At 67.0% G+C, this 55,774-nt stretch carries 48 protein-coding genes (2 of these 48 running past the window's edge); 21 read left to right on the top strand and 27 right to left on the bottom strand.

Features of this window, described 5'->3' with window-relative positions; translation table 11 throughout:
* A protein-coding gene (locus tag OV287_RS51950) for a lamin tail domain-containing protein (protein WP_267541545.1) crosses the window boundary here: on the top strand, positions 1-754 show its final stretch. It extends 977 nt beyond the left edge of the window; the window shows 754 of its 1,731 coding nt (coding positions 978-1,731); the start codon falls outside the window, past its left edge; the stop codon is at positions 752-754.
* 306 nt (positions 755-1,060) lie between these two features.
* On the opposite strand, the gene OV287_RS51945 is transcribed toward OV287_RS51950, so the two are convergent.
* A complete protein-coding gene (locus OV287_RS51945; RefSeq protein WP_267541544.1) occupies positions 1,061-1,702 on the bottom strand; it encodes a TetR family transcriptional regulator in 642 nt (213 codons plus the stop codon).
* Between the two features lie 105 nt (positions 1,703-1,807).
* On the opposite strand from OV287_RS51945, the gene OV287_RS51940 reads away from it, so the two are divergent.
* Positions 1,808-2,452 carry a hypothetical protein gene (locus tag OV287_RS51940; RefSeq protein ID WP_267541543.1) on the top strand — a complete coding sequence of 215 codons (645 nt, stop codon included), beginning with the start codon at positions 1,808-1,810 and terminating at the stop codon, positions 2,450-2,452.
* A 67-nt stretch (positions 2,453-2,519) separates the two neighbouring features.
* Here the strand turns inward: OV287_RS51940 and OV287_RS51935 are convergent, their stop codons facing one another.
* Genes OV287_RS51935 through OV287_RS51925 form a run of 3 tightly spaced genes read right to left on the bottom strand, consistent with a single transcriptional unit; the run spans position 2,520 to position 5,665 of the window.
* The gene (locus OV287_RS51935) at positions 2,520-3,731 is read right to left on the bottom strand and encodes a cytochrome P450 family protein (RefSeq protein WP_267541542.1); all 1,212 of its coding nucleotides are present in this window, start codon (positions 3,729-3,731) and stop codon (positions 2,520-2,522) included.
* 26 nt (positions 3,732-3,757) lie between these two features.
* A complete protein-coding gene (locus OV287_RS51930) occupies positions 3,758-4,972 on the bottom strand; it encodes a cytochrome P450 (protein WP_267541541.1) in 1,215 nt (404 codons plus the stop codon).
* Positions 4,973-5,023: 51 nt separating this feature from the next.
* Entirely contained in the window at positions 5,024-5,665 is a 642-nt protein-coding gene (locus OV287_RS51925; RefSeq protein ID WP_267541540.1) for a TetR/AcrR family transcriptional regulator, read from the bottom strand.
* 189 nt (positions 5,666-5,854) lie between these two features.
* On the opposite strand from OV287_RS51925, the gene OV287_RS51915 reads away from it, so the two are divergent.
* The 4 genes from OV287_RS51915 to OV287_RS51900 all read left to right on the top strand — a co-directional run bounded on the left by OV287_RS51915 (position 5,855) and on the right by OV287_RS51900 (position 8,801).
* A complete protein-coding gene (locus OV287_RS51915) occupies positions 5,855-6,616 on the top strand; it encodes a peptidoglycan recognition protein family protein (RefSeq protein WP_308809807.1) in 762 nt (253 codons plus the stop codon).
* A gap of 89 nt (positions 6,617-6,705) precedes the next feature.
* A complete protein-coding gene (locus OV287_RS51910) occupies positions 6,706-7,170 on the top strand; it encodes an ester cyclase (RefSeq protein ID WP_267541539.1) in 465 nt (154 codons plus the stop codon).
* A gap of 161 nt (positions 7,171-7,331) precedes the next feature.
* Positions 7,332-8,279, top strand: a complete 948-nt coding sequence (locus OV287_RS51905) for a hypothetical protein (RefSeq protein ID WP_267541538.1) — start codon at positions 7,332-7,334, stop codon at positions 8,277-8,279.
* Between the two features lie 81 nt (positions 8,280-8,360).
* Complete coding sequence (locus OV287_RS51900; protein ID WP_267542585.1) at positions 8,361-8,801, top strand: type III secretion system chaperone; 441 nt, start codon at positions 8,361-8,363, stop codon at positions 8,799-8,801.
* A 1-nt stretch (position 8,802) separates the two neighbouring features.
* Here OV287_RS51900 and OV287_RS51895 read toward each other — a convergent pair whose 3' ends face one another.
* Positions 8,803-9,288 carry a MarR family winged helix-turn-helix transcriptional regulator gene (locus tag OV287_RS51895; protein ID WP_267541537.1) on the bottom strand — a complete coding sequence of 162 codons (486 nt, stop codon included), beginning with the start codon at positions 9,286-9,288 and terminating at the stop codon, positions 8,803-8,805.
* A gap of 106 nt (positions 9,289-9,394) precedes the next feature.
* Here OV287_RS51895 and OV287_RS51890 point away from each other — a divergent pair, with 106 nt between their 5' ends.
* Both OV287_RS51890 and OV287_RS51885 read left to right on the top strand, forming a co-directional pair.
* Positions 9,395-10,261, top strand: coding sequence for a hypothetical protein (locus OV287_RS51890; RefSeq protein WP_267541536.1), 867 nt, complete (start codon positions 9,395-9,397; stop codon positions 10,259-10,261).
* Between the two features lie 12 nt (positions 10,262-10,273).
* On the top strand, positions 10,274-11,398 hold the full coding sequence (locus OV287_RS51885) for a hypothetical protein (RefSeq protein ID WP_267541535.1): 1,125 nt from the start codon (positions 10,274-10,276) through the stop codon (positions 11,396-11,398).
* A gap of 7 nt (positions 11,399-11,405) precedes the next feature.
* Here OV287_RS51885 and OV287_RS51880 read toward each other — a convergent pair whose 3' ends face one another.
* On the bottom strand, positions 11,406-11,879 hold the full coding sequence (locus OV287_RS51880; protein WP_267541534.1) for a hypothetical protein: 474 nt from the start codon (positions 11,877-11,879) through the stop codon (positions 11,406-11,408).
* Between the two features lie 186 nt (positions 11,880-12,065).
* Here OV287_RS51880 and OV287_RS51875 point away from each other — a divergent pair, with 186 nt between their 5' ends.
* Positions 12,066-13,694: a sigma-54-dependent Fis family transcriptional regulator gene (locus tag OV287_RS51875; RefSeq protein WP_267541533.1), complete on the top strand. Its 1,629-nt coding sequence runs from the start codon at positions 12,066-12,068 to the stop codon at positions 13,692-13,694.
* Between the two features lie 15 nt (positions 13,695-13,709).
* Here OV287_RS51875 and OV287_RS51870 read toward each other — a convergent pair whose 3' ends face one another.
* Positions 13,710-14,645, bottom strand: coding sequence for a DUF3396 domain-containing protein (locus OV287_RS51870; RefSeq protein WP_267541532.1), 936 nt, complete (start codon positions 14,643-14,645; stop codon positions 13,710-13,712).
* Between the two features lie 279 nt (positions 14,646-14,924).
* On the opposite strand from OV287_RS51870, the gene OV287_RS51865 reads away from it, so the two are divergent.
* Complete coding sequence (locus OV287_RS51865; RefSeq protein ID WP_267541531.1) at positions 14,925-15,911, top strand: AAA family ATPase; 987 nt, start codon at positions 14,925-14,927, stop codon at positions 15,909-15,911.
* Between the two features lie 19 nt (positions 15,912-15,930).
* Positions 15,931-18,456 (top strand): S8 family peptidase, encoded by a 2,526-nt coding sequence (locus OV287_RS51860; RefSeq protein WP_267541530.1) that lies wholly within the window; start codon positions 15,931-15,933, stop codon positions 18,454-18,456.
* Positions 18,457-18,607: 151 nt separating this feature from the next.
* Here OV287_RS51860 and OV287_RS51855 read toward each other — a convergent pair whose 3' ends face one another.
* Entirely contained in the window at positions 18,608-19,720 is a 1,113-nt protein-coding gene (locus OV287_RS51855; RefSeq protein WP_267541529.1) for a glycoside hydrolase family 3 N-terminal domain-containing protein, read from the bottom strand.
* Positions 19,721-19,821: 101 nt separating this feature from the next.
* Entirely contained in the window at positions 19,822-20,232 is a 411-nt protein-coding gene (locus tag OV287_RS51850; RefSeq protein WP_267541528.1) for a VOC family protein, read from the bottom strand.
* An 82-nt stretch (positions 20,233-20,314) separates the two neighbouring features.
* Here OV287_RS51850 and OV287_RS51845 point away from each other — a divergent pair, with 82 nt between their 5' ends.
* On the top strand, positions 20,315-21,016 hold the full coding sequence (locus OV287_RS51845; RefSeq protein ID WP_267541527.1) for a phytanoyl-CoA dioxygenase family protein: 702 nt from the start codon (positions 20,315-20,317) through the stop codon (positions 21,014-21,016).
* 48 nt (positions 21,017-21,064) lie between these two features.
* Positions 21,065-22,072, top strand: coding sequence for a hypothetical protein (locus tag OV287_RS51840; protein ID WP_267541526.1), 1,008 nt, complete (start codon positions 21,065-21,067; stop codon positions 22,070-22,072).
* A gap of 28 nt (positions 22,073-22,100) precedes the next feature.
* On the opposite strand, the gene OV287_RS51835 is transcribed toward OV287_RS51840, so the two are convergent.
* The 6 genes from OV287_RS51835 to OV287_RS51810 form a co-directional block, all read right to left on the bottom strand.
* A complete protein-coding gene (locus OV287_RS51835) occupies positions 22,101-22,304 on the bottom strand; it encodes a hypothetical protein (RefSeq protein WP_267541525.1) in 204 nt (67 codons plus the stop codon).
* A gap of 9 nt (positions 22,305-22,313) precedes the next feature.
* On the bottom strand, positions 22,314-22,982 hold the full coding sequence (locus OV287_RS51830) for a hypothetical protein (RefSeq protein ID WP_267541524.1): 669 nt from the start codon (positions 22,980-22,982) through the stop codon (positions 22,314-22,316).
* Positions 22,982-25,237: a molybdopterin oxidoreductase family protein gene (locus OV287_RS51825; RefSeq protein WP_267541523.1), complete on the bottom strand. Its 2,256-nt coding sequence runs from the start codon at positions 25,235-25,237 to the stop codon at positions 22,982-22,984. Before OV287_RS51825 ends, OV287_RS51830 begins: the two co-directional genes overlap by 1 nt.
* Positions 25,238-25,447: 210 nt before the next feature.
* Positions 25,448-27,427, bottom strand: coding sequence for a serine hydrolase (locus tag OV287_RS51820; RefSeq protein ID WP_267541522.1), 1,980 nt, complete (start codon positions 27,425-27,427; stop codon positions 25,448-25,450).
* Positions 27,424-28,926, bottom strand: coding sequence for a GDSL-type esterase/lipase family protein (locus OV287_RS51815; RefSeq protein ID WP_267541521.1), 1,503 nt, complete (start codon positions 28,924-28,926; stop codon positions 27,424-27,426). Before OV287_RS51815 ends, OV287_RS51820 begins: the two co-directional genes overlap by 4 nt.
* Before the next feature lie 248 nt (positions 28,927-29,174).
* Positions 29,175-29,618, bottom strand: a complete 444-nt coding sequence (locus tag OV287_RS51810) for a hypothetical protein (protein ID WP_267541520.1) — start codon at positions 29,616-29,618, stop codon at positions 29,175-29,177.
* Between the two features lie 94 nt (positions 29,619-29,712).
* Between OV287_RS51810 and OV287_RS51805 the strand changes: the two genes are divergently transcribed.
* The 4 genes from OV287_RS51805 to OV287_RS51790 all read left to right on the top strand — a co-directional run bounded on the left by OV287_RS51805 (position 29,713) and on the right by OV287_RS51790 (position 35,009).
* Entirely contained in the window at positions 29,713-30,138 is a 426-nt protein-coding gene (locus tag OV287_RS51805) for an Rrf2 family transcriptional regulator (protein ID WP_267541519.1), read from the top strand.
* Between the two features lie 89 nt (positions 30,139-30,227).
* On the top strand, positions 30,228-30,863 hold the full coding sequence (locus OV287_RS51800) for an NAD(P)-dependent oxidoreductase (RefSeq protein ID WP_267541518.1): 636 nt from the start codon (positions 30,228-30,230) through the stop codon (positions 30,861-30,863).
* Between the two features lie 154 nt (positions 30,864-31,017).
* The gene (locus OV287_RS51795) at positions 31,018-33,738 is read left to right on the top strand and encodes a bifunctional acetate--CoA ligase family protein/GNAT family N-acetyltransferase (protein WP_267541517.1); all 2,721 of its coding nucleotides are present in this window, start codon (positions 31,018-31,020) and stop codon (positions 33,736-33,738) included.
* 74 nt (positions 33,739-33,812) lie between these two features.
* The gene (locus OV287_RS51790) at positions 33,813-35,009 is read left to right on the top strand and encodes an MFS transporter (RefSeq protein WP_267541516.1); all 1,197 of its coding nucleotides are present in this window, start codon (positions 33,813-33,815) and stop codon (positions 35,007-35,009) included.
* A gap of 286 nt (positions 35,010-35,295) precedes the next feature.
* On the opposite strand, the gene OV287_RS51785 is transcribed toward OV287_RS51790, so the two are convergent.
* The 6 genes from OV287_RS51785 to OV287_RS51760 form a co-directional block, all read right to left on the bottom strand.
* On the bottom strand, positions 35,296-36,150 hold the full coding sequence (locus tag OV287_RS51785) for a hypothetical protein (protein WP_267541515.1): 855 nt from the start codon (positions 36,148-36,150) through the stop codon (positions 35,296-35,298).
* A gap of 38 nt (positions 36,151-36,188) precedes the next feature.
* Positions 36,189-36,818: a hypothetical protein gene (locus tag OV287_RS51780; protein WP_267541514.1), complete on the bottom strand. Its 630-nt coding sequence runs from the start codon at positions 36,816-36,818 to the stop codon at positions 36,189-36,191.
* 79 nt (positions 36,819-36,897) lie between these two features.
* Positions 36,898-37,593 carry a M48 family metallopeptidase gene (locus OV287_RS51775; RefSeq protein WP_267541513.1) on the bottom strand — a complete coding sequence of 232 codons (696 nt, stop codon included), beginning with the start codon at positions 37,591-37,593 and terminating at the stop codon, positions 36,898-36,900.
* Positions 37,590-40,838 (bottom strand): type I restriction endonuclease subunit R, encoded by a 3,249-nt coding sequence (locus OV287_RS51770; RefSeq protein ID WP_267541512.1) that lies wholly within the window; start codon positions 40,836-40,838, stop codon positions 37,590-37,592. The genes OV287_RS51775 and OV287_RS51770 overlap by 4 nt, the downstream gene beginning before the upstream one ends.
* Entirely contained in the window at positions 40,835-42,118 is a 1,284-nt protein-coding gene (locus OV287_RS51765) for a restriction endonuclease subunit S (RefSeq protein WP_267541511.1), read from the bottom strand. Before OV287_RS51765 ends, OV287_RS51770 begins: the two co-directional genes overlap by 4 nt.
* Positions 42,111-44,516, bottom strand: coding sequence for an HsdM family class I SAM-dependent methyltransferase (locus OV287_RS51760; protein WP_267541510.1), 2,406 nt, complete (start codon positions 44,514-44,516; stop codon positions 42,111-42,113). Before OV287_RS51760 ends, OV287_RS51765 begins: the two co-directional genes overlap by 8 nt.
* A gap of 118 nt (positions 44,517-44,634) precedes the next feature.
* On the opposite strand from OV287_RS51760, the gene OV287_RS51755 reads away from it, so the two are divergent.
* Positions 44,635-45,471, top strand: a complete 837-nt coding sequence (locus OV287_RS51755) for a hypothetical protein (RefSeq protein WP_267541509.1) — start codon at positions 44,635-44,637, stop codon at positions 45,469-45,471.
* 57 nt (positions 45,472-45,528) lie between these two features.
* On the opposite strand, the gene OV287_RS51750 is transcribed toward OV287_RS51755, so the two are convergent.
* Positions 45,529-45,975, bottom strand: a complete 447-nt coding sequence (locus OV287_RS51750; protein ID WP_267541508.1) for an ester cyclase — start codon at positions 45,973-45,975, stop codon at positions 45,529-45,531.
* Positions 45,976-46,134: 159 nt separating this feature from the next.
* Between OV287_RS51750 and OV287_RS51745 the strand changes: the two genes are divergently transcribed.
* On the top strand, positions 46,135-47,544 hold the full coding sequence (locus OV287_RS51745) for a deoxyribodipyrimidine photo-lyase (RefSeq protein ID WP_267541507.1): 1,410 nt from the start codon (positions 46,135-46,137) through the stop codon (positions 47,542-47,544).
* 52 nt (positions 47,545-47,596) lie between these two features.
* Positions 47,597-48,919 carry a hypothetical protein gene (locus OV287_RS51740; protein WP_267541506.1) on the top strand — a complete coding sequence of 441 codons (1,323 nt, stop codon included), beginning with the start codon at positions 47,597-47,599 and terminating at the stop codon, positions 48,917-48,919.
* Positions 48,920-48,982: 63 nt separating this feature from the next.
* Here OV287_RS51740 and OV287_RS51735 read toward each other — a convergent pair whose 3' ends face one another.
* The 5 genes from OV287_RS51735 to OV287_RS51715 all read right to left on the bottom strand — a co-directional run bounded on the left by OV287_RS51735 (position 48,983) and on the right by OV287_RS51715 (position 53,155).
* Complete coding sequence (locus OV287_RS51735) at positions 48,983-50,287, bottom strand: SGNH/GDSL hydrolase family protein (RefSeq protein ID WP_267541505.1); 1,305 nt, start codon at positions 50,285-50,287, stop codon at positions 48,983-48,985.
* A 223-nt stretch (positions 50,288-50,510) separates the two neighbouring features.
* On the bottom strand, positions 50,511-51,068 hold the full coding sequence (locus OV287_RS51730; RefSeq protein WP_267541504.1) for a hypothetical protein: 558 nt from the start codon (positions 51,066-51,068) through the stop codon (positions 50,511-50,513).
* A gap of 203 nt (positions 51,069-51,271) precedes the next feature.
* Positions 51,272-51,919 carry a DoxX family protein gene (locus tag OV287_RS51725; protein WP_267541503.1) on the bottom strand — a complete coding sequence of 216 codons (648 nt, stop codon included), beginning with the start codon at positions 51,917-51,919 and terminating at the stop codon, positions 51,272-51,274.
* Positions 51,920-52,044: 125 nt separating this feature from the next.
* Positions 52,045-52,602: an RNA polymerase sigma factor gene (locus OV287_RS51720; protein ID WP_267541502.1), complete on the bottom strand. Its 558-nt coding sequence runs from the start codon at positions 52,600-52,602 to the stop codon at positions 52,045-52,047.
* 97 nt (positions 52,603-52,699) lie between these two features.
* Positions 52,700-53,155: a response regulator gene (locus OV287_RS51715; RefSeq protein ID WP_267541501.1), complete on the bottom strand. Its 456-nt coding sequence runs from the start codon at positions 53,153-53,155 to the stop codon at positions 52,700-52,702.
* A gap of 273 nt (positions 53,156-53,428) precedes the next feature.
* Here OV287_RS51715 and OV287_RS51710 point away from each other — a divergent pair, with 273 nt between their 5' ends.
* Positions 53,429-55,774, top strand: partial view of a protein kinase domain-containing protein gene (locus OV287_RS51710; protein WP_267541500.1) — the 5' portion only. The gene runs 1,749 nt beyond the window's last position; the window shows 2,346 of its 4,095 coding nt (coding positions 1-2,346); it begins with the start codon at positions 53,429-53,431; its stop codon lies beyond the right edge, outside the window.

The following is a 55,774-nucleotide window of genomic DNA, read 5'->3' as shown; positions in this document are numbered from 1 at the left end:
CACCGCTCCGAGTGGCCTGAGCGCCTCGGCGGCCTCCTCGAGCCAGGTGAGCCTGAGCTGGACGGCCTCCACCGACAACGTGGGCGTGGCCAGCTACAACATCTACCGCAGCACCGACAACGCCAGCTTCTCGGCCGTGGCCAGCACCAGCGGCACCAGCCACGCCGACAGTGGCCTCACCGCGAGCACCACCTATTACTACCGCGTGACGGCCGATGATGCCGCGGGCAACGAGTCCGCCAACAGCAACACGTCTTCGGCCACCACTCCGGCCGCCAGCAGCCCGGCGAAGGTCATCCTCAACGAGATTCTCGCCAACGAGTCCGGCTCCGTCACCGCCGGCGAGTTCATCGAGCTGGTGAACGTGGGCGGTACCTCCATCGACATCAGCGGCTGGAAGGTGTGGGACAGCAGCGCGGCGCGGCACACGTTCGCCACGGGCACGGTGCTCGGCGCGGGCAAGGCCATCGTGGTGTTCGCCGCTGCCTCCAGCATCCCCTCGGGGACGACCAACGCCGTGGGCGCCTCCTCCGGTCAGCTCAACCTGTCCAACAGCGGGGAGGCTGTCTCCGTGCGCAACGCGGCCGGTACCACCATCGACTCGTATACCTACTCGAGCACGCTCTCCGGCACCGACGGCGTGTCCATGAACCGCAGCCCCGACGCCAGCGCCACCGGGAGCTTCGTGCTGCACACCTCGCTGTCGACGGCGGGCTCCTCGCCCGGCAAGCGCGCCAACGGCACCGCGTTCTGAGCTGGCGCGACAGGTGATGAGGTAGAGGAACGGGCCGCTCTTCCACGAGGAGGAGCGGCCTTTGTCGTCTCATCTGCGCCGTACCCGCCTCCCGCTGTAGGTCGCGCTAAGCCCCCGGACATGGTTTCTGTCCACGTCTGGCTCGGTGCGAAGAGGCGGGCGGCTTCCGGGCGCGAACTCGAGCAACTGGTCCGATGGTCGGACCAGTTGGGACAACTCGCGGCCGGAAGGTGCAGCGCGCCACCGCCCCCCCTCCATCCGCGGTGGCCTCATGGCGAGGGATGGACAACATCTATGTCCGGGCGTTTAGGACTTGCGGCCTGGCCCCGTACGCGTTGCCGCGCTGACGACGGCGGCGAGCGCATCGAACGCTTCGTCCGCGACGGCGCGGATGTCTCTGTCGCCGCTCTCGGCCCACGTCATCATGGCCGCGTCGACTGCGCCCATCGACACGGTGGCCGTGAGGCGCGCGAGCATCGGGGCTTTTGGACCTTTCGGAAGCCTTTCGGCGATCGCCGAGGAGAGCTGCCCTATCCACTGATCCTGGGTGACCAGGAAGCGCCCGCGGAGCGAGGGGGTCCGGTGGATGAGTTGGATCATCGCCCGGCTGCGTTCCGCGTCGCTGATGAGCCGATCGATGACCGAACCCATGGCGAAGCGCAGCGACAGGAGCGGCTGTTCGTCCCGCGGACGAAGCCGAAACGCGGTCAGCAGCGCGGTGCCTGCTTCATCGAACTGGGACGTGACCACTTCCTCCTTCGTCGAGAAGTAGCGGAAGAACGTCCTCTTGGAGATACCCGCGGCCTTCGCCAGGTCGTCGATCGTGACGTCATCGAAGCCGCGCTCGATGAGCGGCGCCGCGGCAAGCTCCGCGATGTTTGCCCGGGCCAGCTTTTGCTTTCGCTCCTGCAGAGACCCGGGGTCCGGGGGGGATTCCTTCGCCTTCATCCGCGTAGCTGAACCTACTTCCCGGACCGCGGCAATCTTGGCGCGTCGTGTTGCGGATGACACCAAGTGCCAATATCGTCTTGGGGTGGCAAAGGGAGACCTCTGATGCTCAACCCCCGCTTCCTGTCCGCGCTCTCGCTCTCCGGGTCGAAGCCGTCGGCGCGCGTCGTCGCCAGAGGCCCCTCGGGCATCCGGTGTTTTTCGGTGGCGAACGGGTACATCGTCTCCTCCGAGTCGACGGTCCCGTCGGAAGGGTTGCTGGACCTGCTCGCCTCGGAGGAAAGGCTCGACCGCGGACTCGTCGAGCCTCTCGGTGCGGCAGCCGCGAAGCGAGGCCTTCCGCCCGAGCACCTCCTGCTCGAGGAGAAGTTGATTCAGCCCGCGGAGATTGTCGGTGCCCTCGAAAGGCTGGCGACGGTGCGGTTCCGGGCGGCGATGGTTGACGAAGGGCAGGCCGCAGCGGCAGCCGGGGGCGTTGGCCGTGGGACGATCCGGCTGCACCTCGGCGCCTTGCTGCTCGAGCAGTTTCGCGCGCTGCCATCCGAAGTCGTCCGGCAATACCTCGGCGTCACTTCCGGAGCGTTGAAGCTTCACGCCGGCGAGGAGGCCTTGGGCGCCCTCCGCCTGCAGCCCGCCGAACTTCGAGCCGCGCGCCAGGCGGAGGTCTTCCTCAGCGGCGTGCAGAACGAGCGAGCCGTGCGGCTCGGCGGTGCCCTTCTCGCGCTGGGTCTCGCGACCTGGCATCCATAAAAGAAAGGCACGGAGCCGCTGCCAGCCCTTCGCCAACCCACGGCGGGAGGGCCGGTCTGCGGCTATTTCACGAGAGCCGCAGGGGCAGGGCCTTGAGTCCCCGCAGCCCGATGGAGCCGCGCCAGCGCAGCTGCTGCTCGGGCACGGCGAGCTTCATCTGGGGGAAGCGTCGCACCAGGTGCTGGAGCGCGATGGTGCCCTCCAGCCGCGCCAGCGGCGCCCCCAGGCAGTAGTGCACGCCCATGCCAAAGGCCACGTGGCGGTTGGGCTTGCGGGTGATGTCGAGCGTGTCCGGGTTCTCGAACACCGACTCATCCCGGTTCGCCGAGGCCAGCAGGAGCATCACCGTGGAGCCCCGGGGAATCACGTGCCCCTCCAGGTGGATGTCCTCCCGGGCGAAGCGTGGCGAGGGCTGGTCGACGGGGTTGCCGTAGCGCAGCAGCTCCTCGACCGCGGAGCCGATCAGCTCGGGATTCTCGCGCAGCTTCTGGAGCTGCTCCGGGTGTTGCAGGAGCGCCAGCGTCCCATTGCCGATCAGGTTGACCGTGGTCTCGTGCCCTGCCAGCAGCAGCAGGAAGATCATGGAGACGAGCTCGTCCTCGCTGAGACGGTCTCCCTGCTCCTCCGCCAGCACGAGCGCCGTGAGCAGGTCATCCCGGGGGTCGGTCTGGCGCAGGCGGATGAGCTTGCGGAAGAAGCGCAGCATGTTGAAGGCGTTGGGGGTCTGGAGCAGGAACCCCACGGGGCTGGAGAGGTTGTCCAGAAAGCCGCCCATCTGCCGGTGGAACGTCAGCCGATCCTCCTCGGGAACGCCCATCATCTCCGAGATGACCGTGAGGGGCAGGGGAAGCGCGAAGTCGGCGAGCAGGTCGACGGTCTGCTTCTTCTGGGCCGCGTCGAGCAGCTCGCCGACGATCTTCTCCACCGCCTGCTTCATCTCCTCGACCCGCCGGGGGGTGAAGGCCTTGTGCACCAAGTCTCTCAGGCGGCGGTGATCCGGGGCGTCGGTGGCGAGCATGTTGTTCTTGAAGGCCCGGAGCAGCGAAGGCACCCACCAGCGGTCCAGTGGATCCTTGTCCCCCTCGATGTTGCGGCGGTCATTGGCGAGGCGTGAGTCCGTGAAGGAGCTTACGATATCGTTGTAACGCGTGAGGTAGTAGCTCTTGCCGAAGAGGGGGTGTTTGACGAGAACGACCGGTGACTCCTTCCGCAAGCGGGCATAGGTGGGGTACGGGTTGGCCCGGATCTCTGGGGTCTTGAGGTTGATTTCAGGGGTCATGGGTGTTCTCTCCGAGGTGGGTCTCTTCAGCTCTTGCGCAGCCAGAGCGAGCGGGGCCCGCGCAGGAAGAACGAGCCACCGTAGTCGATGCGCTCGGGCTGGCGCGAGGCGAGGCCCAGCCGCGGGGCGCGCTCCATCAGCTCCTTGAGCGCCACGGGGGCCTCCAGCCGCGTCAGCGGAGCACCCAGGCAGAAGTGGATGCCGTGGCCGAACGACATCAGGCCGTTGGTCTCGCGCTCGGGGTCGAAGCGCTCCGGGTTGGAGAACTTGCGCGGGTCATGGTTGGCGGACGCCAGCAGCGCCATCACCGAGGACCCCGCGGGCACCTTCCCGCCGCTCAGCTCCACGTCCTGCGTGGTGCGGCGCAGCAGCCCCATCACGGGCGAGTCGTAGCGCAGCGTCTCCTCGGACACCCGGGCGCAGGCCTCGCGCGTGGGGTTGCGCCGCAGCCAGTCGTACTGCTCCGGATTGCGGATGAGCGCGAGCAGGCTGTTGCCGAGCAGGTTCGTGGTCGTCTCGTTGCCGGCGATGAGCAGGATGATGGCGAAGGAGTTCACCTCCTGGGGAGTCAGGGGCTCGGCGCCCTCGCCGCCCTGGACGAGCAGGGAGATGAGGTCACCCGTGGGCTCACGGCGGCGCTTCTCGGCGATCTCCGCCATGTAGTCGCGCATCTCGTGGGCGTTGCGGACGACCTCCTCCGAGGGCTTGCCGTCGCGCAATGTCTGAGCGCCGGAGTGGATGAGCGAGTCGCTCCAGCGCTTGAAGTCGCGGCGCCGGGAGACCTCGATGCCGAGCATCTCCGAGATGACGGTGACGGGCAGGGGCGAGGCCAGCCCGTCCATGAAGTCGAACTCCTCGTGGGCGGTCATCTCCGCGACGAACCCCTTGGAGAGCTCGAGCACGCGGGGCTCCATCTCGGAGATTCGCTTGGGGATGAAGGCGCGGCTGACCAGGCCCCGCAGCCGCGTGTGAACGGGCGGATCCGAGTTGACCAGGTTGGCCACCGAGCCATCCAGGGGGGAGCGATCCTTGGCCAGCTGGCCTTTGACGCGGATGTCCACCGAGGAGAACAGGGCGGGGTTCTTCAGGACGTACGTCACGTCCTCGTAGCGGCTGACGACGTGGGCCTCGAGGCTCTTGAGCCAGAAGAGGGGCGCCTTCTCGCGCAGCTCGACGAAGTAGGGGTAGGGGTTGTTGATGACCTCGGGGTCGAGGACGTCGAACTTGTCCAGCAGGCTCATGGTGTGGCTCCTTTGGAGGGGAACGACAGGGTCGACAGACAGGGGCGGGGATCAGCGCGGGGCGGCGCCTTCCAGGAAGCACCGCAGCAGGGGCGCGAGCAGCTCGTCGGTGGGCACGGGTTGCTTCGCGAGGAGCTGGCGCAGGACGAGGCCGTGCGTCATGTCCAGCAACATCGCGGGGTAGTGGCTGGCGTCCTCGGGCCTCAAGGCGCCTTCCTTCACGCCCTGCTGGCCGAGGTGCTCGAGGCGAAGGGAGACCTCGCGCCACATCTTCAGATGGCGGTCCAGCTCCCCTTCCCGGGAGGTGTCGCGCTGCAGCGAGTTCTCCAGCAGGAGGGAGAACAGCCGGAAGTGCGTCCGGGAGTAATCCAGGATGCAGCGGAGGAACCCGTGCAGCCGCGCGCGATAGGGAGACGGCTGGCTGCGCTCCAGCTCCGCGTCGAGCTGGGCCAGCAACTCGCCCCCGCGCACGTCGCGCAGGGCCTCCAGGAGCTGCTGCCGGTCCTCGAAGTAGTTGTAGAGCGTCCCAACCGAGACCCCGACGCGCGCGGCGATGTCGTCCATGCGCGCCGCCTGCAGGCCCTGCTCGGCCAGCACCTGCTCCGCTGCGTCGAGGATGGCGGCCCGGGCCTCCTCCTTCATCCGCATCCGCAGCGCCTGGGGTTTGCTTCGAGAGGTTGAGCGCGAGTTCATCAAGTTGAACCAATATACAAAATCAGGACTAAGCGGTTCAAGTGGAGCAATCCGAGGGGCCGAGCAGGCGCCCGCACGGACGTTCAGGAGGCAACAGAGGCCGCCTCCGTCCCGAGGGGTGTTGGCTACCGGAGCCTCGGCCTGGCGCCGAGGCGCGGCCGGGTCGGCCCGAGGGCGATAATCCCGCGCATGGCCACGTCGAATGCGACCGCCCAAAGTGCCTCTGGCTCGGACCTGCCCGATGTCGTCCTGTCCGAGGGCAGCAAGGGTCCGGATGTGCAGCGCCTCCAGTCCGTGCTCACCCGGCTCGGGTACCTGAGCGGCAAGGCGGATGGGGACTTCGGGCCGAAGACGAAGCAGGCCCTCCTGCGCTTCCAGCGGGACTGGCGGCTCACCGCGGATGGCGAGTACGGGCCCCGGACACGTGCCGCGCTCCTCAAGGCGCTGGTGCCCGTGAAGAAGCCGCCCGTGGTGTCCAAGCCCTCCCAGAATCAGGACTCACGCCAGGGCGTGGCCATCGACGCCATCATCCTGCATCACACCGGCACCAACCGCGTGGGCGTGGACCTGGCCACGCTGCGCTGGGTCCGCGGCTCCAACCGGGTGAGCGCGCACTACCTCGTGGGCCCCGATGGCACCGTCTACCAGCTCGTGCCGGACAACCGGGCGGCGTGGCACGCGGGCCGCTCCTCGCTGCATGGGGAGACAGTGCCCTCCGTCAATGCGCGCTCCATCGGCATCGAAATCACTAACGACGGCACCGGCCAGACGCCCTTCACCGAGGCGCAGTACCGCGCACTGGAGCAGCTCGTGCCGTTCCTGGTCCGGCGCTACCAGGTGCCGAAGCAGAACATCACCGGCCATCGCGACGTGGCCCCGGGCCGCAAGACGGACCCCGCTGACAACTTCGACTGGTCTCGCATCCGCCGTGCCGTCGACGCGGCCGTCTGAGTGCTCGTCCGCCCTTCCTCCCAGGTGCCGGGGTCCGCGTGGTGCCCCGAGCCCCGTCCCTACCTTTGGGAGAGGAGGAGGTGTTTTCCATGACCAACCTCAGGAAGGCAGCCCGTCGGCTCATCGAGGAGGTTTACGGCGAGGGCCAGGTGGAGGTGCTCGACGAGCTGTGCCACCCCGGCTATGTGAGTCATGACCCGTTGGTGGGTGACGCGGACCTCGCGGGCGTGAAGGCGTACGTGCGTCTGCTGCGCGCCTGCTTCCCCAACCTGGAGGTGCGCATCCTCGGCCTCTACGTCGACGGAGAGACGGCCATTACCTGGTGGAGCATGGAGGGGAATCTCGCGCGTCGGCTGCTGGACGTGGAGCCCCAGGGCCAGCGCATCCACATGGAAGGCATCACCGTCTCCGAGTTCGAGGACGGCCGGCTCATCGAGGACACGAGCCACTGGGACACGTTTGGCTACCTGCGGCAGCTCGGGCTGGTGCGGCCGCTGGGACCCATGGCGCGGGTCACCGAGGAGGGGGCTCGTCCCGGATCCTCCCAGGCCTGATCCACGGCTTCGCCCTCTGACGCGGGGCGCCAGGGGCTTGGGCTCATACCCGCCGTGTGGGGATTCCCACGGGCTGAGAAGGTGAGGGGGACGCAACTCGCGGGCCCCCTCCGGCGATAATCCCTCAACGGATTTTCCCGAGCCTTCCGCCGGAGCCCCCCATGAGCATCATCGACCGCGGCCGTAACCTCATCAACACCGTGCGCACTGGCGCGCAGAACGCCGTCGAGAAGACGCAGCAGGTGGCGAACACGGTGACGAACAAGGTGGCCGACACCACCCAGCGCGTGGGCCAGTTCGTCGACAGCTTCGAGGACAAGGCCTCGAGCAAGGTTCGCGAGCTGAACAACCAGCTGCTTGGCGGCTCGAAGCCGGACCGCGTGTACGACGGGCACCTGGTGGGCGCTGGTGGCCAGACGTTCCCGCCGGGCACGTCGCTGAGCGACATCCCGGGCGTCACCCCGCGCAACAACCCGAACCCCACCGAGACGTTCATCTACGTCAACGGCATCGCCAACACGAAGGACCAGCAGTTCGGCAGCATGCAGGCGATCGCCGACCGGACCGGCGCGAAGGTTGTCGGCATCCACAACTCCACCGAGGGCATGGTGGCGGACCTCGCCCAGTGCGTGAAGGACAAGCTGGACAAGGGCCACAACCCGGCCGTGGACTCCATGGCGGACACCGTCTACTCGGAGCTGAAGGCCGGACGGGGCGTGCACCTGTTCGCCCACAGCCAGGGTGCTCTGGTGACGAGCCGCGCCCTCAATGACGTGGCCAACCGGCTGCGCATCGAAGATGGGATGTCCAAGGCGGACGTGGAGAAGCTGCTGAGCAAGGTGCAGGTGGAGACCTTCGGTGGCGCCGCGGCGAACTTCCCGGATGGCCCCCAGTACGTGCACTACGTCAACAACAAGGACCTCGTCCCCACGTGGTTCGGCCAGGGCAACGGCTCGGGCGTGGACGAGTGGGCGCGCAACGGCGGCAAGGGCGCGGTCATCCACCGCTTCGAGCACGGCTCGGGCCTCAATGGCGCGCACGGGCTGGGTGATGCGTACCTGCCGCAGCGCGTGCCGTTCGACCAGGCTCGCGCCGGCCAGTTCAACTAACCAAGGGAGCCTCGCCCCATGCTGCAGTGGATTCTGACCGCGGTGGGAATGGCGCCGCCTCCGCCTCCGAGCGGGGGCGTGATGACGCGCGAGTCGGCGCAGGAGTTTCTGCGCTGGTACACGCGGTCGGAGGGGGCGGTGCTGAGCCCTGGCCTCAACGAGCAAGGCTTCGGTGGCATCACCCTGGGCTCGGCGCAGGTGTATTTCGAGTACCACGAGGACACGAAGACGCTGGAGTGCAGCGCGCTCGTCTACCGCTTCAAGGAGCCGCCCAAGCCGGGAGTGTTGGAGGGCTTCGAGGCCGAGGCGCGTGAAGGCACGGACACCGGCGGTGGCACCGTGGACTACGAGCGGGAGAACCGCGGCCTCTTCCTGAGCCGCAACTACACCCAGGTGCCGGACGGGAGTGCCTTCGCCAAGGAGATGAAGCGGCTGGCGAAGGCGAGCCTCGTGTGGGGCGATGAGGTGTTGGACCGCGTGGCCTCGCGCGTCTTCCACCCCGAGGAGCTGGAGAAGCCCTGAGTCACGCGGCGGTGCGGTTGTTGTCGTCTCCCGAGGGGCGCGAGAGCGCCTCCACCCAGCGCTCCAGTGAGTCCAGCAACGCGCTGCGCTGCTCGCCTTCCATGGGCAGCAGCAGCCGTGCCAGGCGCTCCTGCACCACGGCGTCGGCCTGGTCGGCCGCCTCGCAGCCCTTCGTGGTGAGCCGCACCATCACGTGCCGCTTGTCCCCGCGCATGCCTCGGTGTCGTGTGACGAGCTCCAACTCCTCCAACCTGTCCAGCAAGCGCGTCATGGGGGGCATCGCCATGCCCATCCGCTCGGCGAGGCCGCTGACGGCGAGGAAGCCCTCGGCGCGCAGCCACCAGAGTGCTTGAAGCTGCCGGGGCTCGAGCTCCGCATGCGGAATCTCGTCCAGCGGATTGGAGAAGGCGCCTTGCCGGGCCAGGTCGACGAAGAGATTCCTCAACCGCGCGACCACCACACGCACCTCGGACGCCAGCTCCGACATGGAAATGCCTCCTGTCCCTTGCGGCCTGAGAGTTCTTCGCTGAAGTCCTGAACGAGCGGGAACCGCGGGCATATCGGGTGCCCCAGCGGTTAGGCTGCCGGCCCCTATGCACTCCTTCTCTCTCGTCGTTCTCGTGGTGGTGGCGCTCGCGGACGGTGGCCCGGCTCCAGAGCCTCGGACCCAGACGCCAGTGGCGGCCCAAGGGGCGAATGTACCCGCTCCCTTGCCGGAGCCTCGCTGGACGGGACTGCCCGGGTGGCTGGGCTTCGCCACGGTGAAGACTGGTGCGGAGACCCAGAAGTATTGGACACCCGCGCACCCGAAGGCCCAGGTGGTGCTCTTCACCGACGTGTGGAAGGACGTCCCCGCGGGCACGAAGGTGCGGCTCGTCTCCTCGGCCGGGCCGAGCGAGGGCGCCTACCTGGGCACCTCGGACGAGCTCTACGGGTGTGACGGGAACGTGGCCACCTTCGCCGGCTTCTCCTCCGACAAGCCGCTGCCCGAGGGCCCCGTCTGGGTGCTCCCGCACAATGGCACCGAGGGGCTCACCGCCCTGCCGGTGAAGGAGGTTCCGGCGAACTCGCTGGGCACCGCGCTGCCCAAGGGCAAGAAGGCGGCGAGCAAGGACCTCCGGGCCTACGATGCCGGAGGGCTCGGCTTCCTGCTGACGAAGACGGGCAAGCTGCGCGGGCAGCTCACCGTGTTGCTCGGGGGCAAGAAGGTGGGCACGGACTCCATGTCCAAGGGCGAGATGGAAGGCAGTGAGCGGTCGCCGCTGAACCTCTACGACAAGGAGGAGGTGGGCGTGCCGCACCCGGAGGCCGCCTTCCAGCTGGGCAAGGAGGGGCCGGTGGTGGTGGTGCTTGGCACTCGCCGCTACGAGGGGCACGTCTTCACGGTGGCCGTGCGGCGCGGCGACAAGGCCGAGCTGCTCAAGGAGGACTCCGAGACTCCGTACTTCTGCGCCTTCTGATAGGGAGGGGCCATGGCGCGCTCGCTGCCCAGGCCCTCTCGCGGTACCGCCCTCGTGACCCTGCTCGTGGCGGGGCTGCTGGGCGTGCACGTGCTGCTGGCCTCTCCGGGAGGAGACCTCTCCCATCATTATACGGACCACCTGCGGCACATGGCCGAGTCGCAGGCGCTCGTGGAGCGGGGCTTCGCCATCTACCGGCAGCCGTATGGCGAGGCCGCGCGCGGCCTGTTCCCCTGTCCCGAGCACGAGTGGCTGTTTCCAGATCGCACCGCCCCGTACCCGCCGCTCGGGATGCTCCTGCACTGGCCGCTGGGCTGGCTGGAGCGTGCGGGGTATCTCGCGCCCGCGACGGCGCACCGGCTGATGACGCTCCAATGGCTCGTGGTGGCGCTGGCCGCTGGGCTCCTGGGCCTCGTGCTGCTGCGGCCCCATGGACGGTGGGCACTCGCCGGGGGCGCGCTGCTCCTGATGCCTGGCCTCGTGGGCTCAGGCGCGAATGGCTTCTACGACGTTGCGTATGTGCTCGTTGGTACCGCTGCGCTCCTGGCGCTCACTCGGGAGCGGCCCGCCACAGCGGTAGTGCTGCTGGGCCTCTGCGCGGCCGTGCACTTCCGCGCGCTGGTGTTTGCTCCGGTGGGGCTCTGGGCGCTGCTCGCGGCGTGGCGCGCCGGGCGGGGTAAGGCGCTTGCGTCCGGAGCCGTGGCGGTGGGGCTCGTCCTCACCGCGGCGGCGAGCGCGGCTGCCCTCTCCGGCACGCTGGAGACCATCCCCGCCGACAACCCCGTGCACGTCTCACATCTGCTGCGGGGTAAGTCCTCGCCGCCGGCCTTCATCCTCCTGGCGCTCGGTGTCTCCGGGTACCTGCTCCGCCACCGGTACCTCTGGTCGGCGCTCACCGTGCTCTCGGGGGCGCTCGTGGCCCTGATGGATCGCTCGCATGGCTACTGGCACGTGCTGCCGCTGCTGGTTCCCGCCCTGGTGCTCGCGGCCGAGCGGCCCGCGTCAGCGCCACCCGCCCCGCGCCTCTGGTGGGCGGCCTGGGGCTGGGCACTGGTGGGCGCGCTGATTGCCTTCCGCTATCCCCTCACGCCCTACTGGCAGTGGCTGGTGGATGTGATTCGGGGCCACGTGGTGTGACGCCGGGTTACAGGCCGCGCTGCCGGGTGGCCTCGAGCCCCGGGAAGTCGGGCGCCGCACGCTTGAGGGCCTCCTCGAAGGGCTGCGGCTCCAGGTAGACGCGGATGAGCTCGCCCGTGCGCGAGAAGAACTTCACCACCTCGGCGGTGAAGTGCATGAACTTGCTGCGCGTGAGGATGCTGACGCTCTTGAGCGCCGGGCGATAGTTGCTGAACCACTCGGTCCACGCCTCCTGCACGGGCAGGTTGGCACCGGTGATTTCATCCATCTCGATGAACACCTCGATGGGCGCGTAGCGGCTGATGTCCTCGCGCAGCTCGTCCATGGGCGCGGTGCCGAACTCACCCTTGTCGTACCCCACGATGCGCATGAACACCACGCCCGGGCGCGGCCGGTGATAGGTGAAGCTGCACCGCTCGCTCGACAGCCGCACCGCTCCGCACTCCAAGGTCTCTCGCTTGAACGACACTTTGGACGACACCCTGGCCTCCTGGTCTCCGGGGGAGCGAGGGCTCGCGCGTTCCGCGTGGCTGGCCCGGGTCGTATCGACAACACAGCAATCCCCGGGCCATTTCGGGGGCCAAGGAAATCCGAGGGCTTGGGAATGCGGTGGGTGGGCCAGCCGGTCGAAACGAACTACCCTTCTTCCAAAATGAAAGAGTCACCCATGCGAGCCAGGGACCTGCGCATCGAGACGCTGCTGGAACTGGACCCGAGGGAGGGCGTGCGCTTCGCGGGCGAGCGGGCGCTCATCCTGGATGCGGTAGCGCTGGGGATGCTGCGCAAGCAGCTGGTGGAGATGCTGGGCCTCACGGGGGCGCGGGCGGTGCTGACGCGCTTCGGCTTCGCGCACGGCTGGCGCATGGCGGAGGCGATGCGCACCGGCTTCCAGTGGAGCAGCGAGGCCGAGTGGCAGGCCGCGGGAGGGCTCATCCACACCCTGCAGGGGCTGCTGCGCGTGCGGTTGGAGGACAATGATCCGCTGGCGCCCCGGGGAGTCTCCGTCGAGTACTCATATGAAGCGGAGCAGCACCTGCTGCACCTGGGGCGGGCGGAGGCGCCCTCGTGCTGGACGCTGTGTGGCTTCGCCAGTGGCTACCTGAGCCGGGCGGCGGGCCGGCCCATCTATGTCCTGGAGGACCGGTGCGTGGCGCGGGGAGACGCGGCGTGCCACTTCGCGGGCCGGACGTTGGAGGAATGGGGGCGCCAGCTCGAGGAGCACCTGCCGTACTTCCAAGGGGAGGCGCTCGATGCCTCGCTGCACCAGGTGGCGAGCGCCCTCAAGCGCACGGAGCGCAAGCTGCGCGAGCGGGCCCGGGCGCTGGAGCAGGTGGTGGGCGAGCCGGAGGGCCCAGGGGGGCTGGTGGCGCGCAGCCCGGGGATGAGGCGGGTGGTGGACCTGGCCCAGCGGGCGGCGAGGAGCGAGGCGACGGTGCTCGTCATTGGAGAGAGCGGCACGGGAAAGGAGCGCGTGGCGAGGCTGGTGCACGAGGAGTCGGCGAGGGCGGGGGGCCCGCTGGTGGCCATCAGTTGCGCGGCGCTCACGGAGTCGCTGTTGGAGGCGGAGCTGTTCGGCCATGCGCGAGGGGCCTTCACGGGAGCGACGCACGAGCGGGTGGGGCTGCTGGAGGCGGCGGCGGGCGGGACACTGTTCTTGGACGAGATAGGGGAGATGCCGCTCGGCATGCAGGCGAAGCTGCTGAGGGCGCTGCAGGAGCGCGAGGTGCGGCGGGTGGGGGAGAACACGAACCGGCCCATCGACGTGCGAGTGGTGGCGGCGACGAACCGGCCGCTGGCCGAGGAGGTAGCAGCGGGGCGCTTCCGCAAGGACCTCTATTACCGGTTGCGCGTGGTGGAGCTGACGGTGCCGCCGCTGAGAGAGCGGAGCGAGGACATCCTGCCGTTGGCGCGGGTTTTCCTGGTGGACGCGGCGAGGCCGTTGGGGCGTACGGTGCCGGAGCTCGGGGCGGAGGTGGCGGATCAGCTCCAGCGCTACGACTGGCCGGGCAACGTGCGCGAGCTGCGCAACGCGATGGAGCGGGTGGTGGCGCTCTCGCGAGGAACGCGGGTGGAGTTGGAGGATTTGCCCGAAGACGTGCGAGCGGCGCTGCCGGTGCCGACGCTGACGGGAGAGGTGCGCACGCTGGAGGCGGTAGAGCGTGAGTACATCCTCGCGGTGCTGGCGCACAACGGAGGCAACCGGACGCGCACGGCGCAGGAGCTGGGTATTGGCGCGACCACGCTGTACCGCAAGCTCAAGAGCTACGAGCGAGAGACACGCCGCCGCAAGCGGTGAGCCCGCGGACAGGATTCAGGGACAGAAGCGCCGTATCCAGCGGCGCTGGTCCTCCATTCCTTCCTTGTCGTCGTGGAAGAACCAGCCGGTGACGTCCTGCTCGTAAATGAAAGGATCGAGCAGACGGGCGAGGACGAGGAATTGGGGTGGAATGGGCTCTTGCTCGGTGTCGATGGCGTCGGGCCATTCGCTGAGGGTGATCAGTGCTCGCTCACCCTCCAGGGCCTGGAAGGACATCTCTGGAAAGGGAAGCCGCTGCTGCAGGCTCTCGAGTCCGCCGAGCTGGCCGAGGAGGGGCTGGCCGAGGAAGGTGAGCCAATAGACGCCACGAGCGCGGGTTCCAAGGCGCCGGCTGGTCTCTTCGAGGTTGTAGACATCCAGGCCCGGATAGCGGTCTCTCAATGAGCGAACCGTGCCGCGAGCGGCGTACCACCAGTAGTTGGGGGCGACGAGAACAGGGCTGGCGTAGCCAAAGCTGAAGGGCAGCTCGCGAGCGAGCTCGAGGGCGAGGGCACGAACGCGTGCAGGACCGTGCTCCAGGAGGTACCCAGTGGGGAGGGTGAAGCTAACGGCACTGGTGGAGTTCTCGTCGCGGGCGAACACGGGCGCATCGAGCCGACGGCCGTAGTACTCGAAGTTGTAGCCGCCCACCTGGTCGCTGTGCTCCTGCAGATCGATGATGCGCGAGACCGGGCACGGGCGTTCGAGCATGTCCTGACGGAGGTCTTCCCAGCTCTCGCCGTCGAGAGGCAGGATTCCCCCTTCGGAAGCGACGTACCAACTCAAGGCCCCAGGAGGGATGGCTCGCAGATATGTCTGTAGGGCCCTCCACACGGCGGGAGCCACCTCTCCATGGGAGTGGCGCATGAAGAAGCAGAGAATGAGGCCGTCGCGAGCCACCAGGAAGCCATTGTCCGCTCGCACCCGGATATGGGGAATGTGCTCCTTCATCAGAAGAACCCTCGCGGCGTGAGGATGAGGGCCTTTCCATCCAGCGCCTGCTTGGGAGACGTCGCCTGATGTCGAGTCCTCACGGGCGTTCTTCTTGCTACGTTCACCTTGGACGGTCGGCTGGAGGGCAGGGGTACTTGAAGTCGATGATACGTACGGACGGGATGAGACCGTAGGCGACCGAAAGCGTCCGGGTTCTTCAGGGCGATACAGAATCTTGAGCGATCCTGCTACTTGGGGTAGCCCCTGCTCAGGCGATCAGGGTACAAAATCACTACTATGGCAACCGCGGACCAAGTCAAAGCGCTCATTCGGTGCCATGCAGCGGGCGATGACGCGCGCTTCTACGCGATCGCAATGCAGGTCGCCGCGCAGGCTGCTCGGAGCGGGCATAGCAAGTTTGCCCAGGAACTTCGTGAGCTTGTGGATCAAGTCAAGGCGAAAGCCAGTGCCATCGAGTCTGTGCGTGGGCAGAAGCCAGTCCCGCTCGCTCAGCCTCGGGGCGAACTGGCGGGCCTCCTCACAGTCGCCTACCCGAAGACTCGCTTAGTGGACATGGCCCTTACCGCCCCTCTTCGGGCCCGGCTCGATCGTGTTCTCGTAGAGCAGCGCCAGCGCGACCGGATCCGCGCCCACGGCTTTGTACCTATGCGCAAGCTTCTGCTCATCGGTCCCCCCGGAACGGGCAAGACAATGACGGGGGCTGCGCTTGCTGGAGAACTGGGAATTCCGCTCTTCACCATCCGTCTCGATGGGCTCATTACGAAGTACATGGGTGAGACGGCCGCGAAGCTCCGTCTCGTCTTCGATGCGATCCTGTCGACTCGAGGCGTGTACCTCTTCGATGAGTTCGACGCCCTCGGCAGTGAGCGAGGCTCGAAGAACGATGTCGGTGAGATTCGGCGTGTCCTCAACTCGTTCCTGCAATTCCTTGAGCAGGATGAGTCGGACAGCTTGGTCATCGGTGCGACAAACCATGTTCAGCTCCTCGATCGCGCGCTCTTCCGTCGCTTCGACGCAGTCGTGGAATACACCCTGCCAACAGTTGAAATTGCGATCCGTGTGATGAAGGCGCGGCTCAGCCTGCTCGATACGTCGGGCATCGACTGGGCGTGTGCGGCCAAGGCTTCAGAGGGCCTGAGTCACGCAGAGATCACGCATGCGTGCGAGCAGGCGGCGAAGAACGCGATTCTTGAGCAATCCGCCGCAGTTCGCGAGTCTGAGTTGGTTTGTGCCCTTGAGGAACGACGTGGCTCGCATGCGTAGGCACCGACGAGGCTGACCTGTGCCATCTTCTCTCAATCGTCCGCATATCATCGTTCCCGGCAAACCAACTGCGGAGCAGTACCGCCCGCATGGCAGGAGAATTAATAGCCCGAAGCCGCCCGCGCCGGCGAGCCGAACTGTGCACGGCAAGGCGCTCAAGAAGGCGTTTGAGTCGGCGGTTGTTGATGCACAGCAACGACGCGCGGCCGCAGGCATCGAAGTACATGGCGCTGTTCCTGGGCTCTACGTGCAGTTCGAGAGTGTGCCCAACGTTCCCCTTAAGCTTTCGTCGCTTGAGGATGCCCGGCAAGGCATCGAACTCGTCGCGGTCTCGCACGGGCTGACTGACGAGGCCAAGCCGAGACGCATCGAGCGAGCGACGGTCTTCGTGCCTGAGGGCAAGGTGAAGCACTTTGTATCGCGCTTCGAGAGCTATGCGAAGTCGACGCCGAAGAAGAAGGGCGAGCGCCGCCACGAAGAAATGCTCGATCCCGTGGCCACGCTGCGACTCGCAACGCTTCGTGGTCTGTGGACGGACGCGACCGAGGTCTACCCGAAGAAGGATGAGACCATCTGGTGGGAGATTTGGCTGCGTCGCCATGATGGCAACGAACTGCAGCGACTGCTGGAGTTTGCGGATCTGCAGGAACTCACCGTCGGAGCACGCCGCCTTCAATTTGACGATCGAGTCGTGATGCTGGTGCGGGGCACGCCGAAGCAACTTTCCGCTTCGATTGACGTGCTCAACGATGTCGCCGAGGTCCGGCGCGCGAAGGAGACTGCTACCGTCTTCGTCGACATGGGGCCCGATGAGCAGGTGGACTGGCTGAAGGAATTGCTAGCCCGGACAGTCAGCCCCGTCGCTGACTCGCCCGCAGTCTGTGTGCTCGACACTGGCGTGAATCGAGGCCATCCGCTCCTTGAACCTGCTCTCGCTGCCGCCGACTGTCACGCCTGTGACCCGGGCTGGGGCGTGCAAGACCACCATGGGCACGGTACCGAGATGGCGGGACTCGCGCTCTACGGGGACCTCACTCCCGTGCTCGCTGGCTCTGAGCCCGTACAACTCCGTCACGGTCTTGAATCCGTGAAAATTCTGCCGCCGGATGGTGCGAACTCACCCGAACTGTACGGGACCATCACTGCCGAGGCGACCGCGCGAGTAGAGGTTCAAGCACCGGAGCGGCGGCGCTGTTTCTCGATGGCGATCACAGCTACTGACGAACGGGACCGAGGCCAGCCAACATCGTGGTCTGCCGCTGTCGATGCGCTCGCAGCGGGCCGGAGCTTCGATGCGTCTAGCCAAGGCCTTGTTTACCTTGATGACGGCAGCGATCCTATGCGGCGACTATTCGTCGTCAGCGCAGGTAACGTTGACGCGAACGCACTCCAAGTCGCCCACCTCGATCGGAGCGACGCTGACCCTGTTCACGACCCTGCCCAAGCTTGGAACGCGCTGACCGTCGGTGCATTCACCAATAAGACTCTCGTCCAGCATCCGGAGTGGAACGGATGGCAACCTGTTGCAGCCGCAGGCGATCTGTCGCCGTGGAGCACAACGGGCGTGCTGTTTTCTGAAGCGTGGCCGATCACGCCCGACGTCGTGTTCGAGGGTGGCAATGTCGTAAAGAATGCGAAAGGCGAGATCGACTTCCCATGCCCGGATCTCTGCCTCCTCTCGACGCACTACCAGCCTGCGAAGAAGCCCTTTGTCATGAGTTGGGCGACCAGTGCTGCTACGGCGCAGGCTGCGCATATGGCAGCGATAATCTCTGCCGAGTACCCTACGCTTTGGCCCGAGACGGTGCGGGCGCTCGTCGTTCATTCCGCCGAGTGGACGCGAGCGATGCAGGCGCATTTGAAGGGCGCCGGTGGCAAGCGGGCACGAGCCCGGCTTGTGCGGCGCTACGGCTTCGGCGTGCCCCACCTCGACCGCGCCCTACGCAGCGGAAACGATGCACTCACGCTGATCGCTCAAGATACGCTCCATCCCTTCGTTGACGGGAAGATGCGCGAGATGCACCTCTTTGACCTCCCATGGCCGAAGGACGTGCTTCAGAGTCTCGGCGAGACACCGGTACGCCTGCGCGTGACGCTCTCGTATTTCATTGAGCCAAACCCTGGGCGTCGTGGCTGGAAGCATCGCCATCGGTACGCGTCGCACGGTCTGCGGTTCGAGGTGAAGGGGCCGACCGAATCGATGGAGGAATTCCGCAAGCGGCTCAATCAGAGAGCGCTCGATGAAGATGAAGCAAAACCACTGACCGGTGGCGATTCGTCGGACTGGTACCTTGGCGAGCAGGCTCGAAATCGTGGCTCAATTCACTCCGACATCCTTCAGGGCTTTGCTGCTGACCTCGCCGAACGTGGCGTCATCGGCATTTATCCAGTGAGTGGTTGGTGGAAGGACCAGCCGAAGCGCGACCGCAGCGAGAAAGGCGCGCGTTACGCGCTCGTTGTGTCGATCGAGACACCGGGGGTTGAGACGGACATCTGGACCCCGGTTGCCCAGCAGATTGGCCTACCAATCGCGGTTGAGACGTAACCTAAGTACCCGGGCCTAGATGGTCAGCACCTTGGGAGGCGCTCTTCCGCATTCAGGAAGTGACACCGAGGGGAGAAATGCATGAGGACGTGGTCCGGTTCGGCGCCACCATATACAACGAAGGCTCCGAGCCCCCGTGCTCGCGAAAATCTTACATTCCGTCCAGCAGGCCCATCCGGTCCTTGATTCGCAGCACGCGTCGCACCGCCGCATCCAACTGCTCGGCCATCTTCGGATCCGACTCCGCCATCTTCGTCAGGATGCCGAAGTAGTCCAGGCCCCCCGACCAGTCCGGCGGCTCGGTGGTGAGGATGAGATCATTGCCCGCGAGGAAGGCCCGCCGCACCACCTCTTCTCGCTCGGCGCCGATGCGCTCGGCGAGCGCGCGGATGGCCACGTCGTCGGTGACGGAGATCCACCCGTTCTCGTGCGCCATGGAGACGAGCGCAGGCTCGAGGATGGCGGGCCCCGGGCCGAGCTTCGCGTAGACGATATTCGACAGCATCACTCCGCCCAGGTACCGATCCGCGGCCCGGAATGCCGCTGCCTCCAGGCGCACACGTTCCTCGTCCCAGTCGGCGACGGCCTGCTCATGGTCCGAGTCCGCATCGAGGTCTCCATAGCCCGGGAAGTGCTTCCCAATGGAGACGACTCCAGCCTTCGCCAGCCCGCGCGCGAAGGCGGTGGCCTTCTGCTTCACCACCTCGGGGTCTCCAGAAAACGCGCGCCCGTTGCGGAACATGTGGCCCTTGGGCGACACGTCGAACACGGGCGCGAGGTTCATGTTGAGCCCCACCTCGCGCATGGCCTTGCCGACGCGCACGCCCCACGCTTCGACCTCGGCATCCTCCATCGTGGCCATGTCCCGCGCCAACGGGAGCTCCTTGAGCGAGGGATGCGCCTTGAGTCGGTTGAAGCCGCCGCCCTCGATGTCCACCGCGAAGAAGGGCGGAATGCGAGCGCGCTCGCGGGACGAGCGGATGCGCTCTTTCGCCGCGTCGAGCTTCCGGAGCGTCCCACCTACGAACAGCACCCCGCCGACTTCCACGGGGTTCTCCTTGCCGACCTGCGGATAGGCGAGGAGCAACTGCCCCACCTTCTCACGTGGGGATAGGGACTGGAGGATGCGCTCTACGCGCGCCTCATCGGGGACGCGGGCATGGAAGCCCTTGGGCTTCGCCGCTGGCGTCGGAGGGGTCGCTCCGGCGGCGTTGGACAGCACGAGCGTCAGGAAGATGAGCGATGAACGGAGCACGGCTCGCATGGCGGCGCAGTCTTCCATGAAGGTGGCCCTCTGGCCCGAATGGATTCACTGGCGCTCGACGGCACGTCAGGCTGCGAGCACAGCGGGCGACCTGGCTCGGTTCAAGAGCCGACGAGCTCGTCGTAGCCGCGGCCCTGGAACTCGAGCAGGCAGAAGCCATTGCCGAAGGGGTCGGCCAGGTTGGCCATGCGTCCCCACTTCTGTTCCTGGATGTCCCGCTCGAGTGTGGCGCCCGCGTCCCGGGCCCGCTGGACGACGGCGTCGAGGTCGGTGACGGTGAAATCCAAGTGGACGGGGGTCCAGTGCCGGCGGTAGTCGCGCACGGAGGATGCACCGGGACTCGACGGAGTTCCCGCCGGCTTCGCGAGCAGGTCGATGGGTGAGGACGCCCCGAGCAGCTCGGCCCAGTCGGAGCCCAGCCGGCGCCCGAGCTTCAACCCGAGGGTCTGGGTGTAGAACGCAATGGCCTTGTCCAGGTCCTCGACATCGATGCAGGCACGCAGCTCGATCATGGTCGTCCGTGGCTCCACGCTGGGGGCGGGGTAGCCTGCCAGGACACTCCGTCCCCTGGAACGGGTAATCGGGAGGAAGGGTATGCGCGGGGAGCTAACAGCACGCATTGATCGAGAGGGGTTCGCCATCCTCCCGGAGGCTGTCTCCTCCGCCGCCATCGATGCGCTGCTCGCAGCGATTGCCACGCTTCCCCCTGGCACCGAGCCACGGCGGCGTGGCGGTACGCGTGACCTCTTCGAGTCCGTGCCCGAAGTGCGTGAGCTTGCGCGCTCGGGAGCGATGCGCGAGGCGGCCGAGGCCGTGCTGGGTCCCGGCTGCTTCGCCGTGCGTGCCCTTCTCTTCGACAAGACGCCCGAGGCCAACTGGAAGGTCATCTGGCACCAGGACCTCACCATCGCCGTGCGCGAGCGCCGCACCGCTGAGGGCTTCGGTCCCTGGTCCGAGAAGGCAGGCATTCCCCACGTGCAACCGCCCGTCGTATTCCTGGAGTGGATGGTGGCGGTGCGCCTCCACCTCGATGACTGCGGAGCGGAGAACGGCCCGGTGCGTGTGCTGCCCGGCTCCCATCTCGCCGGGCGGCTCGGCCCCGAGGAGATTGCTGCGTGGCGTGAGCGCACTCCACCCATCGAGTGCCTCGTCCCGCGTGGCGGGTTGCTGGTGATGCGGCCGTTGCTCCTGCACGCCTCCTCTCCTGCCACCGTCCCCGCGCATCGCCGAGTGTTGCACTTGGAGTACGCGGCGGAGTCACTCCCGGATGGGCTTGAGTGGCACGAGCGCTGGTAACGCCGCTACGGTCGCGGGGTTCGTCCCCCTTCCTGGGAGCATCTGTCCATGTGCCGTTGCTTCACCGTCCTCCTGCCCGCGCTGCTGGCCCTCTGCGCGGCGTGTACCGAGCCCACGCCCGCGGCCCTGCGCTTCAAGACCCAACCCGCCAACGGCTATGCGCTGGAGCGGTTGTCTCCGGTGGAGGTGGAGATCCTCGACGAGGACGGCGACCGCATCGAGAGTTCGAATGCCGCGGTGCTGCTCTCGCTCTACGCGGGGGCCTATTCCTCCGAGCTCGTGGGGACGCGCTACGTGGTGGCGGAAAAGGGGGTGGCGCGGTTCCATGAGCTCTTCGTCACGAAGGAGGGCATCGATCTCCAGCTCGTGGCGACTCTGAACGGCGGCCTGTCCGTTCGCAGCGATGATTTCTCCGTCGCGCCGGTGAGTGAGCCGCCCGTGGGAGTGGTCTTCCGGAGCGCGTTCCTGGACGTCGAGGCGGGCCAGCCGCTGCCCACCTTCGAGGTGGCCATCGTCACCGAGGCGGGAGTGCCCTACACGCGCACGGATGCGCCAGTGGAGGTCTCCCTGGCCGGGGTGCGAGGGGGAGATCTCTCTGGCACGCTCGTCGTGAATGCGGAGCGGGGCGTGGCCACGTTCACGGGCGTGAGCGTCTTGCAGTCAGGGGAAGGTGTGGCGCTCCACACGAGTGCTCCCGGGCTGACTGGGATGACGAGCCAGCCGTTCGACGTGGTCCCCGTGGGCGCGTCCCGGCTCGTGTTCCGCGTGCAGCCGAGCTTCACCCGGGTCGGTGTGCCCTTCTCACCGGTGGTCGAGGTCTCGGTGGTGGATGCCTCGGGCAAGGTGATGACGACGCCGGAGCGGCCCATCACCCTGTCCTTCGGCAGCAACCTCTACAACGCCCAGCTCACGGGTCCGCGGACGGTGGAGACGGTGGATGGAGTGGCGTCCTTCCCGGGCCTCGCGGTGGACCGCTACCTCATCGACTCCACGCTGATTGCCCGCTCCCTTGGCTCCGTAGGCGCCGAGAGCGCGAAGTTCTCCGTGGCACCGTGAAGGACCTCTGGGCCGCGGTGGCTCCTGCTCACAGTGCGCCGCCGCGGCGCAGCTCCCGCACCACGGCAATCACATACAGCGTGAGAGACACCGTGAGCAGCAGGCTCCCCAGCATGTAGAGCCCCACGAAGCTGGCGCGGATGCCGAAGAGGATGGGCAGCATCATCAGCAAACCCACCAGGGTGAGGAGGACGGCGGCTCGAATCAACTTGTCGGGCGAGGGCGCGTTCATGCGGAGTCCTCAGTGGACGGCAGCGCGGGTGGGCGCGCGGCTCGGGCGGGACGGGTGCGGCAACCCGTGGCAGGTGAAGCAGTTCATCTCGTCATTCGCGAGCTGCTTGCCCAACGCCCGGTGGCTGTCCACCCGGGTGAAGGCCGGCGCTGTGGCGTGGCAGGCCAGGCAGTTGGAGTTGGGATAGGTGCCCTTGAACGTGATGGGCTCTTTCCACGTGTCCGTCACATACAGCAGCCAGTGGCGGAAACCGTCGCGCTTGGACTCCACGGTGCCGAAGATGCCGTAGCCCGTGTGGCACGCATAGCATTGCTTGGCCGGAATGGCTCCCGAGCGGTAGTGCCGTGCCGCCAGTGTGGCGCTCTCGGGGTTGTGCATGTCCACCACGAAGGGGTCCATCACGTGGCAGGACTGGCAGGCCTCGACTGCCTTCATCGACTCGAACATGTGCCCCGTGGTGCCCAGCAGCGCCACGCCCGGCAGCACGAAGAGGCCGAGCAGCAGCGTCCACCGGTACGTCGAGCGCGCCATCTTCGACTTGAAGACGAACTCCACCAGCACCAGCCCCACCACCGCCGCGACAATGGACACCAGCGCCACGACCTCCAACGTGCCCCCCAGCGTGGCACCGTGAGGAGGCTCGGGCGCGGCCATCGCCAGCACGCTCCAGGGATGCATCACGTGCCCTCCTTCATGCGCTCCACCCGCACCGCCGCCACCTTGTACTCGGGCTGTGCGGAGATGGGGTCCACGGCGTCGCTCGTCGCCGCGTTCACCAGGTGCTTCATCGAGTGCATGAGCGCGAACACCACGCCCGGCCGCACCCGCATGCTGGGCTTCGCCAGCAGCTGCACCGAGCCGCGTGCACTCGTCACCTGCACCAGGTCTCCCTCCTTCACGCCCATCACCGCCGCGTCTCCGGGGTGGATCTCCAGATAATCGATGTCGATTCCCTGCAACTGCGGAATTCGTCCCGTCAGCGTGGCGGTGTGCCAGTGCTCCAGCCGGCGCCCGGTGGTGAGGGTCATCGGGTAGTCGCTCGTCAGCGCTTCCCGGAAGGGGCCCTGCTCGGAGAGGTAGACGATGGCGCGTCCGTCCGGCCGCGCGTAGAAGTCGATGCGTCCCTCCTTCTTCGCCAGCGGATCCTTCCCTGGCACGTAGCGGTGGCAGGTGCCCGGGTGGTCCTCGCTGGGGCACGGCCACACCAGCCCTGGCAGCTTCCTCAGCCGCTCGTAGGTGATGCCGGTGAAGTCGTAGGTGCTGCCGGCGGAGATCCTCCGCCACTCGTCCCAGACAGCCTCGGGCGTGCGCGCCTTGAGCAACTCCCCGTGCCCGAGCCGCTCGCCGAAGGCCACGAGGATGTCCAGGTCCGAGCGCGCCTCCCCTGGCGGCTCCACCAGCTTCTCCACCAGGTGGTAGCGGCGCTCGGACTGCGAGAAGACGCCTTCCTTCTCCGCCCACATGGCCGCCGGGAGGAAGACGTCGGCGAGCTGGGCGGTGTCGGTGGGGAAGATGGAATCGCAGACGACGAGGAAGGCCTTCTCCATGCCCGCGCGGTAGCGGTCCGCGTTGGGCAGCGAGCGTGCCGGGTTGGTGGCCATCACCAGCGCCGCGCGCACCTTGCCTTCGCGCATGGCCTCGAAGAGCGGCACGGCGGACAGGCCCGGAGTGGGGGAGATGCGGCCCTCGGGCAGGCCCCACAGCTTCTCCATCTCGTGTCTGTCTTTCTCCTTGGAGACGAGTCGTCCGGCCGGCAGCGCGTGTGCCAGCGTCCCCGTGTCGCGCACGCCGCCGCCCGCGTTGGGCTGGCCCGTCAAGGAGAAGGGCGAGGCCCCGGGGCGCCCTATCTGCCCGGTGAGCAGGTGCAGCGCCATCACCATCCGGTTGGCGGACACCCCATGCGTCTGCTGGTTGAGCCCCATCGTCCAGAAGCTCGTCACCGCCTGGGAGATGCCCCACAGCCGCGCGGCCTCGCGGATCTCCGCCGAGGACAGGCCGCACAGGTCCGCCACCTTCTCTGGCGAGTAGTCCTCGAGGAACTTCTGGAAGTCCTCCAGGGTGAGCGGCTGCGTGTCTGCCGAGCCCTTGCGGAAGGTGAGGAAGTCATTGATGAAGGCTCGGTCCACGAGCCCCGTGCGCAGCAGCTCGTGGGCCATGGCGTTGAGCAGCGCCACGTCCGTGCCGGGCCGTAGCTGCAAGTGCAACGTGGCGTCGCGGGCGGTGGGCGTGCGCCTCGGGTCCACCACGATGACGCGTGTCTGGGGTGCGGTGCGGATGCGGTCTCGCACGCGCTCCCAGACGACCGGGTGGCACTCGGCCATGTTGGCGCCGATGACGAAGAAGAGCGTGGCGTGCTCGATGTCGTCGTAGCAGCCCGAGGGCTCGTCCGCGCCGAACACGGACTTGTAGCCGAACGCCGCTGACGCCATGCACAGGCGCGGGTTGCCATCGACGTTGTTCGTCCCGATGCCACCCTTGAAGAGCTTGTTGGCGGTGTAGCTCTCCTGGGAGAAGAGCTGCCCCGAGCCGTAGTACGCCACCGCGTCTGGCCCGCCCTGGGCAATGGCCTCGCGGAAGCCGGAGGCCGCTGCGTCGAGCGCCTCGTCCCAGGAGGCCCGCACGAGCTGCCCGTTCTTGCGCACCATGGGGTACTGCGCCCGGTCCGAGACGTAGAGGATTTCGCGATTGAGCAGGCCCTTGATGCAAAGCCGGCCGCGGTTCCAGCCTTCCTGGAGGCCCTCGACCTTCACCACCTTGCCGCCGCGCAGGCCCACGCGCGTCTCGCAGCCCGAGCCGCAGAAGCGGCACACGCTCTTGTGCCAGGAGTCCACCGGGATGGCCTCCTCCCGAGTCCATCCGATGCACCCGGGCCCCGCCAGGCCCGCCGCCGTCACTCCGAAACCGTGGAGGAGTTCCCTCCGTGTCATGCTCATGCCGTCCCTCCAGCAGGGCCGGGTATCACAGCCCAGAGTCGGGCGGCATCACTCGTGCGTGTGTCTCAAAGTTCGTGGAGCTGTCGGCTCATCGACGACTCGGGCCCTGGGGGCTCCTGAGATGCAAGACGGTGAACGGTGCCACGGGGGTGCACGGGGTGGGGCACGGGGACGAGTACCCTCACCCTGTCCCTCTCTGTTCTCGAGAACTCAGCCGCCCTGTTCAGCGGCGCGCTCCTGCGGCTGCTGCGCGGGAGGGCGCGAGACCGGTAGGAGTCCGGCGTCGTCGGGTACGGGGCTGCTCCCATCCGTCGCGCGGCGGGGCGCGGTGGCGGCAGGAACTTCCGCTGGCTGCTCCTGCGTCCCGGGGACCTGTACCTTGGCGAGTGCCTCGCGCGCCGGGGCCGACTGCGGATGCAGGGCCACGGTACGCTCCAGCCAGCGCAGCTGCTCCTCTTTCCTGCCGCGCTTGCCGAGCAAGCCCGCGATGCGGAGCATCTCGTCCACGTAGTCCGGGTGCAGGGACGTGTTGGCGGTGGCCATTTCCAGGGCGGGCCAAAGAGCCTCGGGGTCCTTCACCTCATCCAGCCGGACGCGCCGCAGCTCGGACACTTGCGAGCGTTGCCATACCTCGTCGAAGTGCCGTGCATCCTTCTGGAGCGACTCGCTGAAGCGCAGCGCGGCGGGACAGGGCACTTGCTCGCACGCGGCGAGGTAGTCGGTGAAGAAGGCGAGCGGACCCCGTATGGGGTACTCGCGGAGCTTCTCGGGCCCGAGTGTCTTCTCCAGTGTCTGGGCCATGTGTGCGCCCACGCGGATGAGGAGCGAGCCCTCGCGGGGTTGGTGGGCGGCGCGCACGCGCAACAGCGCGGCCTGGGGGTCCTGCGCAATGGTGGCGCGGTCGAGCAGCGCGGACATCCGGGTGAAGGCCTCGGGGAGGTCTCCCAGCTCAGGGAGCGCGCCGGGGCCGCGAGTGGCCCACAGGTGGTAGGAGAGCCCGTAGGTGAAGAGGCGGGCGAGGCCCTCGTGCACCACGGCATCCACCGGGTCCACCATGTGCGCGTCGCGGCGGACGAGCCCGTCCTCCAGCAGCGTCTCGAGGATTCGGGTGGAGATGCGCCGCTGCCGCTTCGCCTCGCCCTCCAGGTTGCTGGCGATCGCGATGACGACGTCCTCGGCGGGCAGCATCACCAGCAGCGAGGTGGTCTCCGGCTGGCCTCCGGCGTGGGCCACCATGTAGTGGCCGCGCAGCGGGTAGGTGGCGAAGCCCATGCCGTAGTCGGTGAGCTGGCCCTCGCGGGTGCTCATGGGGGCCTGCATCATCCTCGCGGTCTCCGCGGGCACCAGCTTGTGCTGGAGGATGGCCTGGCCGAAGGCGAGCAGGTCCTCCACGGAGGCGCGGGTGCCCCCGCCGGCGAAGCGGCTGGAGACATCGAGGAAGTGTGAGGGGACGAGCTGCCCCCTGTACTGGCGGTAGCCCACGGCGTGCTGCTTGTTGCGGGTGCGCGGGTCATCCAGCGCGGCGTGGCGCATGCCGGCGGGGCCGAAGACCTGGGCCTTGAGGTAGCGGCCATAACCACGCCCCGAGGCCTTCTCGACGGCGGCGCCGAGCAGGTTGTAGCCCCAGGTGGTGTAGACGAACTTCGTGCCGGGCTCAGCGGCCAGAGGCTTGTCGGCGAAGAGGGCGAGGGCGCCCGCGGTGTCGAGGTGCTGGGTGTTCTCCGCCGACTCGGGCCCGTCGTAGTGGGGCACGCCGCCGAGGTGGCCGAGGAGCTGGCGGATGGTGAAGGTCCACTGCTTCTCAGGGTACTCGGGCACCCAGGAGCGGAGGTCCGCGTCGAGCTCGAGCTTGCCCTCTTGCACCAGCTGCATCACGGCCACGGCGGTGAAGGACTTGGTGATGGACGCCATCCGGTACGTCGTCCGGGGCGTGGCGGGCAGCTTGTGGGCAATGTCTCTCAGCCCGTAGCCCTGTACCCAGCGCATGTCGCCGTGGATCACGCCCACCGAGAGCCCCGCATGGGGCCCCTTGGCGAGCTCGGCGCGCACGAGCGCATTCAGCGCACGCTGCACCTCGGCGGGGAAGGGCTTGTCCTTACTCCGGGACGCGGCGGCGGCGGACGTGCGGGCCGGTGCCGGGGTGGGAGCGGTGAGGCAGAGGACGAGAAGCGCGCAGAGGAGCGCTCTCACTGCGTCTCCTCGGAGGCCTGGAGCGGCGGGGCGAGGGCGGCCTGGCGGCGGGGATCTCCCGCGTCCACCCAGGAGCGCAGCAGCGCATCGGTGATGAGCTGGCCGAGGATGTCGAGCCCGTGGCTGCGCGGGTGGACGAGGTCCTCGTGGACGAGCCCGGCTTGGACGAAGCGGGCCAGCGAGCCGGAGCCGCCCATGGCGGAGAAGATGTCGAAGAAGGCGCAGCCCTCGGACAGGGCAATCTGGCGCTCGATGGAGATGACCTCGTCGAGATAAGGCCGCTGGGCGAGCTTGTTTGCGCCGTTACCACCCCGCACGGCGTCGATGGGGCCCACCACGAGACAGGCGCTGCCAGGGGCGGCGGCGCGCGAGCGGCGGACGAGGGAGCGCAGGCCCTCCTCGACCTCGGCGAGATTGGAGCGGCCCCACTCGAGGCGCTTGGCCTCGTTGCCGCCGAGGATGAAGAGAAGGAGGCGGGGCGAGCGCTCGGCGAGCTGGGTGCGGAAGATGTCCTCGCGGGCGCGCAGGAAGAGGTTGGCGTCGGCGGAGGGCACCCCGAGGGTGTCGAGCACGATGCCGGGACGCTGGTGCTGGAGCACGAGGCCGAGCACCACGGCGCCGCGGCCCTCGGCGATGACCTCCAGGTGGCGAGTGCCCTCGGGGATATCGAAGGCGAGGGCCTGAGCCTGACCGGAGCCCTGGGGCTCGGCGCGGGCGAGCTCCTTGCCATCAGCATGGACGGAGAGCTGGCCGGCGCGGGGCACATCGAGCCACCACAGGGTTCCGTGCGGCTCGTTCTCGAGCGCGAAGCGGCTGCTGGCCCTGGCGGTGGTGGAGCGGTGGTAGATGCCGGTGATGCCGAAGGGCAGCTCGGCGAGCTTGAGCTCGCCCAGGGTGCGAGGCTCCCAGCCGCCGCGAGCGAAGCCGGTGCGGACGCGAGGCCCGTAGGGGCCGAGCCGGTCCATGGTGAGTACGCCGCGCCCGCCGTCTCCGAAATTGGCTCCGAGCTCTTCGCGGATGATGTCCACGATGCGGTCACCGGCGATCAGCGAGTTGCCGAACGCGGAGATGACAGCGGGGGAAGAGGCCCCGCGGGAGGAGAGGGCGTCGAGGGACTCGAAGAAGGGGGAGAGCGCGGTGCGGGAGCAGGTGGTGCCGGAGGGCGCCACGCACGGGTTCTCCAGCCGGGGCTCCCGGACGCCGAGCTTCTTTCCAATCTGGTACAGCTTGAGAGCGCGGGGGGAGGGAGGGGGCAGCACGCGGCTGACGGTGAGGGCTGCGTCAGAGGACGGCGGGGTGGCCTGTGCGGCAGGGGCAGCCTGGGCGAGCCGGAGAGGCTTGTCGGGCGAGGCAGCCGGACGAGAGGTACGCGGAGCGCGGGCCCGTCGGGGAGCCTGGGGTTCTACGGGAGCTGACCAGGACACCCAGAGGAGGGCACCGAGGAGGAAGGGAACGAGGAGGACGACCGCCCACCGCCTGCCGCGAGAAGCTTCGATCATGCGGCGGGGAACTCTAGACGAAAGACTCCAACCGAGACAGGAACCGGCCGATCAGCCCGACCACGTAGCAGCCTGTCGCTCGTCTGCTCACTTGCTCTTAACGAACAAGCTCACGCCCAGAGCAACAACACGCCCAGAGCAACCCCCCAGAACAACAACACTCTCAGAGCAACAACACTCCCTCTCCCTCTGGGAGAGGGTCGGGGTGAGGGTATCTCGACCCCCGGGTTGCACCCCGGAGACGAGGCTCAAGGGAGGGCCTTGTCCTCGCGGCGCAGCACTTCACCTTCCACCACGGTGGTGCCATCGGGAGACACGGGGTGGCCGAGCGTAGCGACAAGCTTGCGGTGGGCCTCCTCGAGCCGACGGTGGAGGGTATTGAAGGTTTGCTGGGCGGTGCTGGGCATGTCCTCGGTGTAGGTGAAGTACCAACGCAGCGTGTCGAGACACTCATAGAAGTGGTCGACGACGGACTGCTCGAGCACGGGCAGGTGGATGAGCTCGTGGAAGGTGGCCGAGGAGTAGCGGGTGGAGATGGTGTTGAGCATGGGCTCGCGGCTGCGCAGGCGGGAGAAGAGGACGAACATCTCGCTGCGTCGCGCGTCGAGCCGCCGCATGATGTTGGCGGCGTCGAGGGCGATCAGGTTGCGAACGCGGGCGGTGTTCTCATCGGCCTGTTTGCGGCGAGCCATGGGCTGGGGAGCCTACCGCCAGGAGCCCGGGTGCCTCCAGTTGACAGCTCGGGGTTCCGTAACTATACAAGTTACAGAAAGGAGGTCGGACCCGATGAGCACCAGCAGCCGATTCGCCGTGGCCATCCACGTGCTCACGCTCCTCGCCTACAGCGGCGGCGAGGCCCTGACCTCCGAGTTCATGGCGGGAAGCGTGAACACCAACCCGGTGGTCATCCGGCGGATGCTGGCGGCGCTGCGGGCGGCGAAGCTCGTGAGCTCACAAGGCGGGCCTGGGGGCGGCTGGCAGCTCCTGAGACCCCCGGAGGCCATCACCCTCCGGGATGTGTACCGGGCGGTGGAGGAGAGCACGCTCTTCCCTCTGCACAGCCGAGAGCCGAACCCCCGCTGTCCGGTGGGGGCCAACATCCAGACGGCGCTCACGGCTCATTTCGAGGTGGCGCATCAGGCGCTCGAGCAAGAACTGGCGCGCACCACCATCGCGGACGTGATGCGCGAGGTGAAATCCCTCGCGGGCTGAGGGCCTTGCCCAGGCGGGCCCCTCATTTTTTTTACCCTCATCCGTAACCATGTTGGTTACGAAAAACACAGGACGGAAGGAAGAGAGCCATGAAGATCGCACTCTATGGAGCCACGGGAACCATTGGCCGCCGCATCGCGCAGGAGGCGCTGTCGAGGGGCCACCAGGTGACGGCCATCGCGCGCAACCCGGAGGGCTTCGAGCTGAAGCACCAGAACCTGAAGGTAGTTGCAGGGGATGCGAACGAGCCGGCGAGCGTGGCGCAGGTGGCGGCGGGCCATGACGCGGTGGTGACGGCCATTGGCCCGAAGCAGGGCGAGGCCACCGAGGTGCTCACTGGCATCGCGAAGTCCCTCGTGACGGGGACGCAGCGAGCGGGGGTCCGGCGGCTCTTGGTGGTGGGTGGGGCCGGAGGCCTCGAGGCTGCGCCGGGCCTGCGCGTGGTGGACACGCCGTCCTTCCCTGCCGCGTGGAAGTCCATCGCGCTGGCGCACATCGCCGCGTACGACGTGTTCCGTCAGGCGGACCTCGACTGGACGTTCTTCGCCCCGCCAGCGCTCATCCAGCCGGGGGAGCGCACGGGCAAGTACCGCACGGGCACGGACCAACTGCTGACGGACGCCAAGGGCAACAGCGCCATCTCCGCCGAGGACTACTCGGTGGCCCTCATCGACGAGCTGGAGAAGCCGAAGTTCCTGCGCCGCCGCTTCACCGCGGCGTACTGACGAAGCGCCAAGGGGGACGAGTGGCACCGTCCTCGCCGCCCGCTGGACACATCCCCGGGCCTTCGTGTGCTCCTCTGCCGCACAGGTAACGCCCCACGCATCTGTCACACGGTTGTGATTGAACCCGCGCACGGCTCGGGGGAAGACAGTCCCCATGGCCCCGACGAACCGTACGCCGCCGAACGAGCCTTCGTACGACCTGCTGCACCTGCGAGGCCGTCATCCGCTCGAGGCCCTCTTCAATCCGCGCAGCGTGGCGGTGGTGGGCGCGAGCGAGCGGCAGGGGAGTGTGGGGCGCACCCTCCTCTGGAACCTCATCAGCAACCCCTTCGGGGGCACCGTCTACCCCGTCAATCCGAACCGGAAGAGCGTGCTCGGCATCCGGGCGTGGCCCTCGCTCCAGGCGCTGCCCGAGCCGGTGGACCTGGTCGTCATCGTGACGCCCGCGGACACGGTTCCCAGCGTGATGCGCGAGTGCGCGGAAGTCGGGGTGAAGGGCGTCATCATCATCTCCGCGGGCTTCAAGGAGGTGGGCCCCGAGGGCGTGAAGCTGGAGAGAGAGGTCCTCCAGATTGCTCGGGAGGCGGGCATCCGCATCATCGGCCCCAACTGCCTGGGAGTGATGAGGCCCACCACGGGGCTCAATGCCACCTTCGCGGGAGAGATGGCGCGGCCGGGCAACGTGGCCTTCATCAGCCAGAGTGGCGCGCTGCTCACGGCCATCCTCGACTGGAGCCTGCGCGAGGCGGTGGGCTTCAGCGCCTTCGTGTCCATGGGCTCGATGCTGGACGTGGGGTGGGGCGACGTCATCGACTACCTGGGCAACGATCCGCGCACGCGCAGCATCCTCATCTACATGGAGTCCATCGGGGACGCGCGGGCCTTCCTGTCAGCGGCACGCGAGGTGGCGCTGCACAAGCCCATCATTGTCATCAAGGCGGGGCGGACGGCGCAGGCCGCAGCGGCGGCGGCTTCACACACGGGCACGCTGGTGGGGAGCGACGAGGTGCTGAGCGCAGCCTTCCGTCGTGCGGGCGTGCTGCGCGTGGACTCCATCGCGGACCTCTTCTACATGGCCGAGGTGCTGGCCCGGCAGCCGCGTCCGATTGGTCGGCGGCTCACCATCCTCACCAACGCGGGAGGCCCGGGGGTACTGGCCACGGACGCGCTGGTGATGGGCGGCGGCGAGCTGGCGAAGCTCTCGGACAAGACGGTGGCGGAGCTGAACAGCTTCCTGCCTCCGGCCTGGAGCCACGGCAACCCGGTGGACATCCTGGGCGACGCGGACCCCGAGCGCTACGCGAAGGCGCTGGAGGTGGCAGGCGCGGACAAGAACAGTGATGGCCTGCTCGTCATCCTCACGCCGCAGGACATGACCGAGCCTACGCAGACAGCGGATCGGCTGAAGCCCTACGCGAAGCTGGGCAAGCCGGTGATTGCCAGCTGGATGGGAGGCTCGGAGGTGGCGGCGGGTGAGCGCATCCTCAACGACGCGGGGATTCCGACGTTCGGCTATCCGGACACGGCAGCGCGCATCTTCAATTACATGTGGCGCTACAGCTACAACCTCGCGGGCCTGTACGAGACGCCGGTGTTGGCGGAGGAGCCCCCGGGGCGCGAGGAGGCGGAGCGACTCATTCGCGAGGCGAGAGCGGCGGGCCGCACGCTGCTGACGGAGTACGAGTCCAAGCGGCTGCTGGAGGCGTACGGCATTCCCACGGTGGAGACGCGGCTGGCCGCGACGGTGGACGAGGCGGTGCGCGAGGCGGAGTCCCTGGGCTACCCGGTGGTGCTCAAGCTGCACTCGCACCGGATTGCGCACAAGACGGACGTGGGCGGGGTGAAGCTGAACCTGGGGACGGCGGAGAAGGTGCGTGAGGCCTTCGAGGCCATCCGCCGGAAGCTGGAGGAGCTGGGGCGGGCGGACGGGTTCGACGGGGTGACGGTGCAGCCCATGGTGAAGCTGGAGGGCTACGAGCTCATCGTGGGGAGCAGCCTGGATGCGCAGTTCGGGCCGGTGTTGCTGTTCGGCGCGGGCGGCACGCTGGTGGAGGTGTTCAAGGATCGGGCGCTGGCCTTGCCGCCGCTGAACACGACGCTGGCTGGGCGGATGATGGAGCAGACGCGCATCCACGAGGCGTTGAAGGGCGTGCGCGGGCGCCCACCGGTGGACCTGGGAGCGCTGCGGAAGTTGATGGTGCGCTTCAGCCAGATGGTGGTGGAGCAGCGCTTCATCCGGGAGGTGGACATCAACCCGCTGCTGGCGTCGGCGGAGCGGCTGGTGGCGCTGGATGCGCGCGTGGTGCTGCACGGCCCGGAGGTGAAGGAAGAGGAGCTGCCGCGGCTGGCCATCCTCCCGTACCCGGCGAAGTACGTGGAGCGGTGGAAGATGAGGAACGGGGAGGAAGTGGTCATCCGTCCCATCCGCCCCGAGGACGAGCCGAGGATGGTGGAGTTCCACAAGACGCTGTCGGAGCAGACGGTGTTCCTGCGGTACGCGGGGATGATGAAGCTGGACCAGCGCGTGGCGCACGAGCGGCTGGCGCGCATCTGCTTCAACGACTACGGCCGGGAGATGGCGCTGGTGGTGGACGGGGGAGGGATTCTCGCGGTGGGGCGCCTGACGCGGCTGCCGGGGACGGAGGACGCCGAGTTCGCGATGCTCATCAGTGACGCGGTGCAGCGGCAGGGCCTGGGGTCCGAGCTGCTGCGACGGCTGGTGAACGTGGGGCGCGATTGGGGGCTGAAGCGGATAGTCGCGGACATCCTCCCGGGCAACGGGGCGATGCAGCGCGTCTGCCGCAAGCTTGGCTTTCAAATCATTCAGCCCCAGGGCCTGGACGAGAACGTGGTGAGCGCGGTGAAGGTGCTCTGAGTAGCGGAGCCCGCGGGCCGGGCGAGACAGGGGGTGTGTGGAGCGAAGGGAATGAGTCGGGCTAGAAACCTGGGATGCGCTCCCCCCACCCGACCCTGCGTCTGCTCACCCTGTTGCTCGTCAGCATGATGACGATCATGGCGAGCGCCGCCATCTCGCCCTCGCTGCCGAGGCTGCGCATGGCCTTCGAGTGGGTGCCAGGGATTGAGCTCTGGGTGCGGCTGGTGGTGTCGCTGCCGGCGCTGTTCACCGCGATGGGGGCGCCGCTGGCGGGAGTGCTCATCGACCGCTTCGGACGCAAGCGCCTGCTGGTGGCGTCGGTGGCGCTGTACGGCGTGGCGGGCTCGTTGCCGGGAGTGCTCACGTCGCTGCCGCTCATCCTGGTGTGCCGCGCGCTGCTGGGCCTGGCGGTGGGAGGGCTGATGACGACGGCGGCGGCGCTGATCGCCGACTACTACGCGGGCCCCGAGCGGGGCGTGGTGCTGGGGCGCCAGGCTGCCTTCATGGGCGTGGGCGGCTTCGTCTTCATGCTGGGCGGAGGCCTGCTGGCGGACATCCACTGGAGGGCGCCGTTCGCCGTCTACCTCTACGCGTTCCTGATCCTCCCGCTCATCCTGTTCTTCCTCCCGGAGCCGGAGGTGAAGCGGGGTGCGGCGGCCGGCGGGGCGGGGCGCGTGGCGCTGCCGTGGAGCACGCTGTGGCAGGTCTACGCGCTGGCGATGACGGGCATGATGATCTTCTACCTGATTCCGGTGCAGCTGCCCTTCCTGCTGAGGAGGCTCGGGGTGCAGTCGTCGGCGTTGGCGGGGCTGGCGGTGGGAGTGTCCACGGTGGTGGGCTCGGTCGTGTCACTGCGCTACGCGCGGGTGCGCCAGCTGCTCGGATACCGGAGCATCATGGCGGTGCTCTTCGCGTGCATGGCGCTGGGCTATGTGCTGGTGGGGATGTCGCAGTCGTACGCGGCGGTGGTGGGAGGGCTGGCGGTGTCGGGGCTGGGCCAGGGGCTGCTGACGCCGAACATGGCCAACTGGGCGGGAGAGGTAGCGCCGGAGGCCGCGCGAGGCCGGGTGATGGGCCTGCTGACGACGAGCCTCTTCCTGGGTCAGTTCGTCTCGCCGCTGCTCGCACAGCCGCTGATTGGCGCGGTGGGACTGAGCGGAGCGTTCCTGGCGGCGGGAGGCCTGCTGAGCGCGTTGGCGGGGACGTTTGGCGCGCTGGCGTGGCACGCAAGACCGCGGGAGCGGAGCGAAGCAGTCCAGAGCGCGGAGTAATCCCCTGAACCCAGAACGCAGAGTGAGCCCCCTGAACCCAGAACGCAGAGTGAGCCCCCTGAACCCAGGGCGCAGAGTGGGCCCACTCCACCCTCGCCCTCCGGGAGAGGGGACGGGGGTGAGGGTATTGGGTGTACCCGGGTTCCCCCTAGGAGCCTGTCGGAATACCTCGGCTACCCACTACATGAGGGGTAGTGCGACTCAAACACACCGCTATGGTTGGTATGTAGGAGTCGTTTTTCGGCGATTCTCCGACAAGCTCCTAGACGAGCCCTGACAATCCCTTTCAGTAGGGCTGGACCTTGTGTTCGTCGTTCAGGGGGGCGCCTGCTGCCGGCTTCTCGCTCTCCTGCTGCCCCTCGATAGGAACCGGAGCAATGGGTCTCAGGTGCGCATGACTGCCGACGGCGAGAATTCGCATTGTGCGGATATCCACGGCATGAACGGTCCTGTCCATGCTGGCCAGGGCCCCCGATGAGCCCCAGAGGGCCTTCGTCGGACAGGCCTGTTCCGCGACAGTAAATCGGACCTGCACGACTCCCGCGGGACCCGGAGCCGCCGTGACGTCATGGGAGGCGGGCCGATAGAGACAGGTCTCTTCAGGACGGGTGCCCTCGGGAGGCCTAGCCTCGCTTGGAAGGAAGTCCGCCAGGGCGAGGAGGATGGCCGCGGCCACGTTGCCCTCGAGTCGGAGCCGCCCTTCCCTGGGAAGTTCGGGAGGGGGCTGCATCGGGTCCCTCTCCAGCAGGCGCTTGTTGCGCACGTCCACTTCGTAGGTGGCCTCCATGTCCAGCGGCGGAGCCCCCCGGTAACAGGCTCCGGGAGCAAGGGAGAAGCGGACCAGCAGGGTTCCTTCCTTTCCCGGTGCCGTCTCCACGTCCCAGGATTGGCGTTGGAGGACGCAGATATCGCTGCGGCTCGCTCCGGCCGAGGGGCGGACATTCCACGGGAGGAACCGCTCCATGGCGAGCTGCATGGCCGCGACCCGGTTGGCTGAGAGTTCAATCCGGCCCTCTTCGGGCAGATCCTCTCCGAACTTGAACCAGGCCGACTCTTCGGCTGGAACGTAACGGACATGGCTTCGAGCCGTCATACAGCCCGAGAGGGCGAAGCACAGCAGGAGGCCGGCTGCTCTTCCCATGAAGTCCTTCCTACGGAGCCGCGAATGCAGGTGAGTATTCATGGTTGTACAGGGGTGATGATGCCCGAGTCCTTGTCCTCGGGTTGGATGTAGCCGATGAGCTTCCAACTCCCCTCCTGCCGTTCATAGACCTCGCCGGGCCGGGCTTCACGGACATACGGCACCAGCTTCTGGATGCGACAGGTCGTGTCGAACTGAATGCGGACGCGATAGCGCTGGTTTCGCCCGCGTCTGTCGGGCTCGCTCAAGGGGGAGGATGACCATGGATGGCTATGGAAGTCGGCAAGTGGCTCGAGCTGGCCCCGAGAGTCTTTCACCACCGCGGGTGAGAAACAGGATTTCCGTTTGCTCGGACCCACCAGCGCCGCTCTCGTCAGGGGGGAAGGCTTGCTCGCGTAGTAGAGGCCATCCTCGAACGAGTAGATGACGCCGCAGTATTCCTGGCCGTATTCGCCCAGCCGCGCTCTGGGCAGAGCCATCACCGCCGGGCAGAGCTGGTCGATGACTTCATCCACGTTCCCTGAGGGACGGATGTCCTCCCAGGGTCCGCGCACCCAGACGATTTCGGAGTCCGCGACAAAGCCGTAGTCTTCCGTCTCTCCTGCACCACGTGGGCTGCTGGCGCACCCAAGAAGACACATCCCCACCAATCCGGTTCGGACGTTCATCAAGCCATGCCGTGAGCGATGCATTTCGGCCAGAATGATGCCTTGGAAGCGCCACTTTGGATAGGGCCTCCATGGATCGTCAGATGGCCCCCACCTCTGCGCCATGCTCTGCCAGCCACTGCTTGCGGAGCGCGAAGTCTGGCAGCGCGCGCTCCACCGCTCGCCAGAAGCCGGGCGAGTGATGCGGCTCGCGCAGGTGCACCAACTCGTGCACCACGACGTAGTCAGCGATGCGCGGCGGCAGCAGGATGCTCCTCCAGTGGAAGTACAGGCGGCCTCCCTTTCCGCAGGAGCCCCAACGGTAGCCCAGTTCCTGCACCGCTACGCTCGTCGGCTTCACGTCGATGCGCCCCGCATAGCGCTCGACCCGCGTCTCCAGCCACGGACGCGCGTGCTCTGTGTACCACCGGACCAGATGCTCCCGCCCCTTCGCCGCGTCCGACCGGCGCATCCGGAAGCGTCCCGCCGCCAGCTTCACCGGCATCTCCTGCTCCGGCACCAGCAACAGCCGGAACGTCCTCCCCAGGTATGGCAGCCCCTCTCCACTGACGAATCGCCTCGCTGGGATCGCGGGCTTCAGCGCCTCCCTCGCCGCGAGCTTCTCGTACACCCACCGCCGCTTCGACTGCACGAAGCGCTCGAGCCGCGCCTGATCGCAGCCCGCGGGCGCCGACAGCAGCAGCCGCCCGTCGCGCTCCACGGTGATTTCCAGCGTGCGCCGCCGCTCGCTGCGCCGCACCTGGAACTCCAGGTCTCCCATCACCAGCGCGCTCATTCCCCCACCAGCTTCGCGTGGTTCGCCTTCGCCAGCTCCATGACCCGGTCTGCCAGATGCTCCAACCGCTCGAAGGGAACCACCTCCAACTCATCCAGGAACATGAAGACCTTCCCCCGGAGCTCCCCCTGTCGCTGGGGATTCTTCCAGAATGCGACCACATCCATCTCGGACCGGAGTAAATCCACGAGCCGCAGCGTCACCTCCACCAGCCACCGGGATTTCTCTTCCCCCACGGGCTGCTGCTTCTCGCGCTCTTCCTTGAGGATGGAGAAGAACGGCGCCTCGGTCTGGGGATCCAATCCGCTGTCATCCTGTTTTCGTCCACTCTCTACCTCGGGGACGAAGTCCTTCAAGGCGAGCGCGAGCTGCTCCCAGCTTTCACCGTACGTCCGGAGAATCTCCTCCAGGCGCTCGGAGAGCTTCTGGTAGTGGACCGGGTCCTCATCCATGTGCTCGCGGATGTGGTAGCGGATGGCGTGCTCCATCTCCGACGCCTTGGCTCTCGGTGACACCTCTCGCTCCACGTGTGCTGCGAACTGTGGGTGCGTGATGGAGATGGGCGGAATCTTCGGGTCAACTCCCAGCGAGACGATGTGGTCGTCGATGAGCTTGCGCACCTTGGCGCCCACCGACTTGTCCAGGCTAGGCTTGCCGTCCCTGTAGCGGATACGGGCGCGGCCGAGCAGGAAGCCAAGCCGCTTCGAATCCTTCACATACGGGAGCGCCTCGGGCCGGGGCAGCACCAGGTCCAGCAGCTCGAGGAACTGCTTGAGCTTGACGGTGAACTCGGCGCGTAACCGGGTGTCGCCGAGCAGCTGCAGGCATGGCTCGTCCGGACCCCGGAAGTCCACCCCACGGCTCTCGAACAGATCCACCAACCGTTGGTGCCTGTCGCGCAGCGTGGGCAACTCGTCCGAGAGGCTGCGGAGCACTCCCTCCACGTCCTCCACGCTGTAGGCGGCGAGCGCGTCCTTCAGATGGCGGGACACGTTGGCGTAGTCCACGAGAATGCCGGCCGTCTTCCCATGCTTGGTGCGGTTGACGCGGGCAATGGCCTGCAACAGCTCCGCCTCTCGGATGGAGCGGTCCAGGTACATGACACCCTCCACGGGCGCGTCGAAGCCCGTGAGCAGCATGGACTTCACGATGAGGAAGGCAAGCGGGTCCGCCAGCGCCTCGTCCTCGTACACCAGCGGACGGGTGAAGCGGACGATGCGTGCCTCCGTCTTCGCCGGGTCCGACCACTCCTGGTACAGGGAGTCATCCTTGTCGGTGCCGGAGATGACGGCGGCGAACTCCAATTGGCGTACAAGGAGGAGGTGCCGCCCGGCGCGCACGGCGGCCCGGAGGCGGCGTGGCCTGTCCTGGAGCTGCAGATCGTCCAGTGCCCGCTCCTCCGGGGTGAGCGCCTCGGCCTCGGAGACCAGCTCGTCCCGGGCCTTGGCCAGCGCCTCGGTGTAGCGCACGGCGGCGAGCCGGCTGTAGGCCACTACCTGTGCCTTCAGCCCGTTGGGGAGGATGTTCTCCACGTAGTGGCGCAGCATGTCCCGCGCCTTGTCCTCGATCAACTCCCGGGCCTCGAGCGCCTCGCGCAGGGTGCCGTACCGGCGTTTGATGGCCTCCCGCTCCTCGTCGGAGTAGTCGCGGAACCAGTCCGCGAAGAGCTGGTCCAGATCTCCCCCGTCGCGCACCGCGCCCTTGGAAGAGCGGCCCTCGTAGAGGATTGGCACCGTGGCGCCGTCCGCCTCGGACTCGCGCAGGGTGTAGCGGTCCAGGTAGTCGCCGAAGATGTCGTGGGTGCGCTTCTTCTCGCCCATGAGGATGGGGGTGCCCGTGAAGCCGATGCGCGCGCAGTTGGGCAGTGCCTTCATCAGGTTGGCGTGCAGCGCGCTGGAGTGCGAGCGGTGCGCCTCGTCCACCATGACGAGGATGGACTCGTCCTCGTTGAGCGTGGGGAACTCATGGGATTCGGTCTCGGGGGCGCCGTCCTCCTCGTCGCGCAGGGCGTACTTCTGGATGGTGGCGAAGACGAGGCCGGGCCCCTTCTGCTTGAGCAGCTTCTCCAACTTCTCCGTGTGGCGGGCCACGAGCACGGACTCGCCCGTGAGCGTCGCGGTGTTGGAGAGCTGCCGTTGCAGGTCCTTGCGATCCGTCACCAGGACGACCTTGAAGCGGCGCAGCTTCTCCTCGGAGCGCAGCTTGCGGATGAGGAACACCATGGTGAGGCTCTTCCCCGAGCCCTGGGTGTGCCAGATGAGGCCGCCCCGGCGGTCGTGCTCTCCGTCCTGCGCGCGTGTCTTCCCATGGAGGAGCCGGTGCACAGCGGCGCGCACGGCACGGAACTGCTGGTACCGGCAGACGACCTTCACCGTGCGCCCGTCCACCTGCTGATAGAGGGTGAAGTGGCGGACGATGTCGAGCAGGTGCTCCGGGCGGAGCATGCCGGCGATGAGCTTCTGCTGGCTGGAGAGCTGGGAAGGATGCGTGAAGTTGAGTTCGGTGGCCACGTCCGCGAGGAGTACGGGCGCGGTGTCCTTCCACTCCAGGTAGTGTCGTAGACCGGCGCCAATGGTGCCCGCGCGGGCCTCGTCGAAGCAGGTGGCCACGAGGAACTGGTTGGTGTGGAAGAGGCGCTCGTTACCCTCGTTGTCCGAGACCTCTCCGGCGGCCTTGCGCTGATTGGAATACAGGCGGAGTTGGTCCACGGCGGACGGGAGGGGCTCGGCCGCACCCGGACTCTTGCACTCCACCACGACGAGCGGGATGCCGTTCACGAAGAGCACCAGGTCCGGGACGATGAAGCCCTTGGACTGGCCGCCTGGGCAGTCGACGCGGAACTGGTTGATGACGGTGAAGGTGTTGCGATCCAGGTGCTTCCAGTCGATGAAGTGGATAGTGCGGGAGCGGCCCTGGTCCCAATCGGGGAGACCCTCGACGGCGTGGCCCGTGTGGAGCAGTTCGGTGGACTGCTGGTTGGCCTCCATGAGCTTCGGCGCGGAGATGCGCTCGAGGGTGCTCACCGCCTGTGAGATGCGGTGCTCGTCGAGCCAGGGCTGGCCGTCACGGAGGTTGATGTTACGAAGGGCTTTGCGGAGTTCGTCCTTGAGCAGCACCTCGCGAAACGAGGTGCGGCCGGTCGCAGACGGATGCGCGAGGTTGCCGGTGACCAGCTTCCATCCCATGGAGGTGAGCTGATCGATGAAGGGAGACTCGACAGTAATGAACTCGAGACCGGAGTTCATGGGGCGGCCTCTTTCAGCAGAGGAGTGACGCGCACGCGACCAGTGAGAAGGTCTTCCATCAGACCATGCTTGAGGAGTTGGAGCTTGTTTAGCTCAAGACGCTCACTGTTGATCGATGCTTCGTTTTCCTCAATGACTTGGACGACCCTCTTGCTCTCTCCTTCTGAGAGACGCGGAACCGGCAATGCCAAGACGTCACTGCCCTTGATGTTCTTCTGGACTCCCCCAACTGCTAGGCGGTCCAACGCTGGCCTTCCAATAAATGAATTGAAGTAGCGGCGATACACGCGGGATAGTCGTGGTTGATGTAGGCGAAAACGAATGAGGAATGCGCCCGGCACAACATCAAGGGTGTGCCCAGGAAAAACCGCTGCAATGCCGCAAGTCCCACTCCGCGAGATGAGCAAATCATCGGGCAGCAGAATGTGCTGAGCGAAAGTGGCTGGGGAAATTGCAGCTCTCGGCATCGTTGCGAGATCTATGTTTCCTTCCTCATCCATATCGGTCGTTCGCAATGTGGCGAGCGGGCCATCCACAGCATATCGATCTGCAGGGAAGCGCGGACCAAATGCACTGGATTCGCAGAGAGCCCCGAAGGGCACGACCTCCCAAGCCTTCGGAATCCGTCCTAGCGAAGACTTCTTGAATTGCTCCGGGTTCCGCTCGGGGTCGCGTAGTTCGCCGTTCTCATTGATGCCGCAGGTTAGCAGGTCGTGCAGTAGTCCCTGCTTTACCTGCTTCAGCTTTGCGATGAGTTGCTCGGTCTTCCGAATGGCCTCGTCCAGCGTGTCGAGTATTTCGGAGATGCGGCGTTGCTCGGAAAGAGGTGGCGCATAAACGCTCAATGAATAGAAGATCGTAGGGTCAATGGACTCGACTGTCGTGCCGCTCTTGACTGCCTTGTTGACAACGCGCTGCTCTAGTCCGCGCAGAAGGTGGAATGCATAACCAGCGTCAACGTCAGTCGCGGGATGCAGGACTTTCAAGTCTTGATTTACCGTGAAAGGTACCTGTCCTCTTGCAACTGGGAATGAGTGTCGCAGCACTCCACTTCGGAATACGACGGCAATATCGCCCTGCGAGTAGAGCTTGAGTCGATTTGCACCACGCTCAGTGAGTTGCTCCGCCGAATGTCGAATCACGTCCTCTGACATGTCTTTGGGGCTGACCCAGGGAATGCTGCCGCCTTCCCAGTAAGCTGAAACTGCTCTTGAAGGTGTTGCGCCACCTTGCCATTGGCCTAGCGAGCCGACTGAGCGCTTTGGTTCCCTATCACGCATACCCCAACTCCTTCAGGAAGCTACGCAGCCTCACGTTCGTGGCGTCTCTTTCCTGTTCGATACTCGTGAGTGTCACCCGGTATTTGTCCCACCATTCCTCGAACGCCACGGCCACTTGCTGGCGGTGGTCCGCGATGTAGCGCCCCCGGATGGTGTCGAGATTCCCGCGCAGAATGGCGAGCACCAACTCTCGCGCAGCGGCCTCGTCAAGCTTCGTAATGGCCGAGCCAAGCCTCTTCACGAAGTCATCCCGAAGCGCGCTCAGCTTTTTCTTGACTGTGCCCAGTTCCTTCTTGAGTGTCTTGAGGTCCTCCTCGGTCAATTGCTCTATGGACTCGTCGGCCTCTTCCTCATCCTCGCCGACTTGAGCCCCCTTGAGTGTTGCCTCTATCTCGGCCTTCTTGGCCTCCAGTTCGGAGATGTCGGCCAGGTACTGTGGCAGCAGGTACTTGACGAGCGCGTGGTCGAGCGGGTTCTCCTTCGACTTCTGGTCCTCCAGTGCCGACAAGATGCTGGATGCCCACGCCTCTACCAGCCCCCGGAAGCCCTGCGCTGCCAGCGTCTTAAGGTCGTTCTGCACCTCGCCCCACCACGTGGCGATGACGCCCGTCACCTGGAAGCGGTCGAGCAGGCCCACGGGTCCAACCTCTTGCTCAAAGTTCGCGAGCAACTGCACGCGCAACGGCATCAGCGCTTGCGTCTTCGGCAGGCTCGTGAACCCGCCCTGGTTTTGCTTCCACCAGGACTCGACGGCCTCCGCGAGCGCCTTTTCCCGGGCGGCCATGCCGGCATCCTCGCCGAGGCGCTTCTTCAATCCGGCCTTCTCCGTTAGGCCATCCGCAAAGTCGAAGTAGCGCTCGTCCCGTTCCTTCAACAGCCGCTTCGGGTTGAGGCCGTGGGCCTCGAAGAGCTGTTTCCTCGCCTTCACCTCGGCCCTTGGGATACCGCCGTGGAGGTGCGCCCGCACGTTATGCTGCTCAGAGGGCGGCGCGTTATCGGCGTAGCGGCGGATGTTGAGGTTGTCGCCGTTCTCCCGCAACTCCTCGCGGCTCACCACCCGGGCGAACCCGGGCACATCCTCGAACGCCTCCCAGGTGCTGACCACCTTCTCGATGTGCTCGGGTTGCAGATGGTTCTGTGCGCGGCCTTCGTAGAACTCACGGTCGGCGTTGATGAAGAGCACCTTGTTCTGGCGCTCCGGCGGCTTCGCCCCGCGTGCCCGGAGCACGAGAATGCAGGCGGGAATGCCCGTCCCGTAGAAGAGGTTCGGCCCCAGGCCGATGACCGCTTCGAGCAGGTCATCGTCCAGGATGCCGGTGCGGATGTCCTTCTCGGGTCCCCCGCGGAAGAGCACGCCGTGGGGCATCACCGTCACCACCATGCCATCCCTCTTCAGCACCGCCAGCATGTGCTGGACGAACATCAGGTCAGCCTTCTTGCCGCCCTCGGGGCAGAAGCCGAAGCGGAAGCGCTCCCGGAACTTCATCTCCTCCTGCGAGTAGTTTTGCGAGAAGGGTGGGTTGGTGATGACCCGGTCGAAGCGCATCAACTCTCCTCCCTCGGTGTGCATCGGGCCGGCGAGCGTGTCCCCGTTGCGAAGGTCCGCATCGGGGATGCCGTGCAGCAGCATGTTCATCTTGGAGATGGCCCACACGCCGCCATTGGACTCCTGGCCATACAGGCGCAGGTTCCTCGAATTGAGCTGGTGCTCGTCCAGGTACTCCTTGGCGAGCACCAGCATGCCGCCCGAGCCCGAGCAGGGGTCGTAGATGTGCATGCGCTCCTGGGGCCGGGCGATGCGCACCATCATCCGGACGACGGAGCGGGGGGTATAGAACTCGCCGCCCTTCTTGCCCGCCGAGTCCGCGAAGTCCCGGATGAGGTACTCGTAGGCTGCTCCGAGCAGGTCCGGGTACTCGAAGTCCTCGTTGCGCAACCGGACGTCGTCGAAATGTTTGATGAGCTCGCGCAAGCTCTTGTCGGAGATTCTCGACTGGCCGACCTTGCGGTTGAAGTCGATGTGGTTGAGCACGCCCTCAAGGCTGGTGTTGTCCTCCTCCAGGGCCGCGAGCGCCCGGTTGATCCCGGTACCGACGTCCTGGTGGAGTTCGTCGCGGATGTGCTTCCAGCGGGCATCCTCGGGCACGAAGAAGGTGCCGGCGTCGGAGTAGTAGCTGGGACTGTTCGCGCGCTTCTGGGCCTCGGCGGGGGGGCGGCCCTTCTTCAGCTCCTTGTCGAGCAGCTCCTGGTAGCGGGCCTCGAAGACGTCCGAGCACCGCTTTAGGAACAGCATCCCGAAGATGTACTCCTTGAACTCCGAGGCATCCATCTTGCCTCGGAGGATGTCGGCGGCGGCGAAGAGGTGGCGTTCGAGTTGGGGCAGGGTCAGGCGAGCCATGGTGGTGCCTTCCTACCATCGAAGGGGGGCTCCCGACGCCCTACGCATAGTGCTCCTGGTTCTTCACCTCTCGTACCCGCCGCCCCGGTGTAGAAGAGGAGGGACGAGGAGGGTGCTCATGGCGGACACGGGGTTCTTCAAGGGCTGGCTGGGGCCGTTCAAGCTCATCAGGCGGTACACGACCCGGAAGCCGGAGCCGGAGAGCGGCGAGCTGGGCCGTGTCTACGAGGCGCACAACGTCCTCACGTCCAACCCGGCCCTGGTTCTCATTCCGAGCGAGAGCGCTCCCATGGAGCCGCAGGAGGAGTGGCGGGTGCGCCTGCGCTCCCAGTCCGCGCCGCCCTACGTTGCGCTGGAGGTGGAGAAGGCTCCGGCCTCGGGTCGGCTGTCCCAGTTGCGCGGGGTGCTCGAGCTGCTCGGAACGGTCGTTGAGCGATTGGGGAACGGTGAAGAGGCGCGAGCCCATCTCACCTGCCTGCCCATGGGGCCACTGGAGTCCCTGAAGTACCGGGCCGGGCGCGCCTGGAGGTGGACTCGCGCCAGCCGCAAGCGCACCTTCGCAGTCTGCTTCCTGATGTACCTGTCCTTGCGCCTGGTGGTCCATGTGGTGGAGATGGACGTGTATGGATTGAACTGGGACATGACCCCTCGGCCCGTGATGCAGGGCGTTCCCGTGCGGCCCGCCGATGCACGTCGTGCTCCAGCGCTGATCAACAAGGCCTCGGTGGCGCAGGGGCCCATCGCCTATCCCCTGCCCGCGAAGCCATTCATCGACCAGGCCAAGGCGCCCTGCATCCCCAATGAGGGCGAGGTGGAAATCAACGGCGGCTGCTGGGTGGCCCTTGAGAAGCGCCCCCCCTGCTTCGGCAGTCAGGCCGAGTACGAGGGCAAGTGCTACCTACCGGTCTCTGCCCGCTCCCGGGACAAGCGCGAGCCCCGGTCCTTCCACCAATAACGGGTCCCCGTGGTGAGCATTGACCTCGACGCGCGCGAGCAGTTCCCGTGCTCATGCTCAGTGAAGAGGCGATGAAGCGTCCTCGAACGTCGGGGGGAACACCCCGAGCTGCTGCATGACGGGCAGCAGGTCCATGCTGTCCCAGAACTCGACGAACTTGCCGTCTCGGAGCCGGTACTGAGGGTGACCCCTGAATTGGATTCTCCGTCCGGAGGCGGGAATTCCCATGAAGGGCCCGGAGTGGATGGCCGTGAAGTGGAGGCGGGGTGCGATCATGTCGTCCGCGTAGACAAAGCCCTCCAGGGTGATTTGGACGTCCGAGAAAGCCGCCAACCAGGCGTCGACAGCCGCCCTCACGCCGGGCAGGCCAGGCCCGAAACCAGGGATGGGCGGGTGGAGGGTGATATCGGGAGCAATGAATCGCTCGAGCGCTTCCACCCGGCGCTGGTGGTAGATGGTGTCGAGGTACTCTTCGAAGAGTTCTCGGGCCTCTCTGGCATCCATCGTCGCCTTCCTGGTGGGGTGTGAACTCCTCCTTCGGTGAACATAGGCAGTCGTGCACGCACTCGTATCCGCCCTTGTGAGCAGGGGAGGTGCGGCACGGCGGCCTGCTCCCTCCCTTTGCGACACGAATCCGTCGGCTCGGTGTAGAAGCTGAGCGTCATGGCGAGCAGGACCATCGAAGAGGGCCGCATCAAGCGGCTCAACACTCACGAGCCGAAGGACGGCGACTACATCCTCTACTGGATGCAGCAGAGCCAGCGTGCGGAGTTCAACCCGGCGCTGGAGTACGCCATCCAGCGGGCCAACGAGGCGAAGCTGCCGCTGCTGGTGGGCTTCGGCCTCATGGACGGCTACCCCGAGGCCAATGTCCGCCACTACCGCTTCATGCTGGAGGGACTCCAGGACACACAGCGCACACTGGCTCGCCGGAAGATTCCCCTCGTGGTCCAGCGGGGAGGCCCGGACGAGGTCGCGCTGAAGCTCGCGCGGAAGGCAGCGCTCGTGGTGTGTGACCGGGGCTACCTGCGGCACCAGAAACAGTGGCGCAAGACGGTGGCGGAGAAGGCCGCCTGCCCGGTGATTCAAGTCGAGGGCGACGTGGTGGTGCCGGTGGAGGCCGCCTCGGGCAAGGCCGAGTACGCCGCACGCACCATCCGTCCCAAAATCCACCGTCTCTGGAGCGCGTACCTCGTGGAGCTCACGCCCACGCCGCTGAAGACAGACTCGTTGGGGCTCGGTGTGAAGGGGCTCGAGCTGGAGGACCTCGACGCCGTGCTAGCGAAGCTGGACCTGGACCGCACGGTGCCTCCGGTGAGCCACTGCTTTCGGGGTGGCACGAGCGAGGCAAAGCGCCTGCTCCGCAAATTCCTCACCGAGCACTTCCCCGAGTATGAGGAGAGCCGGCCGCACCCGGAGACGACGCATGTCTCGCACATGAGCAAGTACCTCCACTTCGGGCAGGTGAGCCCGGTGCAGGTGGCGATTGCGGCGCGTGAGGCGAAGGCGGCGGACAACCAGCGCGAGAGCTTCCTCGAGGAGCTCATTGTCCGGCGCGAGCTGGCGCAGAACTTCGCCGAGTACTCGCCACACTACGACACCTTCGAGTGCTTGCCCGAGTGGGCTCGAAAGACGTTGGACAAGCACCGGAGCGACGAGCGGCACCACCAGTACACTCAGGCGCAGCTCGAGCAGGCGCGCACGCATGACCCGTACTGGAACGCCGCCATGCGAGAGATGCGCTACACGGGCTACATGCACAACGCCATGCGCATGTACTGGGGGAAGAAGATCCTGGAGTGGAGCAGCACCCCCGAGCACGCGTACCGCACGGCGCTCGCGCTCAACAACCGGTACTTCCTGGACGGGCGCGACGCGAACTCCTACGCGAACATTGGCTGGCTGTTCGGCCTGCACGACCGGCCCTGGGGCGAGCGCGAAATCTTCGGCACCGTGCGTTACATGTCCTCGGGGGGTCTGGAGCGGAAGGCCGACATGGAGGCCTACCTCGAGAAGGTGGACAGGCTCGTGGCCGAGGCCAAGGAGGCGGGCGTCCGCTTCGAGGGCGACTGAGTCCTTGCGTCACAACCGGCGCTGACCCCCTCTGAGCCTGGGAGAGGTGGTCATGGCCTACCGTCGAGAGTTACCCAGAGACGAAGTTCCCGAGTCCCTCACCCCGTCTGGCCTGGAGGATGTGCTCGAGTTCCCGCTCGTCCAGGCGTTGCTCGGGCGCCGCTCCCGGAGGTTCTTCCTGGGCGCGCGCATTCCCGATGGACCCCTGGCCTTCACCTCTCGCTCCGAGCCCGTGCCACTCTCGGAGCTCGAGCAGATGCTGCTCGTCACGGCGGTGGGCGGCAACACGGGCTGGCACTACCTCATCGCTCGCAACGAGCACTACGCGCCGTCCCTGTCCAACTACGCTGGCAGCGCGGGAGGGCGCACCTTCCCCTCGGCCGCGGGGTTCCACACCAGCGAGCTCTTCTTCACGGACGACTCGGGCATCTACTTTGTTGCCACACGGGACGCGCCGGCCCTGGGCGAGCGCGACGCGGACGGGCGGTTGGACTTGAAGGCCCTGCTGGCGGCTCATCGCTCGCGCATTCGGAAGGTCTCCGACAAGCGGCTCTACCTCCCGCCCCAGCCGCCGCATGTGGAAGGCCATAACACCTGGGTCTCCAACCAACCGGGCACTACGCTGTTCATCCCGGTGGCGGATCTCGCCCAGCATCTGCTCGGTGCCCTCTGCTACCTGGTGCAGAACGGCTTCTGCCTCACCGACGACTACAACCACCGGCCCATTCCCGGCCTGGAGCGCTTTCGCGAACTGGTCGACGTGGACCACCCCTTCCCCCTCTCCTACATGGAGCAGCTCATCCTGGGCGAGGCCACCGTGGAGCTGTCCACCGCGTGCTACGCCGGCACGCTGATGTTGCAGGCCATGGGCCTGGGCGGCTGGATGTACGACGGGTTGGAGCGCAACTCCGTGCTGGGGGCGAGCGGGTTGCCGGACGTGCCAGGGCTCGGGTTCCGGTACGACACCGACCCGCGCTGGTCCCTGCCCAATCCCACGGGGCTGCCCGGTGTCTTCGAGGGCTTCTGCCCGCCGCACTACCCGGACATGCGCGCGGCCGTGGAGGCCTTCTGCCAGCGCAAGTTCGGACGCGGGGGGCCCTTCAACCCCGAGACTCCCGGCCCCTACAAGGACACCCGGAGCATCCGGAGCAGTGCCCGCGTGCATGACGAGGTGTTCAAGGACTGCGTGACGCGGATGGCCCAGTACATCTACGACACGTTCGGCAAGTTCCCCGCGACGCTGCCGAGCACCTACTGCCTCATGTTCCTCCAGGCCCACCACCTGGACCTCGAGTTCTACGACCACTTCTACGCGCCGGGGGCCTACCTCCGGACCCATGCCGAGCACATGGAGAAGTGGCACTCGAAGCACTGAAGCGAGGCATGCCCGCTGTCATCTCCTCTGCTGGCGAGCCGTTCGACAACCCGGACACCGTTCTCAGGGCTCCCCTTCGGCGGGCAGCACCACGCCCGGTTCGGGTTGCACGCCCGCTTCACGCAACACACGCGCGGCCTCGGTGGCCATGACGCGATGCCCCTCGGCACTCGGGTGGATGCCGTCCACCACCAGCCCGTCCAGGAAGAGGTGCACGTTGTCGGGCCGGCGCGTCACCGACTCGAAGTCGATGACATCCGGGAAGGTGTCGCGGATCCACGCGTTCATCTCCAGCCGCTGGGTCTTCACCGTCTCGTAGGCGCCGTGGTTGCTCTTCTCCTTGGGCAGCAGCGTGCCCACCCAGACGCGGCAGAAGGGCCGCAACCTCTCGGTGAGCGAGCTCATCCGTGCCTGCAACTTGTCCACCGTCAGCCCGGCCAGGTCATTGGTGCCCAGCAGCACGACGCAGTCGGTGATGCCCTCGAGTACGAGCACCTCCGCGTCCAGGTTCAGCAGCGCATCGTAGAAGCCCTGGCCCGAGACACCCGCGTTGACGATGGGCACGCCCAGCTTCGTCTCGGCCACGGAGGGCCATGCCAGGCGTGTGTCGTCCAACTCATCGATGTAGCCCTCGGTGATGCTGTCACCCAGGGCTACGAAGGCGCGGGCGGGTGGGCCCTCAACCTCCACGGTGGCCAATCCCACCGCGCGATCCCACGGCGTACCGCCCAGCGGGCCCGTGACACCCGTATGCGAGCCCGAGCGCACGAAGCTGCCCGGCAGGGCATGGATGGCGCTCACCGCCAGCGCTCCCTGCACCTCGAAGGACACGGCCAGCTCATCGCGGAAGCCCACGGGCAGGGCTACGGGGTCAGACACCACACGCGTCCTCGCCGTCACGGAGAAGCCCGGTGTGCTGGAGAACGTCACCGTCACTGGTGCGGAGGCCAGCGAGCCCTCCGGACCGGCCAGGGCGATGGTGGCCTTGCGCAGCACGAGGTTTCCATCTCCCGAGCGGAACGCGAGCCGCACCCGATCTCCCGCCCGGCCCACCGGGACTCGCAGGCGGAACGTCACGCCTCCCGTGCTGTAGGACCAGCGCAGCGCCTGATGGAAGCCTGGCTGGAACATGGGAGGTGGCGGCCGGGGCTGCTCCGGGACCGGCTGTGGTTCGATGGGCTCTACCTCCACTTCTTCGGGCGGGGGCGGCTCCTCCTCGGGAGCTTCCGGCGTGGGAGTCTCGGGCACGGGGGCCTCGGTCTCGGGCGGTGGGACGGGCTCCTCCTCAACGGTGGTGGAGCCGCATCCCGCCATGATGAGGACTGCCCATGCACACACCAGGATCCGCGTCCGTACCCGCCAGCCCATTCCATCCCCCCCCTCGAGAGAGAGGGTGTGCACCTCCCTGTCGCCTGGGGAGCGGGGCTTGCATCCCACAACGGTGGGCTCCCCTGTGCTGCCTGCGCTGGAGAGGAGGCGAGCGAGCACCTCGTACCGGGAGGCGGGTTGCACAGGTGGGTATCAGAAAACACGACGGCCTCCGCGCGCCAGGCGAGCGGAGGCCGTGGAAGGAGACTGTCTGGGATTGAGCTTATGGCAGGGCGCGAGCGATGAACTTCCACTTGCTGCTGACCTGAGCGGTGTTGTCCAACCAGGTGGAGACGCCGATGAGGCCGGCCATGGTGGCGAGGCTGAAGACGCCCAGCCTATTGACGAGCTTGGTGGTGCTCTTCACGTCATCGGGAGCGTCGTCGGAGGCCTTGCTGCCGGACTCCATGGGGATGCCTTCCTGGAGGGCGCGCTTGGCGAGGAAACCGCCGCCAATGAGATTGATGACACCGCTGACGAGCGTGGCGCCCATCAGGAAGTCCTTCACGAGGACCAGCTTGCGCGCGTTGGCGGAGATGGCGCGGCCGGAGATTCTGGAGCGGCCGATGAACCAGGTGAGGGCGGTGGCGCCCAGGCCCACGGCGTTGATGATGTTGTAGCCATTCCAGGCTGCGTTGACGATCCTCGCCCGGTCCTGCTTGTCGGAGATGAGGCGCGCCGACGGGTTGAGGGCGATACGGCCGAAGAGCGAACCGCCGAAGCCCGCTGCGAGGCCGAGGTTGTGAAGCACATAGGCGCTGGTCGTAAGAGTTGGTGTCATGGAGACCCCTCCGTGCTGCGTTGTGCGGCGGGGGTGAAGCTACGCACGCCGCGTGTAACGGCTGGGTGGCCTTGGTTCCCTGCCTGGTGGGAGGGAAGGAGGGCCTGTAGCTCCTTCATGGCCGCTCCCATACATATGAGCACCCCGGTTCCCTGGCCGACCGCTCGCCAGGAGACCAGGGTGCAGGATGCTCGCCCGCCTGCTCAGCGCTCGCGCGTGGGGGAGGGCACGGGCACCAGGTGCGGCTTCATCGCCTGGGCCGCGGGCCTCCACAGCAGGTAGACCATGCCCGCCAGCAGACCCAGCTCCACCGGCAGCCGCCAGAACTGGTTCATGATGGCGTAGCCGTCGATCATCACCGGGTTGCCTTGGATCTGCCGGATGCCCACCAGCAGCGCCACCATCATGTCCCCAGCGAGCGGCAGGGCGCACAGGCGGGTGATGAGCCGCGTCGCCGGCGTCCACGCTCCGAGGATGAGCCCCAGTCCGAGAACCACCTCCATCGCGATGACCATGCTCGCGTTGAACAGCGGGAAGGGCATGCCAATCCCCGAGATCAACTGCGCGAAGCCCTCCACGCCCGTGTTCACCTGCAGCCCTGGTGCGCCCACGAGGATGGGGAGCGTGAAGTCGAAGGCTTTCATCAGCCCGAAGAGGATGAAGATGACGCCCGTCACGCCGCGCACCTGGTAGCGGCCGGGAGTCTCGGGGACTCGCTCCAGCCAGTAGTCGCGTCGCGGGTGGGTGGCCAGCGAGCGCACGATGCGGGGGCGCCAGGTCTGGCGGCCCGCGGCGGAGCGGGAGGGGGAGAGCGGTGCAACCGGGTTCATCTGACGCATGTGCGGATTCATGGGTGTCTATCTTGTGGCTGGGGTTTTGTTCATTTCATTCAGTGGCGCGGGGCCGTTTTCATGACGCGCCGCGGGGAGTTTCTTGTGCGGGCTTTTTTGTATGTATTTTGTATGCCTTTGCCCGCTCAGGCCGCGAGCTCCTCCGCGCGTCCGGTGGCCAGAGGCCGCAGCAGCGTCCTCAGCTCGAGCCGGGCCTGGTGCAGCCAGAACCCCACCGTCCCCGGCGTGGTGCCGAGTCGTTGTGCGATGGCTTTGTAGCGCAGGCCCTTCGTGTGCAGCTCGAAGGCCTCGCGCAGCGGAGAACGCAGACATGCAATGGCCTCGTGCAACTCCTCTTCGGAGACGCGCTCCCAGGACTGCCACTGCCGCGGCTCGCGCACGAGGACGGGCGCATGCACCAGCTCCAGGTGCGGTCTCTCGTAGCTCTCGGTGCGCTGGCGCCGGCACTGGTCGAGGAACCGCCGCTGGAGCGTGGTACACAACCACGCGCGGCGCGTGCCGTGACTGCAGCCGCGCAACAGCTCGAAGTTCACCAGCGCTCGCTCCAACGTGTCCTGCACCAGGTCCTCGGGCTCCACTCCACCGTTGCGGCAGAGCTTGCGTGCGAGTCCCCTCAGCAGCGACTCATGCGGGCCGATGAAGGAAGTGAACTCCCGGCTGTCTCCGTTGAAGGTCTGTGCCATGTGCCCTCCTACGGAGATAGAGAGGGCCGGGCCGGAAAAGTACGCGGGCCGGAAGAATTCTCTCCCGGCCCGCCTGGTCTCCCGCTCTGTCCTGGCCTCAGGGCCCCATCGAGCACGCGTGCTCGGCATCCCAGAGGGTCTCGCGCGCCGCGCGCGAGAGCTCGTCCAGGTACGGCCCCCGCGGCGGCCCCTGCGGACACACTCCCGAGTCAGTGAGCGTCCGGTTGACCACCTCTTCAAACTCGCTCAGCTCCGAGCACTTGGAGAGGAATGCCTTGACGCCCGGGGCATGCGGGTCCGTGGCGGCGCTGTGCATGATGATGGGAACGTCGTGCAGCTCCTCGTCCTGGACGAGCCGCTGGCACAACTCCACTCCGCTCATCCGCGGCATCTGCCAGTCCGTCACCACCAGGTCCGGCCGCCGCTCGTGGGCGATCTCCAAGGCCTCTCGTCCATCATGTGCACGCAGCACGCGGTGGTCCATCAGCTCCAGAATCTCCGTGTAGAGGTCGAGGAGCTCGGGTTCGTCATCAACGAGAAGAATAGTGCTCATGACCTCACCTGTTCCTTTCCTCGGAGGGGGTTAGAGAGCGATCCGGGTAGCTCCAGGGAGAGAGCTCCGGATCCCGCCTCTCATAGCGGTGGAGTCCACGTCTCCCTGGTGTGATGTGTGTGATTTGGTGTGCGTTTCTCCTGATGGCCACCGTTGTGACGGAAGGGCCCGCTTGCTCCGTTGGTGGACATTCACCCCTCCCCATTGGGTGGGTTCGTTGCCTGCCCTCCTGGGCGCCCCTAGTTTTCCTCGGAGGGGCGGGGGGATGTGCCAATGGGACGCAGCGGCGATCAGGACGGCCAGCGGCCGATGGAGCCCCCTGGAGAGGACGCCGGGGACGGTCTCGATTCCGGGGACGCTCCCGATTCCGAGGCCGAGTTCGACGCCTTGCTCGAGGCCTGGCCCGGCGGCGAATCCGACTTCGGTGATTCATTCCTGAACGAAGTGTTGAGCGCGGATGCGACCACGCCGTTCCGCCGGATGGTGCCCGGAGATCGGCTGGGAGGCGCGGATGGGCGCCGCTTCGAGATTCTCGAGTCCTTGGGCGAGGGCGCCATGGGTCAGGTCTTCCGGGCCCAGGACGAGGAGTTGCAGCGCGTGGTCGCCCTCAAGTTCCTCTTCCCGCGCGAGGAGCTGGCGGGGATGGGGCTGCGCGAGGCCCGAGCCATTGCGAGGCTGGACCACGAGAACATTGTCCGCATCTTCGATGTATCGGAATGGAGCGGCGGAGCAGGCGAGCCCGCCGTCCCTTTCCTCGTCATGGAATGTCTGGGAGGTGAGTCGCTCGCGGACCTGCTGCGCCGGGAGCGAAGGCTGCCGCTGGGGCGCACGCTGGCCATCATGCGAGACGTGGCCGCGGGGCTGGCGCATGCGCATGAGCACCACATCATCCACCGCGACCTGAAGCCCAGTAACGTCTTCATCACCCGGCAGGGCACGGTGAAGCTGCTGGACTTCGGGCTGGCGTGGGTGACGCCCGCGCCGGGCTTTGCCTCCGAGCAGCCGTACCTGCCCACGGCGGGCACGCCCCCTTACATGGCCCCGGAGCAGTGGCGTGGGGCGAAGGTGGACGAGCGCACCGACGTCTGGGCCGTGGGCGTCATGTTGTACGAGCTGCTCACTGGAGAGCTGCCCTACCCCCACCTGATGGTGGAGGAGATGCGCGCGAAGGTGCTCTCCCCGGAGCCCGTGCCCTCGCTGCGCGAGCGAAACCCGGAGCTGCCCTGGGAGCTGGAGTCGCTGCTGTCCGTGCTGCTGGAGAAGGACCCCGAGAAGCGGCTGCTGTCGGCCGAGGAGCTGCGCGAGGAGCTGCGTGAGCTGGAGGAGCACCTGCGACCGGGCCGGATGCAGCAGCGCTCCATGGCGCCCCAGCGTCGGCAGGTGACGCTGGTGTACTGCCGGGTGGCGGGGCTGAGCGCGCTGGCGGAGGAGCTGGACCCCGAGGACTTCGGCGAGCTGGAGGCGGCCTTCCACCGCACGGCCTCGGAGGGCATCCAAAGCCATGGGGGCTTCATCACCCTGTGCCTGGGGGATGAGGTGCTGGCGTGCTTCGGCTACCCGGTGGCGAAGGAAGGAGACTCGGAGTGCGCGGTGCTCGCGGGCCTGGAGCTGCCCCAGGCCGTGCAGAAAGCGCTCCGGGAGAAGCTGCTCCCGGGAGTGTCCGCGGAGCTGGCCGTGCAGGTGGGCATCGACACGGACCAGGTGGTGCTGGACGACATCCTCCCGGAGCTGCGCGGGCATACCCCCACCATTCAGGGGGAGGCCCCGCGCGTCGCCTCCTGGCTGGCGCGGCAGGCCGGGCCGGACGAGGTGGTGATCGGCCCCAGCACCTACAGCATGGTGCAGCGCGCCTTCGACACGGTGACGCTCGGGGCCCGCGCCTTCGACGGGCGGCGCACCTTCGAGGTCCATCGTGTGCTGCGCTCGCGCCAGGCCGTCATTCGCTTCGAGCGCACGCTCTCCGGCGAGGGGAAGCTCAGTCCGCTGGTGGGCCGTGAGCAGGAATTGGAGCAGTTGCTCGAGGCCTGGCAGCGGGCCCGAGAGGGGCAGGGGAGTTATGTGCTCCTCGCGGGGGAGGCGGGCATCGGCAAGTCCCGCCTCATCGAGGAGCTGCGCGAGCGCGTGCTGCCGGAGAAGCCCATGCTTCTGCGGCTGCAGTGCTGGAACCAGTTCAGCACCAGCGCCCTGCACCCGATCATCGAGGTGTTACGGCGCTTATGGCTGAGCCCGGATCGCTCGCCCCAGGAGAACCTGCGCGCGGTGGAGCGGCTCCTGGAGAAGCGGGGCCTGACGCCCATGCAGGTGCGCCTGTTGGCCTCGCTGGTGTCGCTGCCGGTGACGGAGGACTCCCCGCACCTGCGCCTCACGCCCCAGCGGCAGAAAGACGAGACGCTGGCGGCACTGGCCACCCTGCTGATGGAGAATGCGGGCGAGCGCCCGGTACTGGTGGTGGTGGAGGACCTGCACTGGGCGGACCCTTCCACGCTGCAACTGCTGAACTTCCTGGTTGGCTTCGTGGAGCGGGCGCGCCTGCTCTTCGTCCTCAGTGCCCGCCCCGAGTTCCGCCCGCCCTGGGCGCAGCGGCCCGGCTTCCAGAGCATCACCCTGGAGCGGCTGCCA

The organism is Archangium lansingense (assembly GCF_026626635.1).
Lineage (GTDB): Bacteria > Myxococcota > Myxococcia > Myxococcales > Myxococcaceae > Archangium > Archangium lansingense.
This window is presented reverse-complemented; position numbering and strand designations above follow the sequence as displayed.

Excerpts from the sequence above, each read along its gene's own strand:
- OV287_RS51945 (WP_267541544.1), bottom strand. The coding sequence starts at position 1,702 with ATGAAGGCGAAGGAATCCCCCCCGGACCCCGGGTCTCTGCAGGAGCGA.
- OV287_RS51750 (WP_267541508.1), bottom strand. The coding sequence starts at position 45,975 with ATGGATGCCAGAGAGGCCCGAGAACTCTTCGAAGAGTACCTCGACACC.
- OV287_RS51895 (WP_267541537.1), bottom strand. The coding sequence starts at position 9,288 with ATGTCGGAGCTGGCGTCCGAGGTGCGTGTGGTGGTCGCGCGGTTGAGG.
- OV287_RS51735 (WP_267541505.1), bottom strand. The coding sequence starts at position 50,287 with ATGGGCTGGCGGGTACGGACGCGGATCCTGGTGTGTGCATGGGCAGTC.
- OV287_RS51755 (WP_267541509.1), top strand. The coding sequence starts at position 44,635 with ATGGCGGACACGGGGTTCTTCAAGGGCTGGCTGGGGCCGTTCAAGCTC.
- OV287_RS51845 (WP_267541527.1), top strand. The coding sequence starts at position 20,315 with ATGCGCGGGGAGCTAACAGCACGCATTGATCGAGAGGGGTTCGCCATC.
- OV287_RS51825 (WP_267541523.1), bottom strand. The coding sequence starts at position 25,237 with ATGAGCATGACACGGAGGGAACTCCTCCACGGTTTCGGAGTGACGGCG.
- OV287_RS51915 (WP_308809807.1), top strand. The coding sequence starts at position 5,855 with ATGGCCACGTCGAATGCGACCGCCCAAAGTGCCTCTGGCTCGGACCTG.
- OV287_RS51855 (WP_267541529.1), bottom strand. The coding sequence starts at position 19,720 with ATGCGAGCCGTGCTCCGTTCATCGCTCATCTTCCTGACGCTCGTGCTG.
- OV287_RS51805 (WP_267541519.1), top strand. The coding sequence starts at position 29,713 with ATGAGCACCAGCAGCCGATTCGCCGTGGCCATCCACGTGCTCACGCTC.
- OV287_RS51840 (WP_267541526.1), top strand. The coding sequence starts at position 21,065 with ATGTGCCGTTGCTTCACCGTCCTCCTGCCCGCGCTGCTGGCCCTCTGC.
- OV287_RS51940 (WP_267541543.1), top strand. The coding sequence starts at position 1,808 with ATGCTCAACCCCCGCTTCCTGTCCGCGCTCTCGCTCTCCGGGTCGAAG.
- OV287_RS51720 (WP_267541502.1), bottom strand. The coding sequence starts at position 52,602 with ATGGCACAGACCTTCAACGGAGACAGCCGGGAGTTCACTTCCTTCATC.
- OV287_RS51715 (WP_267541501.1), bottom strand. The coding sequence starts at position 53,155 with ATGAGCACTATTCTTCTCGTTGATGACGAACCCGAGCTCCTCGACCTC.
- OV287_RS51930 (WP_267541541.1), bottom strand. The coding sequence starts at position 4,972 with ATGAGCCTGCTGGACAAGTTCGACGTCCTCGACCCCGAGGTCATCAAC.
- OV287_RS51725 (WP_267541503.1), bottom strand. The coding sequence starts at position 51,919 with ATGAATCCGCACATGCGTCAGATGAACCCGGTTGCACCGCTCTCCCCC.
- OV287_RS51850 (WP_267541528.1), bottom strand. The coding sequence starts at position 20,232 with ATGATCGAGCTGCGTGCCTGCATCGATGTCGAGGACCTGGACAAGGCC.
- OV287_RS51790 (WP_267541516.1), top strand. The coding sequence starts at position 33,813 with ATGCGCTCCCCCCACCCGACCCTGCGTCTGCTCACCCTGTTGCTCGTC.
- OV287_RS51740 (WP_267541506.1), top strand. The coding sequence starts at position 47,597 with ATGGCCTACCGTCGAGAGTTACCCAGAGACGAAGTTCCCGAGTCCCTC.
- OV287_RS51865 (WP_267541531.1), top strand. The coding sequence starts at position 14,925 with ATGGCAACCGCGGACCAAGTCAAAGCGCTCATTCGGTGCCATGCAGCG.
- OV287_RS51775 (WP_267541513.1), bottom strand. The coding sequence starts at position 37,593 with ATGAGCGCGCTGGTGATGGGAGACCTGGAGTTCCAGGTGCGGCGCAGC.
- OV287_RS51900 (WP_267542585.1), top strand. The coding sequence starts at position 8,361 with ATGACGCGCGAGTCGGCGCAGGAGTTTCTGCGCTGGTACACGCGGTCG.
- OV287_RS51905 (WP_267541538.1), top strand. The coding sequence starts at position 7,332 with ATGAGCATCATCGACCGCGGCCGTAACCTCATCAACACCGTGCGCACT.
- OV287_RS51800 (WP_267541518.1), top strand. The coding sequence starts at position 30,228 with ATGAAGATCGCACTCTATGGAGCCACGGGAACCATTGGCCGCCGCATC.
- OV287_RS51835 (WP_267541525.1), bottom strand. The coding sequence starts at position 22,304 with ATGAACGCGCCCTCGCCCGACAAGTTGATTCGAGCCGCCGTCCTCCTC.
- OV287_RS51885 (WP_267541535.1), top strand. The coding sequence starts at position 10,274 with ATGGCGCGCTCGCTGCCCAGGCCCTCTCGCGGTACCGCCCTCGTGACC.
- OV287_RS51785 (WP_267541515.1), bottom strand. The coding sequence starts at position 36,150 with ATGGGAAGAGCAGCCGGCCTCCTGCTGTGCTTCGCCCTCTCGGGCTGT.
- OV287_RS51810 (WP_267541520.1), bottom strand. The coding sequence starts at position 29,618 with ATGGCTCGCCGCAAACAGGCCGATGAGAACACCGCCCGCGTTCGCAAC.
- OV287_RS51765 (WP_267541511.1), bottom strand. The coding sequence starts at position 42,118 with ATGCGTGATAGGGAACCAAAGCGCTCAGTCGGCTCGCTAGGCCAATGG.
- OV287_RS51760 (WP_267541510.1), bottom strand. The coding sequence starts at position 44,516 with ATGGCTCGCCTGACCCTGCCCCAACTCGAACGCCACCTCTTCGCCGCC.
- OV287_RS51815 (WP_267541521.1), bottom strand. The coding sequence starts at position 28,926 with ATGATCGAAGCTTCTCGCGGCAGGCGGTGGGCGGTCGTCCTCCTCGTT.
- OV287_RS51925 (WP_267541540.1), bottom strand. The coding sequence starts at position 5,665 with ATGAACTCGCGCTCAACCTCTCGAAGCAAACCCCAGGCGCTGCGGATG.
- OV287_RS51795 (WP_267541517.1), top strand. The coding sequence starts at position 31,018 with ATGGCCCCGACGAACCGTACGCCGCCGAACGAGCCTTCGTACGACCTG.
- OV287_RS51745 (WP_267541507.1), top strand. The coding sequence starts at position 46,135 with ATGGCGAGCAGGACCATCGAAGAGGGCCGCATCAAGCGGCTCAACACT.
- OV287_RS51870 (WP_267541532.1), bottom strand. The coding sequence starts at position 14,645 with ATGAAGGAGCACATTCCCCATATCCGGGTGCGAGCGGACAATGGCTTC.
- OV287_RS51770 (WP_267541512.1), bottom strand. The coding sequence starts at position 40,838 with ATGAACTCCGGTCTCGAGTTCATTACTGTCGAGTCTCCCTTCATCGAT.
- OV287_RS51830 (WP_267541524.1), bottom strand. The coding sequence starts at position 22,982 with ATGCATCCCTGGAGCGTGCTGGCGATGGCCGCGCCCGAGCCTCCTCAC.
- OV287_RS51935 (WP_267541542.1), bottom strand. The coding sequence starts at position 3,731 with ATGACCCCTGAAATCAACCTCAAGACCCCAGAGATCCGGGCCAACCCG.
- OV287_RS51910 (WP_267541539.1), top strand. The coding sequence starts at position 6,706 with ATGACCAACCTCAGGAAGGCAGCCCGTCGGCTCATCGAGGAGGTTTAC.
- OV287_RS51730 (WP_267541504.1), bottom strand. The coding sequence starts at position 51,068 with ATGACACCAACTCTTACGACCAGCGCCTATGTGCTTCACAACCTCGGC.
- OV287_RS51875 (WP_267541533.1), top strand. The coding sequence starts at position 12,066 with ATGCGAGCCAGGGACCTGCGCATCGAGACGCTGCTGGAACTGGACCCG.
- OV287_RS51890 (WP_267541536.1), top strand. The coding sequence starts at position 9,395 with ATGCACTCCTTCTCTCTCGTCGTTCTCGTGGTGGTGGCGCTCGCGGAC.
- OV287_RS51780 (WP_267541514.1), bottom strand. The coding sequence starts at position 36,818 with ATGAACGTCCGAACCGGATTGGTGGGGATGTGTCTTCTTGGGTGCGCC.